Here is a 57,671-nt window from a genome sequence, read left to right as displayed (position 1 = left end):
TTGCCGATGTCCTGGCCAACCTCGCCATGCTGCTGGTGCATGAAGACACTCAGGCCGCAGCAAATACCCACGTGACCCTGGCCGACCTCGATGGACCGAGTCCGTTGAACCACTCGGCGCCTGCAATGGGCGCCAAGGCTGTTGAACAACCTGCCAGCAGTGAAAAGGCTGTGGGGTCGATAAGCCTGACGCGCTGGCACGACGATCAACGCCTGGGCAACTTGCCCAAAGCTGCACGCAACGCGCTAGGCGCCCTTCAGGCCAACGTATCGTTGGAGGGTGTCCTGCCTGAGCCATCCGGTCGAGCACGCGGCTTGTACAAGATCGCCGAGCGTTACTACGTGAATCTGCAAGGCACCGCCTATGAAGTATGCGAAGAATGGCAAGGTTTTCAGATCATCGGCCCGGATCAGGCACAAGGGCCGTGGGCATCTCAATGGGGCGGCCAATGGGACGGCTACTACGTGGTCGGCCGCGAACCTGCCCGGGGGCCTTGGGTAACGCGGTGGGGGGGACAATGGGTGATAGACCTGTACATGGCGGGCGGCATGCGCTCAAACAGGGAAACGGTACTGGCGAAGAACCGGGCACGCTTCGATGAGCTGGTTCAACTTCAGAAAGACAATGAGGCACAGCTGACAAAGTTCGACTCACTCATTCGCCACAATGCCACCGTGGTTCATGACTATGACATCGAAGCCGTTGCGTGGCGTAAGGAGTATGTGCGTTTCAAGGAAACCGGCGTCGCAGACATGCCTGCTGACATGCAGGCCAGAGATGTAGCCTTGCGCGCCAAACTGGAAGCAGTGAGGCCGAACATCCTGGTCTTGGCCCTCATCCATGAAAAGGTCGCCGGCCTCCTGCAGTCGAATGTCGACCTGTACAACGAACTTTCAGAGCCGCGGTTCAGCAAGATGGCGAGGCAAGACAAGGCCAAGAAAGCCCGCGACATCTGGATTGAAGAACTGTTGACGAACGACATGTCGCTTTATGGACGTTTACTGCAGGTCTTCGACCATACCTCACTGCGGCAACTGGTCGAACAGGTCAGAACGGCAACAGGCCCCGCACAGCTCAACTACCGCGCCGAACTGCGCGCGCGCATCCAGGAAGCGCTGAAGGTGCATCAACGTTTGCTCAACGTGAGCGAACGCTTGGATGAGAGCCTGCCCAAGGCATTGAATGACCCGCAGGTCGGATTCACCGACAAGGCATCCAAACTCAATGACTTCATCGAAGAGCGGCCTTATTCCACGCTGATTGTCAGGGGGCAGATCGTCAATGACCTGATCGAGCTGAGCCTGAACCGGGGATTGCTGGCCGACGGTAACCGAGAAGAGCTGTTGTTGATGCAACGTTGCCTGCGCAATCGAGATTACGAAAAAGCCTTGTTGAGCCACAACGACATCGTCAGCGCCAACTTGACGCCCGAGGAAACCGTAGAACTGTTAAGCGATATCGTCCGCCAGTACGAACGGGTGCGCACCACCGCCGATTATCTGTTGATGCTTTCAGAACCCGCCCTGGACACCGCGATGCTCAACGAGCTGGTGGCGCAAACAAGCATCTTGAAGTGCCTGGCTGAAACACAGCTCAGTGCCGCGTTGAAAGCCAGCGAGCCTGATGCTGCCTCGACATCCGCGCCGCCGCTACCACGCCCCGTCTACCGGGTCAGGTCTGGCAAGCGTCAGTTGGTGCGCACGTCCAAAGGTCGCGTGATCCTGGCCGAAGAAGGCGCGAATGAAGGCCAGGCCGTACAACATGATCCGATCACGCAGGCAACGGTATCGACTTACCAGCAACAGGGCGAACAATGGGTAGAAGTACTGCAAACCACCCAGCCCGCTACGGCTGAAACTGCGCAGCTGAAAAAACGTGCCGAAGACCTGTTGCAACGCGAAGCGGAAATCATCCGCACGGTGTCCAGGTACAAGGACGAGCCGAACAGCCTGGCGGACTTGATGGACTGGCGCATCCAGGACATGCAGGACATTGCCCGGCAATTGTCAGAGCACAAGGAGGCAACCCAAGGACTGGCCGCCCGCCTGCAAACCACGATCCAGCGCCTGCAGAGCGAGAAACGCCGCCTGCTCATCGACGCCTACCTGGATACCCAGCACCCCGACAGCACCGCCCTGCGTTATTTGCACGAGCAGGGTGAAGTCAGCTTCGCAGCGCCGGTGCTGGGTAAAAGGCTTCGCGCCAATGATTACCTGGATATCTACCCGGTCCACCGCACGCAGGCACCCGGCGGGCTGTTGTGGGAAGTGCATTTCCATTACCCCACCGCGAACAGCGCACCCCAGGCATTCTCCAAGGGCCATTTGAAGATGCCAACCGCACAAGGTATTGCCAGCCCGCGAGCGCTTGAGCGCCAGGTTCAATTGCAACGCGCCCACACAGCGCATGAGCAGATCGAGGTCTACCGCGCAAATCTGCGCCTGAAGGAGGTCGAGGGGCTGATACCCTTTCCACCCAGCCGCAGCAGCTGACGCCAACCGGGGCTCAGGCCAGGGCCTTGTCCAGCGCTCGCTCGATTTCGCCCTTGATGGTGCCGCTCATCATCGACAGCATCATGCCCAGCTTCAGCTCGACGCGGATGCTGTCATCACCAATGTGCACGCTGCCATTGGCGCCGCTGCGGGCGACGTCCACCCGGTCACCCTTCCAGGTGGCCTTGAGGTCGTATTCACGGCTCAGCTTGTCGACCAGCGCTTCGGCCTTGGCACGGGCGGCGTCGCGGCCGAGAGAGTGTTTGCGTTCGACGCTGATCTGGGTCATGCGGGTAATCCTGGGTATGAAGACATAATCGCCATTATGCCCGCCCCTGCCACAGGGCACACCCCGCCAAGACAAATCCGCCGGTTCGCCCTAGAATGGCGGTAATTTTTTCCGGTGAAGCGATATGAACGACCAGCGCAAAGGCGAACACGCCGAACCCACCACGCATTTCGGCTACCAGGACGTGCCTGAGAGCCAGAAAGCGAAGAAAGTCGCCGAAGTATTCCACTCGGTAGCCGCCAAGTACGACCTGATGAACGACGTGCTGTCCGGCGGCATGCACCGCCTCTGGAAGCGCTTCACTATCGAATTGTCGGGCGTGCGCAGCGGCAACCGGGTATTGGACATTGCCGGTGGTACCGGCGACCTGGCGGCCAAGTTCTCGCGCCTGGTCGGCCCGACCGGCCAGGTGGTGCTGGCCGACATCAACGAATCGATGCTCAAGGTCGGCCGTGACCGCCTGCTCGACCGTGGCGTGGCCGGCAACATCGAGTTCGTCCAGGCCGACGCTGAAAAACTGCCGTTCCCGGACAACCACTTCGACTGCGTGACCATCGCCTTCGGCCTGCGCAACGTCACCCACAAGGACGAAGCCATCCGCTCGATGCTGCGCGTGCTCAAGCCCGGTGGCCGCCTGTTGATCCTGGAGTTCTCCAAGCCGACCAACAAGCTGATGTCCAAGGCCTACGACGCCTACTCGTTCGCCTTCATGCCCCTGGCCGGCAAACTGATCACCAATGACTCCGAGAGCTACCGCTACCTCGCCGAATCGATCCGCATGCACCCCGACCAGGAAACCCTCAAGAGCATGATGGTCGATGCCGGTTTCGACCGCGTCACCTACCACAACATGACCAGCGGTATCGTCGCCGTGCACCGGGGAATCAAGCCCTGATGCTGCTGGCAGGGCTGCTCGCCAGCGTCGAACATGGCCTGAACCGCGTCCTGCGCATGGACAGCACGGCGCTGCCGCGGCTGGCCGCGCTGGAAGGCAAGGTCATCGAAATCGACTGCCGCCAGCCGGCCCTGCAGGTGTTCATCCTGCCCGATGAAGAGGGCCTGATGCTCGCCGCCCACTGGGAGGGCGAGGTCGACTGCAGCCTGCGCGCCCCGGCGGGCAGCCTGCTGCAACTGGCCGTGGCCAAGGACAAGAGCGCCGTACTGCACAGCCCGCAGGTAGAGCTGCATGGCGACAGCGCCGTGCTGCTCGACCTGTTTGGCGTGCTGCAGGACCTGGAACTGGATTGGGAGCACGAGCTGCAACGCTGGCTCGGCCCGGTCGCCACCTCGCTGCTCGCTGGCCACGTGCGCCTGCGCGCGCGCTGGACCCGCCAGGGCCTGGCACGCTTCAGCCAGAACCTCTCCGAATACCTGGCCGAAGAGTCGCGCACCCTGGTGGGCAAGCGCGAAGCCGAAGCCGCCTTCAGCGAGCTCGACAGCCTGAAGGTCGACATAGAACGCCTCGAGGCGCGCCTGCAGCGCCTCTCCCGATCCCTCGATACCAGCGATAACGCATGAAGCTGCTCGCCGTCCGCCGTCTTTTCCGCATCCAGCGCGTGGTGATCCGCTACCGCCTCGATGACCTGCTGTTCGACCTGCCGCTGCCCTGGTGGCTGCGCAGCCTGCGCCTGCTGATGCCGTGGCGCTGGCTGCCGCGCAAGCCGTCTGAGCTGACCCGTGGCGCCCGTCTGCGCCTGGCGCTGCAGGACCTGGGGCCGATCTTCATCAAGTTCGGCCAGTTGCTGTCCACCCGCCGCGACCTGCTGCCCACCGACATCGCCGACGAGCTGATGGGACTGCAGGACCGTGTGCCGCCGTTCGACCCACAGCAGGCCGTGGCGCTGATCGAAGAGCAGCTGGGTGCCAAGGTCGGCGCAGTGTTCAGCCGTTTCGACGTCGAACCGCTGGCCTCGGCCTCGGTGGCCCAGGTGCATGCCGCACGCCTGAAAAGCGGCGAAGAAGTGGTGGTCAAGGTGGTGCGCCCTGGCCTGAAGCCGGTGATCGCCCAGGATCTGGCCTGGCTGTTCCTGATCGCCAAGGCCGCCGAGCGCGCCTCGGCCGATGCCCGCCGCCTGCACCCGGTGGAGATCGTCAACGATTACGAAAAAACCATCTACGACGAGCTCGACCTGCTGCGCGAGGCGGCCAACGCCAGCCAGCTGCGACGCAATTTCGAAGGCTCGGAGCTGATGTACGTGCCCCAGGTCTACTGGGACCTGTGCCGCCCCAAGGTGCTGGTGATGGAGCGCATCTATGGCGTGCCGGTGACCGACATGGCGACCCTGGCCGACCAGCGGACCGACATGAAGCTGCTGGCCGAGCGCGGCGTCGAAGTGTTCTTCACCCAGGTGTTCCGCGACAGCTTCTTCCACGCCGACATGCATCCCGGCAACATCTTCGTCAGCACGGTCAAGCCGTGGAGCCCCCAGTACATCGCCATCGACTGCGGTATCGTCGGCAGCCTGACCGCCGAAGACCAGGACTACCTGGCGCGCAACCTGTTCGCCTTCTTCAAGCGGGATTACCGCCGCGTGGCGCAGCTGCACATCGACTCCGGCTGGGTGCCGGCGCACACCAAGGTCAACGAGTTCGAAGCGGCGATCCGCACCGTGTGCGAGCCGATCTTCGAAAAACCGTTAAAGGATATTTCCTTCGGCCAGGTATTGATGCGCCTGTTCCAGACCGCCCGGCGCTTCAACATGGAAGTGCAGCCGCAACTGGTGCTTTTGCAGAAGACCCTGCTCAACATCGAAGGCCTGGGCCGTCAGCTGTACCCCGACCTCGACCTGTGGAGCACCGCCCAACCCTACCTGGAACGCTGGATGCGCGAGCGCTACAGCCCCAAGGCGGTGCTGGGCAACATCTACAGCCAGGCCGAGCAGCTGCCGCACCTGGCCGGCATGACCCGCGACCTGCTCGAACGCATGTCGCAGCCACACCTGCACGACCCGCAACTGCCCGAGCGGCGCCGCCAGGGCGACCGCTGGCCGCTGCGCCTGCTCGGCGCCGGCCTGCTCGGTGGTGGCGCGGTGCTGGCCGCGGGTGCCGCCGAGGCCGCCAGCCTGGCTGCTCCCAGCGCCTGGCCGGCGTGGCTGATGCTGGCCGCCGGCCTGTACCTGATCGTGCGCCAATAGCCAGCCGCGCGGCTGGCTGGCACACTAGCGCAAAGGGCCCGGTACAGGAGCGGGCCCGTTTTGGAGTCGACGATGAAAGACTGGCTGGACGAGATCAAGTGGAACAGCGATGGCCTGGTACCGGCGATCGCCCAGGACCACAAGACCGGACGCGTGCTGATGATGGCCTGGATGAACCGCGAATCGCTGGCGCTGACTGCCGCCGAGCAACGTGCCATCTATTGGTCGCGTTCGCGTGGCAAGCTTTGGCGCAAGGGCGAAGAGTCAGGCCATGTGCAGAAGCTGCACGAGATGCGCCTGGACTGCGATGCCGACGTGATCATCCTGATGGTCGAGCAACTGGGCCATATCGCCTGCCATACCGGCCGTGAAAGCTGCTTCTACCGCGTCTTCGAAGCCGGCCAGTGGAAAACCGTCGACCCGGTATTGAAAGACCCGGATGCCATCTACAGCGCAGGACACTGACATGAGCGACACCCTCAACCGCCTGGCCGAAGTGCTCGAAGAACGCAAGCACGCGGCCGCCGACAGCTCCTACGTGGCCAGCCTGTACCACAAGGGCCTGAACAAGATTCTGGAAAAGCTCGGCGAAGAGTCCGTCGAGACCATCATCGCGGCCAAAGATGCTGCGGTGAGCAAGGATTACAGCGATGTCATCTATGAAACCGCCGACCTGTGGTTTCATAGCCTGGTCATGCTCAGCGCGCTGGGCCAGCATCCACAAGCCGTGCTCGATGAGCTGGAGCGCCGTTTCGGCCTTTCCGGGCACGATGAAAAAGCCGCGCGCCAGCCGTCGGCCTGAGTACAGAGAATTCTAGGAGAGCACCATGGGTATTTTTGACTGGAAACACTGGATCGTCCTGCTGGTCGTCGTCGTGCTGGTATTCGGCACCAAGAAGCTGAAAAACTTCGGCAGCGACCTGGGCGAATCGATCAAGGGCTTCCGCAAAGCCATGAACGAAGAAGAAACCAAGCCGGCCGAGCCAACTGCGCCGCCCGCTCAGCCAGTGCCGCCGGTACAGGCCACCCAGCAGCAGCCCGCCGCGCCGCAGCAGGGGCATACCATCGAGGGCCAGGCCCAGCCGGTCCAAGAGCCGCAGCGGAAAGACTGAGCCATGTTCGGCATCAGCTTCAGTGAGTTGCTGCTCGTCGGCCTGGTCGCGTTGCTGGTGCTCGGCCCCGAGCGCCTGCCCGGCGCCGCGCGTACCGCGGGGCTGTGGATTGGCCGGCTCAAGCGCAGCTTCAATGCGATCAAGATGGAGGTCGAGCGCGAGATTGGCGCCGACGACATCCGCCGCCAGTTGCACAACGAGCACATCCTGCAGATGGAACAGGAAGCCAAGCGCATCCTCAACCCGCTGACGCCGCCGGCCCAGCCGCCCGCCCCTGCGGCAACCGAACAGCCAGCCGTTACGCCTGCGCCTGAGCAGCCCGCCCCGCCTCAACCGCCGCGAGCCCCATGAGCGAAAAACCGCAAGACGACCAGCCGATGCCGCTGGTCTCGCACCTGACCGAACTGCGCACCCGCCTGCTGCGCTGCGTGGCCGCGATCTTCCTGATCTTCGCCGGGCTGTTCTCCTTCGCCCAGCAGATCTACACCCTGGTCTCGGCGCCGCTGCGCGACCACTTGCCGGCCAACGCGACGATGATCGCCACCGATGTGGCCTCGCCGTTCCTGACGCCGTTCAAGCTGACCATGATCGTCTCGCTGTTCCTGGCGATCCCGTTTATCCTCCAGCAGATCTGGGGCTTCATCGCACCGGGGCTGTACCGCCACGAAAAACGCATCGCCATCCCGCTGCTGGTGTCGAGCATCTTGCTGTTCTACGCCGGCATGGCTTTCGCCTACTTCCTGGTGTTCCCGCTGATGTTCAAGTTCTTCGCCGCCGCCACCCCGGATGGCGTGGCGATGATGACCGACATCGCCAACTACCTCGACTTCGTCATGACCCTGTTCTTCGCCTTCGGCGTGGCCTTCGAGATCCCGGTGGCGGTGGTGCTGCTGGTGTGGATTGGCGTGGTCGATGTGCAATACCTGAAGAAGATCCGCCCCTATGTGATCATCGGCTGCTTCGTGGTCGGCATGATCCTCACCCCGCCGGACATCTTCTCGCAGACCCTGCTCGCCGTGCCGATGTGGCTGTTGTTCGAGATCGGCGTGCTGTGTGGCAGCCTGATCCGCAAGCGCAGCCACGGCGACGATGAAGCGGCCAACGACCACAACGACCAGCCGCCAGCGACCCAACCGTGAACCTGTTGCTTCTTGAAGAGGCCGACTTCGTCTCGGCCGACCGCGTGGTCCTTGCCGATCGGCGCTTCACCCACATGCAGGACATCCACCGCGTGGCGGTGGGCGACAGCCTGCGCGTGGGCCGCATCAATGGCCTGATGGGCAGCGCCACGGTGGTGCGCCTTGAACAGCACGAAGCCGAACTGCAGGTCGGCTTCGACCAACCGCCGCCGGCCAAGCTGCCACTGACCCTGGTGCTGGCCGTGCCACGGCCGAAGATGCTGCGCCGGCTGTTCCAGACCGTGGCCACCCTGGGGGTACAACGGTTGATCCTGGTCAACAGCTACAAGGTCGAGAAAAGTTTCTGGCAGACGCCGTTTCTCAACCCGGAAAGCATCCGCGACAACCTGATCCTGGGCCTGGAGCAGGCCCGCGACACGGTGCTGCCCGAGGTGATCATCGAGAAGCGCTTCAAGCCCTTCGTCGAAGACCGCCTGCCCGCCATCGCCGAGGGCACCCTCGGCCTGGTCGGCCACCCCGGCCCCTACCCCGCCTGCCCCCGCGCGGTGGAAGGCCCCGTGACCCTGGCGATCGGCCCCGAAGGTGGCTGGATCCCCTACGAAGTTGACTTGCTGAACAAAGCCGGCCTGGCGCCGGTACAGCTGGGCGAGCGTATCCTGCGCGTGGAAACCGCCGTAACCGCCCTGCTCTCGAGAATTTTCTGACAGGCGGGTCAACTTCCAACCATCAAGTTTCCCCGGCGCAGGCCGATGGCTATGGCAACACAACAATAAGCCGTGCTGCCACGTTGCCGGGGAGTCGAACATGTACCGATGGTTTTCCCAATCGCTGGGGAATGTAAGCGTCAATCGCAAGTTGGGGCTGGGCTTCGGCCTGGTGTTATTAATGACCTTGGCCATCACCCTCACCGGGTGGCTGGGCATGGACAGCATCATCAACCGCGGTGACAAGCTGGGTAATATCTCGGTCATCCAGCAGTACACCCAGGACCTGCGCATCGCCCGCCAGCACTACGAGCGCAAGCCGGACCCGGCATCGATCAGTGATCTGGAACAGGCGCTGGGCACCCTTGAGCGCCAGGTGCAGTTCATGCTCGGCCAGATCGAGCAGCCTGCCGATCACCAGCGCCTGGAACAACAGCTGGAGGCGATCCGCCTGTACCGCCAGGCGTTCGCGGAACTCAAGCAAGGTGCCGGCGAACCAGCGCTGCAACGCATGGCCGATCAAGGCACCGTGCTGCTCCAGACCAGCCAGGCCATGACCGCTTCGCAAACCCAAGTGCGTGATGCCGGCGCCAGCCAGGCCAAAGCCATGCTGGCCGGGGCCACTGCCTTGGCAATGATCCTGGGGCTGCTTGCCGCCTGGGCCATCACCCGGCAGATCATCATCCCCCTGCGCCAGACCCTGGCAGCCGCCGAACGGGTTGCCAGCGGCGACCTGCGCCACGACCTGCACAGCGACCGACGCGACGAACTCGGCCAGCTGCAGGCCAGCATGCAGCGCATGACCCAGGGCCTGCGCGAACTGATCGGCGGCATCGGCGACGGTGTCACCCAGATCGCCAGCGCCGCCGAGGAGCTGTCGGCCGTCACCGAGCAGACCAGCGCCGGGGTCAACAATCAAAAGGTCGAAACCGACCAGGTCGCGACCGCCATGAACGAAATGGCCGCCACCGTGCATGAAGTGGCGCGCAATGCCGAACAGGCCTCGGAAGCGGCACTGGCGGCCGACCAGCAGGCCCGCGAGGGTGATCGGGTGGTCAGCGAGGCCGTCGCGCAAATCGAGCGCCTGGCCCGCGAAGTGGTGAATTCCAGCGAAGCGATGAACCAGCTCAAGGCCGAAAGCGACAAGATCGGCAGCGTGCTCGATGTGATCAAGTCGGTGGCCCAGCAAACCAACCTGCTGGCGCTCAACGCGGCCATCGAAGCGGCCCGTGCCGGCGAAGCCGGCCGTGGCTTTGCCGTGGTCGCCGACGAAGTGCGCAGCCTGGCCCAACGTACCCAACAATCCACCGAAGAGATCGAAGAACTGATCGCCGGCCTGCAAAGCGGCACCCAGCGGGTCGCCAGCGTGATGGACGCCAGTCGCCAGCTCACCGACAGCAGTGTCGAGCTGACCCGCCGTGCCGGTGGCTCACTGGATACCATCACCCGCACCGTGTCGTCGATTCAGGCGATGAACCAGCAGATCGCCACGGCGGCCGAGCAACAAAGCGCGACGGCCGAAGAGATCAACCGCAGCGTGATGAATGTACGGGACATCTCCGACCAGACTTCAGCCGCGAGCGAGGAAACGGCCAGTTCCAGTGTCGAGCTGGCGCGCCTGGGCACGCACCTGCAGGGCCTGGTCGGGCGTTTCAAACTCTGACGGAATCTACATCCCACAAATCAGGGTGAAATTTCCTACCTGATTTTCAGGTCAAGTCCTACGCACTCTCCGCCGATGGGCAGGGGGTCATGCTAGCGAAGTGCTGGTATGGCTCCCTACTCAACTGGATGGAGACTTGCCATGTTCGGCTACCTCAACCGCAGCCTCGGCAATATCAGTGTCGGCGCCAAACTCGCCCTGGGCTTCGCCGTGGTGCTGCTGCTCACCCTGGCTACCACGGTCAGTGGCTGGCGCGCCCTGGATGGCGCCATCAGCCGCTCGCAAGAACTCAGCGAAATCGGCCTGATCAACGACCTGGTCAAAGACCTGCGCGCCGAGCGCATCACCTATCGGGTGTTCGCCGACGACGCCAGCAAGACGCAGATCAACAACCTCCTGCAACAACTGCAAACCATGCTGACGTCACTGCAGCAACGCAGCAGTGACGATGAAACACGCCAGATCCTCAGCCAGAAGCTGCAGTTGCTGCAACGCCTGCGCGACCACTTCGCCACCCTGCAATCACTCAACAATGCGACCGCAGAACGTGTCGAACAGCTGCACAACGATATGGAGCGGATGGGCAACGAACTGGGCGCCGTCAGCCTGGAGCTGAGCGAGCGCAAGATCGAGCAGCGCGACAGCGAAGCCCTGGCCGCTCGCTCGTTGCTGACCAGCGTCGCCCTGCTGGCGCTGGTGGTGGGCACGCTGGCCGGTTGGCTGATCACCCTGCAGATCACCCAGCCGCTGCGCCAGACCCTGGCCGTGGCAGCACGCATCGCGCGCGGCGACCTGGGCCAGGTGGAACCCGTGCAGCGCCTTGATGAAATGGGCCAGCTGCAGGCCAGCATGCGCGAAATGACCCTGAGCCTGCGCGAGCTGATCGGCGGTATCGATCAGGGCGTCGGCCATCTGTCACAGGCGGCCACGCAACTGGCGGCCAGCAGCGAAGACACCAAGCTGCGCATCAACCAGCAGCGCGAGGAAACCGATCAGGTGGCCACCGCCATGAACCAGATGAGCGCAACGGTGCAGGAAGTCGCGCAAAATGCCGAGCAGGCGTCGATGGCGGCGACCCATGCCGACCAGCAGGCGCAGGTAGGCGACCAGGTGGTGGCTGAAGCCATCGACCACATCGAGCAGCTGGCCAGGCAGATGGACGACTGCCTTCGTGCCATGCGGCACCTGGCCGGGGAAGGCCAGCGCATCGGCAGCATTCTCGATGTGATCAAGTCGGTATCCGAGCAAACCAACCTGCTGGCCCTGAACGCTGCCATCGAGGCCGCGCGTGCTGGCGAGGCCGGGCGGGGCTTTGCCGTGGTCGCCGACGAGGTACGCGGGCTGGCCCAGCGCACCCAGCACTCCACCGAAGAGATCGAGCAGCTGATTGAAAGCCTGCACAGCGGCACCGACGAGGTCACAGGCCTGCTCGACGACAGCAAGCGCCTGACCGAACAGAGCGTCGAGCTGAGCCGCAAGGCGGGGCATGCGTTAAGCCAGATCACCGATACGGTCTCGAACATCCAGGGCATGAACCAGCAGATCGCCACGGCCAGCGAGGAGCAGAGCGTGGTGGCCGAAGAGATCAACCGCAGCGTGCTCAGCGTGCGCGATGGGTCGGACCAGACCAGCGCGGCCAGTGAGCAGACGGCGGCTTCCAGTGGGGAGCTGGAGCAGTTGGGGCGGCAGTTGCGGGGGATGGTGGGGCGGTTCAGCCTTTGAGAGAGCAGGGGCCGCTTCGCGGCCCCAACACTTACAGCACCTGGCGCAGGAAGGCCTGGGCTCGCGGATCCTTCGGCGAATCAAAGAATTCCACTGGCGAGGAATCTTCCAGCAGCTTGCCATGGTCGAAGAACAGCACCCGGTCTGCCACTTCCCGTGCAAAGCCCATTTCATGGGTTACGCAGACCATTGTCATGCCTTCCTGAGCCAGGGTCTTCATCACGTCCAGCACCTCGCCGACCATTTCCGGGTCGAGCGCCGAGGTCGGCTCGTCGAACAGCATCACCTTGGGCTCCATCGCCAGCGCCCGGGCAATCGCCACCCGCTGCTGCTGCCCTCCGGACAACCGCGACGGGTACTCGTTGGCCTTCTGCGAAATTCCCACCTTCTCCAGCAGCGCCCGCGCCTTGGCCTCGCGCTCGGCCTTGCCGCGCTTGCGCACGACCTTTTGCGCCAGGCACAGGTTCTCCAGCACGGTCATGTGCGGGAACAGGTTGAAATGCTGGAACACCATGCCGACTTCGCGGCGGTAGGCGTTGATGTCGGTCTTCGGATCGGCCAGTTGCACGCCGTTGATGGCGACAGACCCTTGGTCGAAATGCTCCAGGCCATTGAGGCAGCGCAGAAAGGTCGACTTGCCCGAGCCCGACGGCCCGAGCACCACCACCACTTCGCCCTTGGCCACCTGGGTGGTGACGTTGTCCACCGCGCGCACGACTTGGCCACGGGTGTCGAAGACTTTCAGCAGGTCACGGACTTCAATCACTTTGCGCAAGCCTCCGCTCGAGCCGGCTGGCCAGGTGCGACAGCGGCAGGTTGATCAGCAGGTACAGGCCTGCCACGCAGAACCAGATCTCGAAGGTCGAGAACGAGGTGGTGATGGCCTCGCGGCCGCTCTTGGTCAGTTCGGTGATGGCGATCACCGACACCAGCGAGGTGTCCTTGACCAGGCTGATGAACTGCCCGGCCAGCGGTGGCAGCACGCGCTTGAAGGCCTGCGGCAGGATCACGTGGCGCATCGACTGGCCGGCATTCAGGCCCAGCGAGCGGGCGGCCTCGTTCTGGCCCTTGGCGATCGACTGCACGCCAGCACGGACGATTTCGGCCACGTAGGCGCCGGTGAACAGCGCCAACGCCGCTACCCCTGCAAACTCACGGGACAGGTTGAGCACGGTGCCGATGAAGAAGTAGAAGATGAATATCTGCACCAGCAGCGGCGTGCCGCGCACCAGTTCGACATAGACGGTCGACAGGTCGCGCAGGGTCGGGTTGTTCGACAGCCGGCACAAGCCTGCGAACAGGCCGATCACCAGGCCCAATGCCCCGGACACCACCGACAGCCACAAGGTGGTCCACAGGCCCCAGGCCAGCGGGCCGGCCGCCCAATGGCGGGTGACGCCGATCTGGTCGCCTTCGGCAACGTCGTCACCGCGGCTCAGTTGCAGGCTGTCCTTGGCCACGTCGAGCACTTGCTCATCGCCGTTCTCGTCCTTCAGCGTAACGCGGGCGTTATCGCCGGAGACGACGATTTCCTGCACCGTGCCGTAGCCGGCGGCGCGCTGCGCTTCTTCGGCCTGATAGGCGAAGTATTGCGGTACGCGGTTCCAGCGCCACTCGTAGGAGATCATCGAGGTGGCCAGGTACAGGCTGATCGCCAGGCCCACCAGGACCAGCGCGGTCAGCGCGTGCCAGGGCCATTGGGCTTTCTTGTGTTTGATCACGTGGGTACGTCCGTAAATGCGAACGCGCAGGGTTTACCTGCGCGTCGGGGTCAAAGCCTGGGGCTTGTGGCCTGGGCCTTATTCCATTTCCTTCAGCCAGTCCTTGTTCTTGAACCACTTGTCGTGGATACGATCGTAGGTCCCGTCATGCTTGATCTGGTGCAGGAAGTTGTTGATGAAGTTGATGCTGTCGTAGTCGCCCTTCTTCAGCCCGAACGCCAGCGGCTCGTAGGTGAAGGGTTCTTCGAGGAACAGCAGTTTGCCAGCGCCGGCCTTTTCCACTGCCACCACGTTGTACGGCGCGTCGTAGACGAAAGCGTCGGCCTTGCCGTTGACTACGTCCATCACCGCTTCCTGCTCGTTGTCGTAGCCGTGGTACTTGGCTTTGGCGATCAGCTTCTTGGCGACCATCTCGCCGGTGGTGCCGAGCTTGGAGGTGAGGCGGTACTTCTCGTTGTTCAGGTCCTTGTACGACTTGATCTCGCCCGCCAGTTCCTTGCGGATCAGCAGGGTCTGGCCGACCACGATGAAGGGTTCGCTGAAGTTCAGGCGCAGGTTGCGTTCCTGGGTCAGGGTCATGCCGCTGCCGATCATGTCGAACTTGTCGGTCAGCAGGGCCGGGATGATGCCGTCGTAGGCGGTAGATACAGCCTCGAACTTGACGCCCATGGATTTGGCCATGGCTTTGAGGATATCGACTTCGAAGCCGATGATCTCGCCACGCTTGTTGGTCATCTGGAACGGCATGTAGGTGGGGTCCATGCCCACCCGCAGGGTGCCGCGCTTGACCGCGTCGTCGATGGCGCCGGCCTGGGCCGAAGCCACTGCAACCAGCGCGGTGACGCCGACCAGCAGTCGCGAAAGGTATTTCTTCATCATCACCAAGTCCCCTAGCAAGAAATGTAGCGAATCTTATCGTTGGCTCGGCCGTACCGGCCGGCGTGATTTACCGGGGAAGGATGCTAACGCATGGCGGCCCTGGGACCTAGAGCCGGGGGGGACTTTGTTGGCCAAAAACAACATCGCGGATGAATCCGCTCCTAGTAGGAGTGGATTCATCCGCGATAACGATTGATCAGGCGCCGACGAGTGCCGGTTGGCCCTCATTCTGCGGATGCAGCGGCAACAATGGCGAATGCGGGTCGTTGCTGATCGAAGCACGCCACACGTCGATCCAGGCCGCATTGTGCTCGGCCCACACCTGCTCGTGCAGGCGGCTCATCGCCACCGGATCACTGAGCAAGGCCAGGCGGGTATTCAGGTCCAGGCCTTGTGGCCCAACCTCGATCGCCTTGGCCACGCGTTCAGCACGCAGCGCTTCGATCGGCGCAGCCTGGCCATGCCGGGCAGTAGCCATGGCGCACGCCAGGGCGTTCTGCCGCGGATCGACCACAGCACGCACGAAGCCGTCGTGCAGGGCATGCCAGCGGTTCTCGTGGGTGTACTGGTCGGTTGCCAGCAGTTCCTGCGGCGTTGCGTATTCCTCGGGGATGAGGAACAGCTTCTCGTCCTTGGCCGCCAGGCCCAGGCGGGTGCGGCTGGAAATCACCGACACCGGGATCGACAACACCAGCGAACCGACGATCGGCGCCAGCCACCACAGGAAGCTCGGATTCAGCCAGGCCACCAGCGCGGCCCAGGCGAAGCCCAGCAGGGTCTGCGGACCATGGCGGCGCACCGCCTCGCTCCACGGCGTGGAGTCGTCGTCACGCTGTGGCGAGTTCCAGGTCGCCGCCCAGCCGAGGAACGCGGCCAGCACGAAGCGGGTATGGAAGATCATCCGCACCGGCGCCAGCAGCATGGAGAACAGCATCTCCATCAGCATCGACAGGGTGACCTTGAAACGCCCGCCGAACTCGACCGCGCCCTTGGCCCAGATCAGGATGATGCTGAGCAGCTTGGGCAGGAACAGCAGCACGATGGTGGTGGAGAACAGCGCGACGGCCTTCTCCGGGTGCCACTGCGGCCACAACGGGTAGAGCTGGTACGGCTCGATGAAGTATTGCGGCTCCATCAGCGTGTTGGTCGCCAGCAGCGCGGTCGACAGCACCAGGAAGAAGAACCACAACGGCGCCGACAGGTACGACATCACCCCGGTGAGGAACACCGCACGGTGCACCGGGTGCATGCCCTTGACCAGGAACAGGCGGAAGTTCATCAGGTTGCCGTGGCACCAGCGGCGGTCACGCTTGAGCTCGTCGAGCAGGTTCGGCGGCAGTTCTTCGTAGCTGCCCGGCAGGTCGTAGGCGATCCACACGCCCCAGCCGGCACGGCGCATCAGCGCAGCTTCGACGAAGTCATGGGAAAGGATGGCCCCGGCGAATGCGCCTTTGCCCGGCAACGGCGCCAGGGCGCAGTGCTCGATGAACGGCTTCATGCGAATGATCGCGTTGTGGCCCCAGTAGTGCGACTCGCCCAGCTGCCAGAAGTGCAGGCCGGCGGTGAACAGCGGGCCGTACACGCGGGTGGCGAACTGCTGCATGCGCGCATACAGGGTATCCATGCCCGACGCCTTGGGCGCGGTCTGGATGATGCCGGCGTCCGGGTTGGCCTCCATCAGGCGCACCAGGCTGCTCAGGCACTCGCCGCTCATGACGCTGTCGGCGTCGAGCACGACCATGTACTTGTATTCGCCACCCCAGCGACGGCAGAAGTCGTCCAGGTTGCCGCTCTTGCGTTTCACACGGCGACGGCGGCGGCGATAGAAGATGCGGCCGAAGCCTTTGGTTTCGCGGCACACGTCCAGCCAGGCCTGTTGCTCGGCCACGGCGATGTCGGTGTCGTTAGTGTCGCTGAGGACGAAGAAGTCGAAGCGGTCGAGGTTGCCGCTGGCGGCGACCGACTCGAACGTCGCACGCAGGCCGGCGAATACGCGCGGCACGTCTTCATTGCAGATCGGCATCACCAGAGCGGTACGCGCCTCGGGTGCAATCGGCTCGCTGCCGGCACTGCTGCCGGAGATACGGTACTTGTCACGCCCGGTGAGCAACTCGAGGAAGCCCATCAGTGCGGTCCAGAAGCCCGCCGAGACCCAGCAGAAGAGAATACCGAAGAGGATCAGGATGGACGTCTGCAGGGCATACGGCCAGACCTGCACCACGGTGTCCCAGATCGGCTGGTTGACCACTTCGTTGAGGTCGACGAACGACCAGCCCTGGTACGGCAGAATGCCCTTCATGTACCAGCCGGCGACGATGGTCTGGCCGATCATCAGGGCCAGCAGGATGTAGCGGCGAATCGAGCCGACCGTGCGCCAGCGCGCCTTGGGCAGCTCGCGTTTCTCTGGCTGTGGGGCATTGGTACGGCCGGTCATGCGCCGCCACATGCGAATCAGCACGTTGGTGCGCCACGGTTCCGGCACCACGCGGGTACGCTTGATCGGCGGAGCGATCTTCAGGCACAGCCGGCCACTGCCGTCGACGCCGAGCATCTCGGCGTCCTCCAGCTCGGTGGCGCTGCCCACGGTCAGGCGTGGGCCCACCGAGGCCTGCACGGCCTCGGTGGAGTTGGCGGCCGGGTTGGCCGCCAGACGTTGGTGCAGCTCGCTGAACGAGGAGCAGCTGGCGAGTTCCGCGCGCTGCTCGTCGCTCAGTGGGAGGTGGGCCAGGTATTCGCCAAGCGATTCCGGCCTTGCGCTTGAGTTACTCATCGGCAGGCAACTGATAGCTCCAGGTCTCGGTCAGCACCTGTTCGGTGGTGGCCGGGGTCCCGTTGGTGGACGCCGCGTCGGCGGCAGGTTGTTCGGCCTTGGCTGGCTCCTGTGCCTTGGCGGTTTTTTCGTGCTTGGCGTGCTTGGCGGCGGCCTTTTCCTGCTTGGTTTCCTCGGCAGGCTTGGCCGGCTCGACCGGCACATCACGCACCAGCGCAGCGCGCATTTCGGTGGACTTGTTGGCTTCCTTGACCTTCAGTCGCAGGGTCAGGCGCCAGCCTTTGGTCTCCGGGTTGTAGCGCAGGTTGTTCTCGACCACCTCGGCGTTGTCGCCGACGCTGATCTGGCTGCGTACCGCAGCGTCTTCTGGCAGGGCAGCCAGGGCGGCGCCAGCGAAGTCGACCAGGAAGGCCACGCTGCCATCTGGCTGGCGGATCAGGTTAGATTGCTTGACGTCACCGGTAGAGCGCATGGTCTGGGTAACCGAACCCACATCCTTGGCCTGGAACTTGGCCTCGTCGATGGTCCAGTGCAGGCGGTAGGCGTATTCGAACGGCTTGCCTGGCTCCGGCAGGGTCTCCGGGCTCCAGAACGCAACGATATTGTCGTTGGTTTCGTCGGCGGTCGGGATCTCGACCAGATCGACGGTGCCTTTGCCCCAGTCGCCCTTAGGCTCGATCCAGGCGCTTGGACGCTTCTGGTAGTTGTCGTCGAGGTCTTCGTAGTCCTTGAAGTCGCGATGACGCTGCATCAGGCCGAAACCACGCGGGTTCTCCACGCTGAAGTTGCTCACGGCCAGGTGTTTCGGGTTGTTCAGCGGGCGCCAGATCCATTCGCCATTACCGGCATGGATCGACAGGCCTTCGGAATCGTGCAGGGCCGGACGGTAGTTCATGACCTTGGACGGCTGGTTAGGGCCGAACAGGTACATGCTGGTCAGCGGCGCGACACCCAGGCGGCTGACGTGATCACGCAGGAACACGCGCGACTGCACGTCGACCACGGTGTCGTTGCCTGGGCGCAGGATCAGCTTGTAGGCACCGGTGGAACGTGGCGAGTCCAGCAGGGCGTAGATCACCAGGTGCTTGTCGGCCGGCTTGGGCTTCTCAACCCAGAACTCGGTGAAGCGCGGGAACTCTTCGCCCGACGGCAGCGCGGTGTCGATGGCCAGGCCACGGGCCGACAGGCCGTACACGTGCCCCTTGCCGACCACGCGAAAATAGCTGGCCCCCAGCAGGGTCATGATTTCATCCTGCTTGTCGGCCTTGTTGATCGGGTACAACACACGGAAACCGGCGTAACCCAGGTTCTTGGTGGTTTCCGGGTCGTGTGGCACGTCACCGAACTCGAAGCGGCTCGGGTCGTACTTGATTTCCTCGACCTTGCTGGCGGTGACTTCGTTGATCTTCACCGGCGTGTCGAAGTGCATGCCCTGGTGGTAGAAGGACAGCTTGAAGGGGGTCTTGTCCTTGGCCCACTCCGCTTTCTCTTGCAGGAAGTGAATCTTCTGGTAGTCGGCGAACTTCATGTCGCGGAAGACTGCCGGCAGGTTACTTTTCGGTGCTTCGTACTTCTGGCCGGCCAGATCCTTTGCCTTGGCTGCAACATCGTCAAGATTGAATGCCCACAGCTGGCCCGCGCTCATCAGGCCTGCCAGTGCCACACTGGCCATCAGGGCCTTTCGTAGCCGTGTGCCGGGGATTCTTGATGCTTTTTGGGGACTAACAATCACGAGCAACCCTCGCCGAAAACAGATCATGAAACCAACGGCCAGCGACAAATGCCGGGTTGGCGAGCACTGTTCGGACCCCGTGAGGGCGTAATGATTCCCCAAACGGTGTCAGACAATGCTCGAGTAAGAGTAATACGAACCTACGAACGCAGGTCCGTGCAGCGCGCGATTATCCAGCAGGTCGCGTTACAACGCATCAGGCTGAACCAACTATTTATCGTACAAAACGCCTTGTTTCTCTATAAACAAGGGGTTTTTTTGCTCATATTTGTAACAAGAATGTCACAGGGCCATCATTGACCAGATGGACCTGCATATCCGCACCGAAACGCCCGCTCGCCACAGTGGGGTGTTGGCCCTGGGCCTGCTGTAAAAGATAGCCGAACAATTCCGCACCCAGTGCCGGCGGTGCAGCCGTCGAAAAGCCCGGGCGCATGCCGCTTCGCGTGTCCGCCGCCAGGGTGAACTGGGACACCAGCAGCAAGCCGCCGCCGACATCCTTGAGCGACAGGTTCATCTTGCCCTGCTCATCGCTGAACACGCGATAGTTGAGCAGCTTGTGCAACAGCTTATCGGCATGTTCCCGGGTATCTTCAGGCTCGACGGCCACCAGCACCAGCAGGCCCTGGTCGACGGCGCCGACGATCTCGCCGGCCACCTCTACCCGTGCCCCGCGCACGCGCTGCAGCAGCCCCCTCATGCTTCTTCCAGAGGCAGATCAAGCAGCCGCCGTGCCATCTGGTCGGCAGCACGCACCAGGGCATCGGTGATGCCCGGTTCGGAGGCCGCGTGGCCAGCGTCGCGGATGACCTTCAGCTCACTGTTCGGCCAGGCCTGGTGCAACGCCCAGGCGTTGTCCAACGGGCAGATCACGTCGTAACGGCCATGCACGATCACCGCCGGCAAGTGGGCGATCTTCGGCAGGTCGCGGATCAACTGGTCCGGTTCGAGGAAGGCATTGTTCATGAAGTAGTGGCATTCGATCCGCGCGATCGACAGCGCCCGCTGTGGCTCGGAGAAGCGGTCGACTACCAGCGGGTTCGGGCGCAGCGTGGCGGTGCGGCCCTCCCAGGTGGACCAGGCCTTGGCCGCGTGCATCTGGGCGATCTGGTCGTTGCCGGTGAGGCGCTTGTGGAAGGCCTTGACCAGGTCACCGCGCTCCTCCGGCGGGATCGGCGCGATGTAGTCCTGCCAATAGTCTGGGAACAGGCGGCTGGCGCCCTCCTGGTAGAACCATTCGATTTCTTGCGGGCGGCACAGGAAGATGCCGCGAAGGATCAGGCCATGCACGCGTTCGGGATGGGTCTGGGCGTAGGCCAACGCCAGCGTCGAACCCCAGGACCCACCGAACAGCACCCACTTGTCGATGCCAAGGTGCTCGCGAATGCGCTCCAGGTCCTCGACCAGGTGCCAGGTGGTGTTGTTCTCCAGGCTCGCATGCGGTGTGGAGCGGCCACAACCGCGCTGGTCGAAGGTGATGATGCGGTACAGGTTGGGGTCGAAATAGCAGCGGCTCTGGGCATCGCAACCCGCGCCCGGCCCACCATGGATGAACACCACAGGCAGACCTTCCGGCGAGCCACTTTCATCGACATACAGCACATGCGGCGCTTCCACGGCCAGATCGTGCCGGGCGTAGGGTTTGATCTGCGGGTACAGGGTCTGCATTGCGCACTCCGTGTGAGGTTTGGGTCGACCGTTGGCCATCATAAACCTGAATTGCGCTTTGAGCATGCCCGAAGTGCTGGCGCAGTCGAGACACGCCCAGAGCAGCGACAGGTTCAGGCTCCGGCATAACTAACTACCTCAACCGGCCTGCGCTAGCCAGCCACTGTTCGTCGCCCTATAACACGCTATGGAACGACCATGCCAACCGACAGCACCCCTACCGCTCCCGGCCTTCATTACTCGATCATCGAGCGCGCCCTGCCGAGCTGGATGAAACAGGCCCCGCCTGAAACCCACCGCGCCATGCGCAATTGGAAGCAGGCGCCGGCCTGGTTGGATGCCGCCATCCAGCATCAGCCAGAGGTCGCAAGGGCTTGGCAGCAGGAACACGCCCTGCATCGCCAGCACCAGACGCAAATCAACGCGATGTTCGATTCGCTCCCCGACCTGCACAATTTCGCCAAAAAGCTGCTGACAGAAGCCATCAGCAACCGGTTTGGCGTCACTCTCGACGTTGAGCGCACCTACCTGGTCGACGCCCGCCTGATCGACAGCGCCAACGCCCGCGATGGCCGCCAGGCCGTCGAGCGGGCAACCCGTTCATTGCTGCACTGCGCCCTGCATAACTTCGACCCGGCCAGCGCCCTCGAAAATGGCATGGACGCGCCCAACGCCCTGCTGAAGAAATCCGTCATTCTGGACCACCGACGGTTCATGGGCACCGTGCCGATCACCAATGCCTTGAGTATCCCGGCAGAAGCGTTCGCCGAGCTGTGCCGCACGCTGGACATCGGCCGCGCCTACCATGACCGGGTTCATGCTATCTACTACCCTCCTGCCACCGCGAATCAGACTGCCGATGAGAGGGCGCTTGACGTGTACCAGGCCTTGGGCAGGGCCGAGGTATCGGCATTCAGGCAGTCCCTGCACTTTGCCAGGCTCAAGGGCGACATCAGCGAAACACTGTACCGCGCCGCCCTTGCCGCACCCTTGGACCGCAACCCAACGGCAAACGAGGCCCAGGCCGTTACCTTCAGCCTGCTCAAGCTCTGGGAAACCGAACTGACTGGCGTCGTCTTGATCACCGCTCAGATTCAAGGCCAACATGTCTTCGCCCTGTACATCCCCGAAGACAGCGACACGCCTCTCCAGGAGTTTCCCTCGCTGCCAGCCCTGCACACCGCGCTACGCGACCGATTGCAGGCAAACCTCTCCTACCTGGACACGCACATCCCCGACCGCGACAAGGCCTTGATCGGCGCTCGCCTGCAGCAACGCCTGGCACCGCTCGGTTGGAGCACCCGCGGCATGCATGAGCCCGTGCCTGACCCACACGCCACGTTACATCCGCTTCTTCAACCTTTTGGTTATGGGTTCCAGGGCGTCATGGCCTTCCAGAAATCCGAACGCCATGAAATGGACGTGCTGTTCCATGCCATCCCCACCGAAATCGTCGACCGGCGCACCGCCCAGGCTCACCGCGAACTGATTGCCGGTCGGGCGCTGAGCGCCTTGAACATTGCTGGCTTCTTCGTACCTGGCCTGGGTGAGGCAATGCTGGCCGTTTGCGTCAGCCAGCTGGCCTACGAAGTGTATGAAGGCATCGAAGCGTGGCACAACGATGAACGCGATACCGCCTACGGCTACATGATCGACGTCATCGAGAACGTGGCCCTCATGGCCGCGCTGAGCGCCGCAGCCAAAGCACTCAAAGGTCCAGGCAGCGGCGAAGCAGGTGCCGAGAAAGAAGCGCCCGTAGTGGAGCGTATTCCAGTGGAAACGCCCTCTTTCATTGAAGAGCTGCACGACGTGGAGATGCCCGATGGCAAGGTTCTCCTGTGGAAGCCCGACCTTACGCCTTACCGCAGCAGCGAAGCACTCCCCAACGGCCTGGAGCCCGATCAGCTGGGGCTGCGTCAGCATCAAAGCCAGCAGTGGCTGATGCTGGAGGGTCACCAGTACATCGTGCAGGCGTCGCCAGCCAGTGGCGAGCATCGTCTGGTGCATCCGAGCAGGCCGCGGGCCTATCGTCCCCCGCTGCGCCATAACGGCGCAGGTGCCTGGTTGCTACCCCTGGAGCAGCCTGAGCAATGGCCACTGCCGACCCTACTGCGGCGCATGGGCCAAACGCACCTGGGCATCAGCGAACAGACGGCGCTGGACATGCTGCGCGTCAGCGACATCAGCGAAGATGTACTTCGTCGCGCCCTGGCCGAGAATCAGCGCTTGCCCGCCCTGCTCGAAGACACCCTGACGCGCTTCAAGATGGATCAGATCGTGCGCGAGCGAAGCAGCGAAGGCAGCCTGGCTGTCGAATTCGAACGTGCCTATCGACGGCTACCCGCGAGCCAGCTAGCGGGCGGTGAGCTGATCCAGCGTGTCTATCCCAACCTGCCCACTGCCGTGACCGACGAGTTGCTGCGCATGGCCAACACCGACGAACTGCAAGCCCTCAGAACGGGCAAAGTGCCCCTGCGCCTGGCCGAAGAAATACGTGTTTATCAGCAACAGATCCGGCTTGCCCGCGCCTACGAAGGGCTTTACCTGGAGGGCGCGCAAAGCTGGGACAACGACCGCCTGATCATTCATGCACTCGAGCAGCTCCCTGGCTGGCCAACGGAGACCAGGCTGGAACTCCGAGAGCATCGCTACTGGCCAGGCCAACGCGCCAGTGTCGGGCCAGTTTCGGCCCATCAGCAAAGCGTCATTACCCGCGCCGAGGCTGGCTATATTGTCCACGCGCTTGACCACGCAGACGCACCCGTCATCCCCCACCCTACGCTGTTCTCGGCGCTGCACAGTGCGCTGCCCGAAGCGATGCAGCAGCTGGGCATTGCCGACGCGAACCAGCTGCGCCACAGCCTTCAACGAAGCCCTCTGCTGCCCCGTGCTCGACTGCGCAATGCGCTGAGCATGCAGAGCGTCCGGCCAGGCTATCGCTCCCCCATGCGGCTTGCCGATGGCCGCCTGGGTTATCCGTTGAGTGGTGGCCTGCCCACGCCCCCTGTGATTTCCCGCCAGGCCCTGCTCGACGCGGTGGCGGCAACCGGCCTGAGCGAAAACACCCATCGCTCGGCTGAGCAGGTACTGATGACACTGGCTCGGCGAGGCCTCAGCCAAGTGCAGATCCTCGAACGGCTGCAGGTGCTGCTGGAACAGCGCATCGAGCTGCAAAGCAGGTTGGATGACTGGAGCGCGGACGTCTCGCCAGCAGCGGACCAAAGCGCGCGTGAGCACGAGCGTTTGCGCAGCGCGATCATGCAACACTGGTACGACACGGCGCTGGAGGAGGACAACCAGCATCCCACAGTACTCGGCCTGGAGCGCGTTTCCCTGGCCAATATCCCGTTGAATCTGCCCGCATCGTTCACCCAGCGCGTGAGCAGGCTGAGGCTGTTCGACCTGGCGCCGGAAAACCTTGCCAGCTGGGCGCAGCACGAACGCCTACTGCAACGTTTGCTGCGCCAGTTCGCACACCTCGAAGAACTGGAAATCAGCCGCCCTTATAACCCCCGGTCAACCCCGTCGGCGTTTCTGTTCAGCATGCCGACGATCACAGAGCAGCTGCCAGGCCTGCGCGTTTTGACCATGACCAACCAGAACATCTCACTGACCGCGACCGACATCGACTTGCTTGCCGGCCTCCCCGAACTCAGGCGGCTCGACCTGCGAGGCAACCGCTTTGCCCCAAACAACAGCCCGAGTCTGCACGAACTGTCGTTGGATTACCTTGGCCTGGACAACCTGCAGCTGAGCCAATGGCCCATCGGCCTGGGCAGCGATGCTCTGGGGCGGATCGCGCATGTTTCGCTACGCAATAACAACCTGCGTTCACTGCCCGCATTCCTGTTCAATGAAACAGAGGTCGCGCTGAGCCACGCGGTGATCTCACTGGAGGGCAACGACATCAGCGAGGACCATCTACAGCGCCTGTTGCTGAACGAAAACAGGCTGGTCTCGCACATAAACGTGGACCGTTCAGCGGCGCTGATCGAACGGCTCGAACGCATGAGCCGAGAGCGGCAGCAGCTGCGCGAAGCCATAGAGGGTTGGCTCCACGCTTCCAGTTCAAGCAATCCCTTGACCCAGGCCATCATGGAAGGCAGGGAGCGCATTGCATCGGCAATCAACCATTTCTGGCAAAACCAGGAGCGAGGGCTGCAATACCTGCGATTGCAACTGGAAGATGCGGCACTGGAGCATGTTCCCAGCCGGCTGCCTGAATTCTTCACCGAGCGCGTGAATGCACTGACCTTGACCAGGATGAGCGGCGCCACATCCCAGCTCGATGACTTACTCAGCCGCTTTCCCAACATCACCCGTTTGACCATCGATGCCCACGTCGACGCCATGCAGACCCTGCCATCGGCCCTGTCTCGCCTGCCACGCCTGGCTCACCTGGAATTTCGCAACGTGGGGCTGGAGGTCGATCAACCGATGATAGATACCTTCGCTCAGCTGCCCCACCTCACCACGCTGGATATTTCCGGCAATCGAATGGGGACCATTACCCAGGTACCGACCAGCTTCGCCACGCGCCTGACCGCATTGACCCTCAGCAACATGGGCCTGCAAAGCTGGCCGAGCTGGTGCGAACGATTGTTGCCGCTGGAGCTGCTGGACTTGAGCACGAACAATATTTCGCAGCTCCCGGACTACATACTGCAGAACCTGGAAAATCCAATGCCCATCTCATCGATCGCGCTGTTCGAGAACCCACTGGCGCTCGACACCATTCTGCGTCTTCGCGCCTATTCGGAAAGCCAGCACAGCTTCACCTTCGCCATGGATGCCAACGCCTTGCTGGTCACCGAAAGCTCGGACGAAGGTTCGCTCTCTGACCATCCACATTTTCCGCTGGCCGGTGACGACACGCCGAGGGTCGAGTTATGGGCGCTGGGTAACGCTGCGCAGAACGAAGCCCTACATGATTGCTGGAACACGCTGGAGCAGTCGGAAGACGGCGGCAACCTGCTACGCCTGGCTGGACGTTTGCGCAATGCTGCGCCGTATGTCGATGCCACATCGCAAGCCGCCTTTTGTGAACGCGTGCGCCTGATGCTGGTCACTGCGGCGACCGACGAGCACATGAGGCCAACCATGAGCGCAATCGCTGCAGAGGGGTTGCCCGACCCTGTCACGGGTTTCCAGACCTGCCACGATGGCGCGCTTCAGGCGTTCAACAATATTGAGCTGCTGGTCATGAACAGCAGAGTGCTGATCGATGCCGGCGATTCATTGCAAGCGCTGTTCAAGCGCCTGCGCCAACTCTACCGGATGGGGCAGTTGGAACTGCTGGCGAGCCAGCGCACGGCGCAGGGCGATCATGTCTCAGTGCGCCTTGCCTATCGCCGCGAACTCGCCGCCGAACTGGACTTGCCGATTGCCGACGTGATGCGTTTTCGCAGCGCGGCCCAGCTAGCCCATGGCGAAGTGGCCAATGTCCTGGAGCAGGTACGCCGCCGTGAAAACAGTGATGGGTTGCTGCAATACCTGATGGCGAACGCTTACTGGACCGACCGCCTGCGTGCCGAACACGCCGAACGCTTTTCCAGCATCGTCGAGCGTTTCGGCGAGCGCGTCCAAGAATTGAGTGCGTTGGATTTACCCTTGAAGGACGAGTTGTCGCTGCAGCAGGGCCTCTACAACGACAAGGAGCAGGAGCAGACGGAGCTGCTTGAGGAGCTGACCCGCCAGTACATCGCACGCAACTGACCGGTTGCAGTGCCCCCTCCAAGGGGGCACTGCCAGTTAATGACCGTAACGGCTCTTGCCCCAGCTCAACACAGTCTTCAGCAGATCGCGCAAGACAGCTTGCGTGGGTGTAGCCAGGTCCTGTCGGTAAGCGAAAGGCTCTTCCTCTTGCATATAGGTGCTTTGCGCCAGCTCCAGTTGCACCGCGTGAACGTGATTGGCAGGGTCGCCATAGTGGCGGGTGATGTGGCCACCCTTGAAGCGGCCGTTGAGCACATGACTGTAGCCCTGGGCCTCAGCACACACATTCTTTAGCTGCTCGGCCAGATCTGGATCGCAGCTGGCACCATTGAACGTGCCCAGGTTGAAGTCCGGCAATTTGCCTTCGAACAGGTGCGGGATCAGCGAACGGATCGAGTGGGCGTCCCACAACAGTGCGTAGCCATGGACTTCGCGCAACCGCGCCAGCTCTTGCTGGATTGTATTGTGGTAGGGGCGCCAGATCTGTTCCAGATAAGTGCTGCGCTCTTCGGCGCTCGGCTCCAAGCCTGGCTTGAACAGCGGTTCCCCTTCGAACAGCGTGCCGGGGTACAAGCCGGTAGTCGCGCCGGCGTACAGCGGCTTGTCGTCATCCGGCCGGTTCAGGTCGATGACGAAGCGCGAATACTCCGCTGCCACCACGCTCGCCCCCAGCTCACGAGCAAAATCGTAAAGACGCGGGATGTGCCAGTCGGTGTCGGGCAGGCTGCGCGCCGCCTCGACCAACCCCTTGTCTACGGCCGGGGTCAGCTTCACGCCCGCATGGGGCATGCTGATCAGCAGGGGCGAACTGCCCTGGTGGAAACTCAGTACCTTGTCCATCTCGCCTCGCTCAGTTGGAAATCTCGTGGCCCTTGCGCACCACGCGCTTGGGCAGGTCGCCGCCGAGCCAGTAGGCCAGGTCGGCAGGGCGTTCGATCTGCCAGGCAATGAAGTCCGCCACCTTGCCGACCTCCAGCGAACCGTGGCTATCGCCCAGGCCAAGCGCCGTGGCGGCATGGGTCGTCACGCCGGCCAGGGCTTCTTCGGGGGTCATGCGGAACAGTGTGCAGCCCATGTTCAGCATCAGCCGCAGTGAAAGCCCCGGCGAGGTGCCGGGGTTGAGGTCGCTGGCCAGGGCGATCTTCACGCCGTGGCGGCGCAGGGCGTCCATCGGCGGCAGCTGGGTTTCACGCAGGAAGTAGAAGGCGCCCGGCAGCAGCACGGCAACGGTGCCAGCCTCGGCCATGGCAATGGCATCTTGCTCGGTCATGAACTCCAGGTGATCGGCCGACAGCGCCTGGTAACGCGCCGCCAGGCTGGAGCCATGCAACGACGAGAGCTGCTCGGCGTGCAGCTTGACCGGCAGGCCCAGCTCGCGGGCCTTGATGAACACCCGCTCGACCTGTGCCGGGGAAAACGCCAGGTGTTCGCAGAAGGCATCGACTGCGTCCACCAACCCTTCCTCGGCCAGCGCCGGGAGCATCTCGTCGCAGACATGCGCGATGTAGTCATCCGCCCTGCCCGCAAACTCAGGCGGCAAGGCGTGGGCAGCCAGGCAAGTGGCACGTACCGCCAGCGGCAACTCCTCCGCCAGGCGCCGGGCCACGCGCAGCATTTTGCGCTCGTTGGCCAAGTCCAGGCCATAGCCGGACTTCACCTCGATCGTGGTCACGCCATCGCGCATCAGGGATTGCACGCGTTGGCGAGCGCTGGCGAACAGTTCATCTTCGCTGGCGACGCGGGTAGCGCGCACCGTGCTGGCGATCCCCCCCCCTTGTGCGGCGATCTCGGCATAGCTGACGCCCTGCAAGCGTTGCTCGAATTCACCGCTGCGGTTGCCGCCGAAAACCGCATGGGTGTGGCAGTCGATCAGCCCCGGGGTGACCCAGGCGCCGCCCAGGTCCACGGTGCGGGTGATGTCCAGCGCGGGCACATCGGCACGCGGCCCGATCCATTCGATCAAGCCGGCATTGCTGACGATTGCCGCATCCTCGATGATCGAGTAGCGGCCCTGGGCCATGGTTGCGGCGTGGCAGTGCTGCCAGAGGGTTCTCATACACAGTCTCCGTTACGCGGCATCACAGGCTTGGCAACACGCCAGCCGGCAACAACTGGGTCAACTCGCCTTGCGCCAACAGCGCACAGGCTTTCTCGATATCCGGCGAAAAGAAGCGGTCGTGGTCATAGTGCGGCACTTCGTGGCGTAGGATCTGGCGCGCCTGCTCAAGCTTCGCCGAAGTCTTCAGCCCTTCACGCATGTCCAGCCCCTGGCACGCGCCCAGCCATTCGATGGCCAGCACGCCGCGGGTGTTCTCGGCCATCTCCCACAACCGCTTGCCCGCCGCCGGAGCCATCGACACATGGTCTTCCTGGTTGGCCGAGGTCGGCAGGCTGTCGACGCTGTGCGGGTGCGACAAAGCCTTGTTCTCGCTGGCCAGCGCCGCCGCCGTGACCTGGGCGATCATGAAGCCGGAGTTGACCCCACCGTTGTTCACCAGAAATGGCGGCAGTTGCGACATGTGCTTGTCCATCATCAGCGAGATGCGGCGTTCGCTGAGCGCACCGATTTCGGCAATGGCCAGGGCCAGGTTGTCGGCCGCCATGGCCACCGGCTCGGCGTGGAAGTTGCCACCCGACACCACATCACCTTCGGCGGCGAACACCAGCGGGTTGTCCGACACCGCATTGGCCTCGACCGCCAGCACTTCGGCGGCCTGGCGCAGCTGGGTCAGGCACGCGCCCATGACCTGTGGCTGACAACGCAGCGAATAGGGGTCCTGGACCTTGCCGCAGTTCTGATGCGACTGCGAAATCTCGCTGGACTCGCCCAGCAGGTCTCGGAAGCATGCGGCAGTGTCGATCTGGCCGCGCTGCCCACGTGCCTCGTGAATGCGTCGGTCGAACGGCGAACGCGAGCCCAGCACTGCTTCGACGGTCAGGCCGCCGCAGGCGATGGCTGAGGCGTACAAGTCCTCTGCTTCGAATAGGCCGCGCAGGGCGTAGGCAGTGGACGCCTGGGTACCGTTGAGCAGTGCCAGGCCTTCCTTGGCAGCCAGGGTCAGCGGTTCCAGGCCAGCCACTGCCAGGGCTTGGCTGGCGGACAGCCATTCGCCTTTGTACCGCGCCTTGCCTTCATCCAGCAGCACCAACGACATGTGCGCCAGCGGCGCCAGGTCGCCGGACGCACCCACCGAACCCTTGAGCGGGATATGCGGGTAGACCTCGGCATTGACCAGTTTGATCAAGGCATCGATGACCTTGCGCCGGATGCCGGAAAACCCACGGCTGAGGCTGTTGATCTTCAACACCATGATCAGCCGGACCATAGCATCGTCCAATGGCGCGCCGATGCCGGCCGCGTGCGACAGCACCAGCGAGCGTTGCAGGTTTTCCAGGTCGTAGCGGGCGATGCGGGTCGACGCCAGCAGCCCGAAACCGGTGTTGATGCCGTAGGCGGTGCGATCGTCAGCGATAATGTTTTCGACCACGGTCACGCTGGCATTGATGGCCGCATCCGCACTGGCATCCAGCTTCAGCGACACTGGTGCATGGTAGATGCGGCGCAGTTGAGCCAAGGTCAACTGGCCAGGGATGAGGTTCAGGGCTTCCATGTGCATTCTCCTTTCAATTCTTCAGTGCAAGGCCGGCAGCACGCGCTGCGGCGAAGTTTTCAGCAGGGTGGCGGCGCGGGCAATATCCGGCGCCAGCCAGCGGTCTTCCAGGTAAGCCGGTACCTGCTCGCGCAGCAGGCGCCAGGCGGCACCGGTGCCGGCGCCGAAGCGCTGGTCTTTGAGGAATTCGAAGGCCTGGGCGGCCAGCAGGTACTCGATGGCCAGGATCTGGGTGCAGTTTTCCAGCACCTGGTGCAGCTTGAGCGCAGCGTTGGTGCCCAGGCTCAGGTGATCTTCCTGCAGGCCCGACGTCACGAAGTTATCGAGCACCGCCGGCTGCGCCAGTTGGCGGTTCTGTGCGCACAGCGAGGCGGCGACGTACTGGACGATCATCATTCCCGAGTTGACGCCGGGGTTGCTGACCAGAAACGCTGGCAGGCCACTGACGTGCGGGTTGATCAGACGGTCCAGGCGGCGCTCGGCAATCGAGCCGATCTCGGCCATGGCGATGGCCAGCAGGTCAGCGGCCATCGCCACTGACTGGCCATGCGGGTTGGCCTGGGAAACCACGCGGAAGTCTTCCGGAGTGCCCAGCAACAGTGGGTTGTCGTTGGCGCCGTTGAGCTCGCTCTCAGTCTGCTTCGCGGCGTGGGCCAGCTGGTCGCGGACGGCGCCGTGCACCTGCGGGATGGAGCGGATGCTCAGGGCGTCCTGGGTGCGGATGCCCTTGCTCGCGGCGATCACTTCGCTGTCCGCCAGCAAGGCGCGCAGGTTCTCGCCGACCACCTGCATCCCCGGATGCGGCTTGAGGGCGATGATCTCGGGATCGAAAGCGGCGATCTGGCCACGCTGCGCCTCGAAGCTCATGGCGCCAATCACGTCGGCCCACTGCAGCAGGCGGCTGGCATCATCCAGCGCCAGGCAGGCCAGGCCGGTCATGCACGGCGTGCCATTGACAAGACACAGACCGTCCTTGGCGCCCAGTTGCACCAGTGCCAGGCCTTCGGCTGCGAGGGCATCGGCGGCATCGACGATCTGCCCTCGATAGCTGACCTTGCCGATGCCCAGCAAGCTCACGCCGACATGGGCCATGTGGGTCAGGTAGCCGACCGAGCCCTGCGACGGCACCTGCGGGGTGATGCCGTGGTTGAGCAGCGCCAGCAGCGCTTCGACCACGCCGCGCTGCAGGCCCGACTTGCCGTGGCTGTAATTGGCGATGGCGGCGCAGATGATCGCCCGAGTCTGCTCGTCGGGCAGCGCCGGGCCAACGCCGCAGGCGTGGCTGAGCAAGGTGTTGCGCGACAACTGGCTGAGCTGCTCGCCCTGCAGCGACACATTGCACAGCGCGCCCAGGCCGGTGTTCACACCATAGGCGCGCTCACCGCTTTCGACGATATGACGGACGATCGCCTGGGCATTGTCGATGCGCGCCCAGACCTGCGGCGCCAGCTCCAGCCGCGCGCCGTGGCGGGCCACGGCGGCGATATCCTGCCAGCGCAGCGCGCTGCCTGTGAAGATGACGGTTTCAACCTGCGACATGCTGCTCCTCATACCGCGACCGCGCGGCGCTGGACGAAGCGGTCGACGTATTCGTCGGCCGGGTTGTGGAGGATCTGGTGCGGCGTGCCCACCTGGATCAGCCGGCCATCCTTGAGGATGGCGATGCGGTTGCCGATGCGCACGGCTTCGTCCAGGTCGTGGGTGATGAACACGATGGTCTTGTGCAAGGTCTTCTGCAGCTCCAGCAGCTGGTCCTGCATTTCGGCGCGGATCAGCGGGTCGAGGGCGCTGAAGGCCTCGTCCATGAGAATGATGTCGGTGTCGGCCGCCAACGCCCGGGCCAGGCCGACGCGCTGGCGCATACCGCCGGACAGTTGATGCGGGTATTTTTTCTCGTAGCCTTTCAGGCCCACGGTCTCGATCCACTGCTGGGCACGCTCGGCGCACAGTTGCTTGCTCTCGCCCCGCACTTTCAGGCCATAGGCGACGTTGTCCAGCACGTTACGGTGCGGCAGCAAGCCGAAGCTCTGGAACACCATGCTGATCTTGCGTCGGCGAAATTCGCGCAGGGCCTCCATGTCGTACTGCAGGATGTCTTCGCCATCGACCAGGATCTGCCCGCTGGTGGGGTCGATCAGGCGGTTGAAATGGCGCACCAGGGTCGACTTGCCCGAGCCGGACAATCCCATGATCACGAAGATCTCGCCGCTGCCGATGGACAGCGACAGGTCGTTGACCCCGACCACACAGCCAGTCTGCGCCAGCACCTGCTCCTTGCTCTGGTTGTTGCGGATCAACTGCAGGGCCTCGTCGGCGCGGTCGCCGAAGATCTTGAAGACGTTCTTCACCTCGATCTTGCTGATCGGCTGCGTGCTCATTGGTTCACCTCATGGCGTGGCCGGCCATAGGCCTGGGTAATGCGGTCGATCACCACCGCGAGAATGACGATGGCCAGGCCCGCTTCGAGGCCGCGGCCGACGTTGAGGGTCTGGATGCCGATCAGCACGTCCTCGCCCAAGCCACGGGCACCGATCATCGAGGCGATCACCACCATCGACAGGGCCATCATGGTGGTCTGGTTGATGCCGGCCATGATGCTCGGCAGCGCCAGCGGCAGCTGCACGCCAAACAGCTGCTGCCAGCGGTTGGCGCCGAAGGCGTTGATCGCCTCCATCACTTCGCCGTCGACCTGGCGAATCCCCAGGTCGGTCAGGCGGATCAGCGGCGGCGCGGCGTAGATCACCGTGGCGAAGATCGCCGGCACCTTGCCCAGACCGAACAGCATCAGCACCGGGATCAGGTACACGAAGCTGGGCATGGTCTGCATGATGTCCAGCAGCGGCATCAGCACTGCGCGCAGGCGATTGCTGCGTGCCGACAGGATGCCCAGCGGGATGCCTATCAGCACCGAGATCAGCGTCGCCACCAGCATCAGCGCCAGGGTCTGCATCAGCTTGTCCCACAGGCCGACGGCGCCGACCAGGAACAGCAAGCCGGTGATCACCAGGGTCGGCAGGATGCGTCGGGTGGCGTGCCAGGCGATCACCGCCACCACGCCGAGCATCAGCCACCACGGGGTGGCACGCAGCAGGCCTTCGAGGCTGACGATGGCCCATAGCAGTGTGTCGGAGATGTGCCGGAACACATCGCCATAGTTGGTCACCAGGGCGTCGACCCAGCCGTTGACCCAATCGGCGATGGAGAATGTCAGGTTGTCAGGAAACATAGGTTCCACTCATCGGCTGAGGACGCTCAGAGCGCCGCGTTGATCTTCTTGGCAGCCTCTTCGCTGACCCAGGCTTGCCAGACTTCAGGATGTTCCTTGAGGAACAGCTTCGCCAGCTTCGGCGACTCGATCCGATCCTTGGTCATGCGCGCCAGGTTCTGGTTGAGCAGGTCGATCGGCAGGTTGACCTTTTCCAGCACTGCGACCAGCTCTGGCGCCTGTTCGTGGAAGGTTTTCGACAGCCCGACCTTGATTGACACGGTCTTGTCCACGCCGGCTTTTTCCTGCAGCTTGACCAGATCGACCTGGCCCATCAGCGGGGTTGGGGTCCAGTAGTAGAAGAGGATCGGCTCGCCGCGCTTGTAGCTCGACAGCACTGCAGCATCCAGCGCCGGGCCGGTGCCGGGGCGGAAGTTGGTGTAGCTGCTCTCCAAACCGTAGTCCTTGAGCATCTTGCTGTTGTCCAGTTCGCAGGTCCAACCGGCCGGGCAGTTGTAGAAACGGCCTTTGCTCGGTTCTTCCTGGTCCTTGAACACGCTGGAGTATTGGCCCAGGTCGGCCACGTTCTTGAGCTCTGGCGCCTTGGCTTCGAGCTTGCGCTTGGCGTCGCCTTCGATCACGTAGCGGGGCACGTACCAGCCTTCTTCCGCGCCCACCACCGGGGCGCCGACGCCGACCACCTTGCCGGCGGCCTCGGCCTTCTTCCAGACCTCGCTGCGGCCGACCCACTCTTCGGCGAACACCTGGATGTCATTGCTGCCCAGGGCGTTTTCCATGGTGATGGAATTGCCGGGCAGGCTGTCGGTTTCACAGCCGTAGCCGTTCTTCAGCACGAATTGCATCACGTCGGTCAGCAGCATGCCGCTTTCCCAGTTCAGCCCGGCGAACTTCACCGGCTTGCCAGACTCGCACCAGCCAGCGGCCTGGCTGCTGCCGGCAGCGCCGAGCAGGCCGAGGGCGAACAGCGAGGCAAGCAAGGTCTTGTTGGTTTTCATTGCGTGACGCTCCCAAACTTGAAAATGGAAATCGGCAGCCTTTTAGAAATGGCTGATTGGGGCCGCTGTGCGGCCCCAAGGTGTGTCAGCCGGTAATCATCGGCAGGTTCAACCCCTGCTCTTTGGCGCAATCGATCGCAATCTGGTACCCCGCATCGGCGTGACGCATCACCCCGGTGGCCGGGTCGTTGGTCAGCACGCGGGCGATACGCTCGGCCGCCTCGTCGGTGCCATCACACACAATGACCATGCCAGAGTGCTGCGAGAAGCCCATGCCAACGCCGCCGCCATGGTGCAGCGAGACCCAGGTCGCGCCGCTGGCGGTGTTCAACAGGGCGTTGAGCAGCGGCCAGTCGGACACCGCATCCGAACCGTCCTGCATGGCTTCGGTCTCGCGGTTGGGGCTGGACACCGAGCCCGAATCGAGGTGGTCGCGGCCGATCACGATCGGCGCCGACAGCTCACCGCTGCGCACCATTTCGTTGAACGCCAGCCCCAGTTTGGCGCGCAGGCCCAGGCCTACCCAGCAGATACGCGCCGGCAGGCCCTGGAAGCTGATGCGCTCGCGGGCCATGTCCAGCCAGCGGTGCAGGTGGGCGTCGTCGGGGATCAGTTCCTTGACCTTGGCGTCGGTCTTGTAGATGTCCTCGGCATCGCCGGACAACGCCGCCCAGCGGAACGGGCCGATGCCGCGGCAGAACAGCGGGCGGATATAGGCCGGGACGAAACCTGGGAAATCGAAGGCATTGGCAACGCCCTCTTCCTTCGCCATCTGGCGGATGTTGTTGCCGTAGTCGAAGGTCGGCACGCCCTGCTTCTGGAAGTCGAGCATGGCTTGCACATGCACGGCCATGGACTGTTTCGCGGCCTTGACCACGGCGGCCGGTTCGGTCTGCGCTCGGTCGCGGTACTGCTCCCAGGTCCAGCCGGCCGGCAGGTAGCCATTGAGCGGGTCGTGGGCGCTGGTCTGGTCGGTGACCATGTCCGGGCGCACGCCACGCTTGACCAGCTCCGGCAGGATCTCGGCGGCGTTGCCGTGCAGGGCGATGGAGATGGCTTTGCCTTCGGCGGTGTACTTGGCGATGCGCGCCAGGGCATCGTCGAGGTCGTTGGCTTGTTCGTCGACATAACGGGTGTCGAGGCGGAAATCGATGCGGCTCTGCTGGCATTCGATGTTCAGCGAGCAAGCGCCGGCCAAGGTCGCGGCCAATGGCTGGGCACCGCCCATGCCACCCAGGCCGGCGGTCAGTACCCACTTGCCCTTGAGGCTGCCGCCGTAGTGCTGGCGACCGGCTTCGACGAAGGTTTCATAGGTGCCCTGGACGATGCCCTGGCTGCCGATGTAGATCCAGCTGCCGGCGGTCATCTGACCGTACATGGCCAGGCCCTTGGCATCCAGTTCGTTGAAGTGCTCCCAGTTGGCCCAGTGCGGCACCAGGTTGGAGTTGGCGATCAGCACGCGCGGGGCGTTGGCGTGGGTCTTGAACACGCCGACCGGCTTGCCCGACTGCACCAGCAGGGTTTCGTCGTCGTTCAGGTTAGTCAGGCTCTCGACGATCTTGTCGTAACAGGCCCAGTTGCGCGCGGCGCGGCCAATGCCGCCATACACCACCAATTCTTTCGGGTTTTCGGCTACCTGCGGGTCGAGGTTGTTCATCAGCATGCGCAGCGGGGCTTCGGTCAGCCAACTTTTGGCCGTCAGCTTGTTGCCACGCGGGGCGCGGATCTCGACGTCACGGAATTTGTTGAGTTTGTTGTCAGTCACGAAAAGTGCTCCTCGGGTGCGTACAGCGCGAATGGGGACGGCCTATCCACTTTCGCGCACTTGGCTTTACTTGTACATACAAGCATATGCAATTGAATTGCCAAGTCGTGGTCCAGCGCTTTTTCCAACCGTGCCGAGAGCGGAACAGCCCACGTGATTCGTGGGCTGCACTGATGAACAAAAAAAATTGCCGTGGACTCGAGAACAGGGTGGTAACGAGACGGCATTGCGCCATCTTGGGGCGTTCGGTAACAGACGGAGGCGTTACCACGTAACTAGATGTTGCCTATACCGGCCTTATCGCCGGTAGCATCGTGACTAGATATGGGTGAGCTCGATGACACAGCAGCGACCCAGCAGATCCACTTCAGCCAGTTGATCGTTGCCAGTGAGCTGCAAGCAGTCATACCGCTCCAGCGCCGGCTGCATCTGACCATCGATGCTCACCTGCAGCGCTGCCTGGGCACTGAACACCAGCACGGTACTGGCCGCACTGAACAGCCGGCTGTCGCCGTTGAACCACTGCAACCGCGCCCGGTAACGGGCAGGTGCGTAGATCAGGTTGAAGTCACGGATCGCCTTGCCCAGCAGCGCACAGCTCACCTGGCTTTCGCCCCTGAATGCATAGGCATCGAACGGCAACAACGAGCGGCTGTGTTCACCGTCCACCGTCAGGCGCATGCCATCGCCCTGCAGCACGGTGATGACGCGCTGGTAACCGGCGAAGCTGGAAAAACCACCGGATGCTTCGATATCGGCAATCGACAGGCGCCAGCCGAAGCCATCCAGCCCATCGCCCGCATCGCGGGTGATCTCTTCGGTGAAACCACCGCCGTTCTTCCACGGCATGCGCGGGTAGTCCTTGGCACGCAACCACTGCAGCTGTCTCATTTGCTGAAACGTCCTTCCAGGCGATGGCGGGAACCGGGGTGGATCAACCGCGCCGCGGTCACAGGCTGGCGACCGGACCAGGTGCGACGGCGGATCAGCAGGCAAGGTTCGCCGGGTTCGATCTGCAGCAGCCGGCACTCTTCAGGCTCGGCCAGAATGGCCTCCACCACGTGTTCGCCCTCGGTCAGCGGCGCCACCTGGGACAGGTAGGCGTAAGGCGTCTGCCGGGTGAAGTCCTGCTTGAGGTAGTCGGGGGCGATTTGTGCATTGACGTAACGGTCTTCGATCTGCACCGGCACACCGTTTTCGTAATGCACGATCAGCGAATGGAACACCCGCTGGCCTTCGCGCATGTCCAGGGCCAGGGCGCGCTCGGAGCCGGCAGCCTCCTCGGCCAGGGTGATCACCTCACAGCGATGCTGGTGGCCACGCGCGGCGATCTCATCGGCTATGTTGTTGACCTCGAACAGCGCTGAGCGCGTCTTGGGCTCGGCGACGAAGGTACCGACACCCTGCATGCGCACCAGCAGCCCTTCGGCGGTAAGCTCGCGCAACGCGCGGTTGATGGTCATGCGGCTGAAGCCCAGTTGGCTGACCAGTTCGCTCTCTGACGGCACCCGGTGATGCGGCGGCCAGCTGCCATTTTCGATCTGCTGGATGATCATCTGTTTGACCCGGGCGTACAGCGGCGCCGGGCCCTCGCCCATCTGGGTGACCAGCGCGGAGACAGGAGGTGTCGGCACGGCGTTTGATCCTTGTGCTAATGGGGTGAACGGTAGCTTGCCGGAGTTTACCCGGCAGGCAAACGGCTGTATATGTATATACAAGTCGAACAATAACAGGATACCGCAATGCCCGCCTATTACGCTGAACATGCCCTTTTGCCCACCGGCTGGGCGCGTAGTGTCCGTTTCGAGGTAGCCGCCGATGGCCATCTGACCGCAGTGCAGGCGGATGCCAGTGCCGACGGCGCCGAGCGCCTCAACGGGCCAGTGTTGCCGGGCATGCCCAACCTGCACTCGCATGCATTCCAGCGCGCGATGGCGGGCCTGGCGGAAGTGGCGGGCAACCCCAACGACAGCTTCTGGACCTGGCGTGAGCTGATGTACCGGATGGTCGGCAAGATCACCCCGGAGCAACTGGAGGTCATCGCCCGTCAGCTGTACATCGAGATGCTCAAGGCTGGCTACACCTCGGTGGCCGAATTCCACTATGTGCACCATGACCCCGCGGGCAAGGCCTACGCCGACCCGGCCGAGCTGTCGCGCCGCATCAGCGCTGCAGCCGCCAGCAGCGGCATCGGCCTGACCCTGCTGCCGGTGTTGTACAGCCACGCCGGTTTCGGCGGCCAGGCGCCCAATGAAGGGCAACGACGCTTCATCAATTCCACCGAGCAATACCTGCAACTGCAAGCGCAGCTGTCCCCGGTGCTGGCGGCACAACCTGCGCAGCAGCTGGGCCTGTGCTTCCATTCGTTGCGCGCGGTTAAACCGGGGCAAATTGACGAGGTTCTGGCTGCCAGCGACCAGCAGTGCCCGATCCACATTCATATCGCCGAGCAACAGAAGGAAGTCGACGACTGCCTGGCCTGGAGCGGAATGCGCCCACTGCAGTGGCTGTATGAGCATGTGCCGGTGGATGCGCGCTGGTGCCTGGTGCATGCCACCCACGCACAGCCCGGCGAAGTAACGGCCATGGCTCGCAGTGGCGCCGTGGCCGGGCTGTGCCTGACCACCGAGGCCAATCTGGGTGATGGGATATTCCCGGCAGTGGATTACCTGGCCCAGGGTGGACGCATGGGTATTGGCTCCGACAGCCATGTGTCACTGAGCGTGGTCGAGGAGCTGCGCTGGCTGGAGTACGGCCAGCGCCTGCGCGACCAACGGCGTAACCGGTTGTATCGCGAAGACCAGCCGATGGTTGGGCGCACCCTGTATGACGCTGCACTGAGTGGCGGTGCGCAAGCGCTTGGGCAACCGGTTGGCGAATTGGCGGTGGGCAAACGTGCCGACTGGCTGGTGCTCGATGGTCAGGACCCGTACATCGCCATGGCCGATGGCGATGCCATTCTCAACCGCTGGCTGTTCGCCGGGGGCGATCGCCAGGTGCGCGATGTGATGGTCAATGGGCAGTGGGTGGTGCGCGAAGGGCGGCACGGGCAGGAAGGGGAAAGCGCGCAGGCGTTCCTGGAGGTATTGCGGCAACTGTTGGGTCAATGAGTAGGAGCGGCTTCAGCCGCGAACACCGGCGAAGCCGGTGCCAATCACCGCGTCGCCTGCTTCGCGGCTTAAGCCGCTCCTACAGGGGGCATACAACAGCGTCAATGCATCTGCACGATCTGCTTGTCCGCCATCCGCCAGATCAACCGGCTGGTGTCATAACCCTGCTGGCGGGCCTTGGCCAGCAGGCTCTCGCGCTCCCATGCCGGCAATGTCGGCGTGCGCGACAGTATCCACAGGTACTTGCGGTCGGGGCTGCCGACGACTGCCGTGCGGTAGCGATCATCCACGTAGAGGATCCAGTACTCGCCCTTGGTCAGCCCCGGCACCACGCGGGTGAACCAGTTGTCGAACTCCACCCACAGCCTGTCGGTATGCCCCGGCTGCTGGATGTTGGCATGGCCCTCGGCGCGCAGCCATTCATCACCCATCGTGCGGCAGCGGTTGAGCACGCCGTACGAGCCATCGGGCTTGAGGTTGTAATGCGCCTCGGACTGCGCACACTCGCTCTGGTACGGCATCGGCAAACGCGCCAACTCGTACCACTTGCCCTGATACCGCTTGAGGTCGACGTTGCCGGCGGTCTTCGGCGCCAGCGGGTCGTTGGCCGAGGTGGCGCAGCCACCCAACAGCATCACCAGGCACAACCCCAGCAGCAGGTGCAAACGCGTCATTTGAGGCCCTGCCCTGAATACATCAACACCTTGTCAGCGGCGTACTGCACGCTGATGAAGCTCTTCTCGTCCCCCCAGGTGCAACTGCTCATGCCCAGCGCGCCGGAGCACTCGGTGGGCGTGCCGAGCAGTTGCTCGACCTCGGCCTTGTTCATACCGGCCTTGAGCTTGGAATAGTTTTCCTGATTGATCTTGCTGCACGCAGTCAGGACGACGCACAAGGACAACAGGGCGAGGGAACGCAACGACATGAAGGAACACTCCTGAAAGGTGGATGCAGGCGAGTGGCCTGCAGTGACCTTCGACGGGAAAATCCCTCCCTGGTTCCCTGCCACCCCCCCTTTCGTTCTACACCGTTGGTCGCCTGGTGCCGCGCAAACGATTAATGTTTTGCCGCGCCGCGTCGACACAGCGAGCACGCTGTGACGCATGGTCGCAGCGCCACCTCCGCCTTGCCTTGTGCAGATCACAAAAAATGACCAAGAACCTGAAGTTCAGCCACAAGATCCTGCTCGCCGCCGCCCTGGTGGTGGCCGTCGCCTTTACCTGTTTCGTGCTGTTCAACGACTACCGCCAGCGCCAGTCCCTGCGCAGCGATACCCAGACCAACCTGCAGGACCTCGGCAGCCTCACCGCCGGCAACATTGGCAACTGGCTCGACAGCCGTATCCAGCTGCTCGACTCGCTGGCTCAACAGATCGCCGTCGACGGCCCAGGCAAAACCAGCCTCGACCGCAGCCTGGCACTGCCGGTGTATGCCAGCAACTTCCAGCTCACCTATTTCGGCGGCCAGGACGGCAGCATGCAATCGGTACCGGTCGGCAGCCGCGCCGCCGACTACGACCCGCGCGTACGCGGCTGGTACAAGGCGGCCGGCGCCGCCAACCGGACCATCGTGACCGAGCCCTACATCTCGGCCTCGGCCGGCAAACTGGTGATCACCCTGGCCACCCCCGTGCAGCAGGCGGGCCGGATGATCGGCGTCAGCGGTGTCGACACCGACCTGCAAACCATCAGCAAACTCATCAACACCCTCGACTTCGATGGCCACGGCCACGCCTTCATCGTCACCGGCGAAGGCAAGATCCTCATACACCCGAAGGCAGACCTCGCGCTCAAGACCCTGGCTGACGTTTATCCTGTCGACACGCCACGCATTGGCACAGGCCTGAAGGAAGTCGAGCTGGACGGGCGCAAGCAGTTCATCAGCTTCACCCACGTCGACGGCGTGCCTTCGGCTGACTGGTACGTGGCACTGGTGGTCGATCAGGACGCTGCGTTCGCCATGCTCAGCGAGCTGCGCAGCTCGGCCATGGTCGCTACGCTGATCGCCGTGCTGGTGATCATCGCCCTGCTCGGCTTGCTGATTCGCGTGCTGATGGAGCCGCTGCACCTGATGGGCCGGGCCATGCATGACATCGCCGAAGGCGAAGGTGACCTGACCCGGCGCCTGACCATCCACGCCCAGGACGAATTCGGCAGCCTTGGCCAGTCGTTCAACCGCTTCGTTGAACGTATTCACGAGTCGATCCGCGAAGTGGCTTCGGCCACCGGCCAGGTCAACGCGGTGGCGACGCAGGTGGTAAACGCCTCGAATGCTTCGATCCAGAACGCCGATCAGCAGTCCAGCCGCACCAGCAGCGTGGCGGCGGCCATCAACCAGCTCGGCGCCGCCGCGCAGGAAATCGCCCAGAACGCGGCACTGGCGTCGCAGCACTCCAGCGACGCTCGCGGCCTGGCCGAAGAGGGCCAACAGGTGGTCGGGCGCACCATCGATGTGATGAACCAGCTGTCGGCGCGCATCAGCGACTCGTGCGGCAACATCGAAACGCTCAATGCCCACACTGCCAACATCGGCCAGATTCTCGACGTGATCAGCGGCATTTCGCAGCAGACCAACCTGCTGGCGCTCAACGCCGCGATCGAGGCCGCCCGTGCCGGTGAGGCGGGCCGTGGCTTTGCCGTGGTCGCCGATGAAGTGCGCAACCTGGCCCACCGCACCCAGGAGTCGGCGCAGCAGGTGCAACGCCTGATCGAAGAACTGCAGGCCGGCGCGCAGATGGCCGTCAGCACCATGAACCAGAGCCGTGAGCACAGCGACCACAGCGTGGGCATCGCCAACCAGGCGGGCGAGCGCCTGGGCAGTGTGACCCAGCGCATTGGTGAGATCGATGGCATGAACCAGTCGGTCGCGACCGCCACCGAAGAGCAGACGGCCGTGGTCGAGTCGATCAATGTCGACATTACCGAGATCAATACGTTGAATCAGGAAGGGGTGCAGAACCTTCAGAGCACGTTGCGTGCCTGCACCGACCTTGAGCATCAGGTCGATCGGTTGAAGCATCTGGTGGGCAGTTTCAGGATCTGAGTTCGATGGTGTCAGCTTCGCGGCTGAAGCCGCTCCCACAGAAGAGATTGCAGTTCATCCTGTAGGAGCGGCTTCAGCCGCGAAGAGGCCGCCACAGGCGACCTAAAACCTCGACCCAGGCTCCAGCAAAAAGTCCATCTCTTCGCTGGTGCTCGGCCGCTCCAGCAACAGGTTGCGATGCGGGAAACGTCCGAACCGGGCAATCACCCGCTGATGCTGCTCGGCGTAATCCAGAAAGCCTTCGAACAAGCGCCGTTGGGCTTCAGGCTGCTCATCGAGCAGCACCTGATAGCGCTCCACGCTCAGGTTCTGCCAATCCAGCACCTCGGCATGCTCCAGCACCAGCAACACGAACACCCGCTGGATCGGCAGCAGCTGATAATCCCAGCCCTTCTGCAGCCCCTGCATCGCCACCACCTGGGCACGCCGGTCGCCCTCGAAGGCACGCGGCGTGTCGCGGTAGATCATGCGTGGCAGCTGATCCAGCAGGATCAGCAGGCCAAGCCAGCCCTGCGGGCTCTGTTGCCACTCGTCGAGCCCGCCCGCCAGGGCCTGCTCGACCAGGTCGCCGAACATCGCCTGCGCGTCGGCATCGTGATGCTTGCCGAACCACAGCGTGCTCTTCTCGTCAGCCACGGCCTGGGCACTGGTGCCCCAACCGAACCACCATTCCAGCAACGGCTGCCAAGGTGCGAGCATGACTTACTCCTTGTGATAGGCGGTAACGCGCTCGACCTCTTCCTTCGAGCCGAGAATGACCGACACGCGCTGGTGCAGGCTCTCCGGCTTGATGTCGAGGATGCGCTCGTAACCGTTGGTGGAGGCGCCGCCAGCCTGTTCGATGATGAACGACATCGGGTTGGCTTCGTACATCAGGCGCAGCTTGCCCGGCTTGCTTGGCTCGCGGGCATCGCGCGGGTACATGAACAGGCCGCCACGGGTGAGGATGCGGTGCACGTCGGCCACCATCGAGGCGATCCAACGCATGTTGTAGTTCTTCTTCAGCGGCCCGGTCTCGCCGGCCAGCAGCTCGCCCACGTAGCGCTGTACCGGGGCTTCCCAGTGGCGCTGGTTGGACATGTTGATGGCGAATTCGGCGGTGGTGGCCGGAACCTGAATGTTCTCGTGGGTCAGGACGAAGCTGCCCAGTTCGCGGTCCAGGGTGAAGCCCTTGACGCCATTGCCCAGGGTCAGGATCAGCATGGTCTGCGGGCCGTAGATGGCGTAACCGGCGGCGACCTGCTGGGTGCCTGGCTGCAGGAAGGCGTTTTCGTTGAGGGCTTCGTTCTGGCTCAGGTACTCGTTAGGGCAACGCAGTACCGAGAAGATGGTGCCGACCGAAACGTTGACGTCGATGTTCGACGAACCGTCCAGCGGGTCGAACACCAGCAGGTAGGCGCCTTTCGGGTATTTGCCCGGGATCTGGTAGGCATTGTCCATTTCTTCGGAGGCCATGCCGGCGAGGTGACCGCCCCACTCGTTGGCTTCGAGCAGGATGTCGTTGGAAATCACGTCCAGCTTCTTCTGCACTTCGCCCTGCACGTTTTCGGTGCCCATGCTGCCCAGTACGCCGCCGAGGGCGCCTTTGGACACGTGGTGGCTGATTTCCTTGCACGCACGCGCCACCACTTCGATCAGGAAGCGCAGATCGGCAGGGGTACTGTTGCTGCGGGTCTGCTCAATCAGATAGCGACTCAGGGTAACGCGGGACATGTATGGCTCCGAACGGATAGGGGGATTAAAACCCCCGCAGTTTACAGGGAGAGTTGAATGCTAGCGAGCAAAGAGACTCGCTGGGCAGTCAGACGGCACATTAGGTCGGTAGTTCAGCCCTTGCCAGGCCGGCTGTCGAGTGGGGCCGCTGTGCGGCCCCAAACGCTCAATCCAGCGCCTTCCAGATATCGGTCGCATATTCACGAATGGTCCGGTCCGAAGAGAACCAGCCCATCCGCGCCGTGTTCAGCACCGCCATCCGCCACCATTCCTGCGGCGTGTGCCACAGTTCCTCGACACGCCGCTGGGCATCCCAGTAGGCATCGAAGTCGGCGCAGACCAGGAATCGGTCATAGGCCACCAGCCCGTCGATCAGCCCGGCATAGCGCCCAGGGTCATCCGGCGAGAACACGCCACTGCGGATCGCCTGCAGCACATCGTTCAAGCGGTTGGAGGCGGCGATCGCAGCACTGGCACCAAAGTCACCGGCCCGCTTGCGCGCCTCGACCTGCTGCGCGGTCAGGCCGAAGATGAACATGTTGTCGGCGCCCACCTGTTCACACATCTCGACGTTGGCACCGTCGAGGGTGCCGATGGTCAACGCGCCATTGAGGCCGAATTTCATGTTGCTGGTGCCCGAGGCCTCGTAGCCGGCCGTGGAGATCTGCTCCGACAGGTCCGCCGCCGGGATGATGCTCTCGGCCAGGCTGACGTTGTAGTTGGGCAGGAACACCACCTTGAGCAGGCCACGCACGGTGGGGTCGTTGTTGACCACACGGGCGATGTCGTTGGCCAGCTTGATGATCAACTTGGCCTGGTGATAACTGGCCGCAGCCTTGCCGGCGAAAATCTTCACTCGTGGCACCCAGTTGGTGCCCGGGTCGTTGCGGATCGCCTGGTACAGCGCCACGGTGTGCAGCAGGTTGAGCAATTGGCGCTTGTATTCGTGGATGCGCTTGACCTGCACATCGAACAGCGCCTCGGGGTTGACCGTAACCCCCACGCGGTCCTGGATGATGCTGGCCAGCGCGCGTTTGCTGTGCAGGCGCTGAGCGGCGAATTGCTTGCGGAAACCGCCCTTGTCGGCGAAGGGCACCAGATCGGCCAGCCGCCCCTCGGGGTCGTCCAGCAGCTCCGGGCCCAGTGCCTCGACCAGCATCGCCGTCAGTTGCGGGTTGGACTGGTACAGCCAGCGGCGGAAGGTGATGCCGTTGGTCTTGTTGTTGATCCGCTGCGGGTAGAGCTTGTGCAGCTCGGCGAACACCGTGCTCTTCATCAGCTTGCTGTGCAGCGCCGACACCCCGTTGACGCTGTGCGAGCCAAGGAACGCCAGGTTGCCCATGCGCACCCGGCGGCCGTTGTCCTCTTCGATCAACGACACCGAACGCAACACGTCGAAGTCGTGCAGGCCCTTCGCGCGCAGGGCATCAATATGGAAGGCATTGATCAGATAGATGATCTGCATGTGCCGTGGCAGCATGCGCTCCATCAGCGCCACCGGCCAGGTTTCCAGGGCTTCGGGCAGCAAGGTGTGGTTGGTGTAGGCCAAGGTGCCGACGGTCAGTTCCCAGGCCTTTTCCCAGGGGATTTCATGCTGGTCGACCAACAGCCGCATCAACTCGGCCACGGCGATCGAGGGGTGCGTGTCGTTGAGCTGGATCGCCGCCGCATCGGGCAGGGTGAGCAAGTCCTTGTGCATGTTCAGATGACGTCGCAGCAGGTCCTGCAGCGATGCCGAGACAAAGAAATACTCCTGGCGCAGGCGCAGTTCCTGGCCAGCCTCGGTACTGTCGGCCGGATACAGCACTCGCGAGATGCTTTCGGCACGCGCCACTTCGGCCACCGCGCCCAAATGATCACCGGCGTTGAAGCGCTCCAGGTGCAGCTCTTCCAGCGCCCGGGCACGCCACAGGCGCAGCGTGTTGACGCTGGCCCCACGCCAGCCGACCACCGGCGTGTCATACGCCACCGCACGCACCGTTTCACCCGGCGTCCAGACCTGCCGCTGCTGGCCGTGGCCATTACTTACCGTTTCGACGCTGCCGCCAAAGCTGATCGGGTAGATCACCTCGGCGCGCTCGAACTCCCACGGGTTGCCAAAATCCAGCCAGTTCTCGGTCTGCTCCTGCTGCCAGCCATCGACCATGGCCTGACGGAACAGCCCGTGTTCATAACGGATACCGTAGCCGTGGGCGGCGATGCCCAGGGTCGACATGCTCTCCATGAAGCAGGCCGCCAAGCGCCCCAGGCCACCGTTGCCCAGTGCGGCGTCCGGTTCGAGCAAGCGAATACGCTCCAGGTCCACATCCAGACCTTCCAGCGCATCGCGGGCGATGTCCAGCAAGCCCAGGTTGCTCAGGCTGTCGTAGAGCAGGCGGCCAATCAGGAATTCCAGAGAAAGGTAATAGACCCGCTTCTGACTGCGTCGATACGCTTGGCGGGTGTGGTCCATCCAGTGATCGACCATGTGATCACGGGCGGCCAGGGCAATGGCCTCGAACCAGTCGTGGTCGAAGGCGTGCTCCGGGTCCTTGCCGACCGCGTAGGTCAGCTTGTCCAGTACAGCGGCGCGAAAGTCGGCCACCTCGGCATCACGTGCTTTTGGTTCCTGGGACATGCGGCATCCTCGGGCAAATTGACGAAAGCGCAGGGAGATTGATGAGACTAGACCCTTCGACAGGGAGTGACAGCCTGTGTTCGCAGTTTTCATGCCCACGTTGCCAATCCGGCAAAAGGTTGTTCACAAATTGAACAACTCCGGTATCATCGCGCGCCCCAAGACCGTGATCCACCACCCATAACGATGAAAACGACCCTGATTGCCGCGGCCGAAGTCGACCGCCTGGAAACCTGGCAGCGCTACGCCAGCCATATGTGCGGGGGCTGCCATTCGACCTGCTGCACGCTACCCGTGGAAGTGAAGATCAAAGACCTGATCCGCATCGGCGTGGTGGACGAGTTCGAAAAGGACGAGCCGCCGAAGAACGTGGCCAAGCGCCTGCAGAAGGAAGGCATCATCGAGCGCTTCAACCAGAAGTCAGGGATCTTCACCCTGACCCGGATGAGCAACGATGACTGCATGTACCTGGATCGTAAGAGCCGGCTGTGCACCATTTATGACAAGCGCCCGGATACCTGCCGGAACCACCCGAAGATCGGGCCACGGCCGGGGTATTGTGCTTACAAGCCGAAGGTTGCCTCGCGCTGATTGATGGCCTGTCAGGGCCTCTTCGCGGCTTTAGCCGCGAAGAGGCCAGCAAAGCCAGCGCACATTCTGCAGACAAATAAAAACGCCCCCGGCCTTTCGACCGGGGGCGTATTCATTCAGCCAGAACTAAATTAGCTGTTCTTGGCTTTCTTGGCAGCGCGGGTACGCTCGCTTTCGTCCAGGATCTTCTTGCGAAGACGGATGGACTTCGGCGTCACTTCGCACAGCTCGTCTTCCTGGATGTATTCCAGAGCCTGTTCCAGGGTGAAGCGAACTGGCGGAACCAGGGCGATGACTTCGTCTTTACCCGAAGCACGCATGTTGTCGAGCTTCTTGCCCTTGGTAGGGTTGACGCCCAGGTCGTTGTCGCGGCTGTTCTGGCCGATGATCTGACCGTTGTAGATCTCTTGACCGTGCTCGACGAACAGCTTGCCACGCGCCTGCAGGGTTTCCAGGGAGTAGGTCAGCGCCTTGCCGGTTTCGACCGAAACCAGTACGCCGTTCTGACGGCCGGACATGTGGCCGGACTTCACCGCGTCGTAGCGATCGAAGATCGAGGTCAGGATGCCTGCACCGTTGGTCAGGGTCAGGAACTGGTTACGGAAACCGATCAGACCGCGAGCCGGGATGTTGTATTCCAGGCGTACACGGCCCTTGCCATCCGGGACCATGTTGGTCAGGTCGCCTTTACGCAGACCCATCTCTTCCATGACCTTGCCCTGGGATTCTTCAGGGATGTCGATGGTGACGTTTTCGAACGGTTCCTGCTTCACGCCGTCGACTTCACGGATGATCACTTCAGGACGGCCCAGGGCCAGCTCGAAGCCTTCGCGACGCATGGTTTCGATCAGTACCGACAGGTGCAGCTCACCACGGCCCGAGACCTTGAACTTGTCTGGGGAGTCGGTTTCTTCAACGCGCAGGGCAACGTTGTACAGCAGTTCTTTGTCCAGACGATCCTTGATGTTACGGCTGGTGACGAACTTGCCTTCCTTGCCGCAGAACGGCGAGTCGTTGACCTGGAAGGTCATCGAAACGGTAGGCTCGTCAACGGTCAGCGGCTTCATCGCCTCGACGGCAGTCGGGTCGCACAGGGTGTCGGAGATGAACAGCTCGTCGAAACCGCTGATGCAGACGATGTCGCCAGCCTGGGCTTCTTCGACGTCGACGCGGTGCAGGCCGTGGTGGCCCATCAGCTTGAGGATACGGCCGTTACGCTTCTTGCCGTCGGCGTCGATGGCAACAACCGGGGTGTTCGGCTTGATGCGACCACGGGCAATACGGCCAACGCCGATCACACCCAGGAAGCTGTTGTAGTCCAGTGCGGAGATCTGCATCTGGAACGGGCCGTCACGGTCTACAGCTGGCGCCGGGACGTGGTCGATGACTGCCTGGTACAGGGCGGTCATGTCTTCGCCCATTTCGGTGTGGTCCAGACCGGCGATGCCGTTCAGGGCCGAGGCGTAGACGACTTTGAAGTCCAGCTGTTCGTCGGTGGCACCGAGGTTGTCGAACAGGTCGAAGATCTGGTCCAGAACCCAGTCAGGACGCGCGCCCGGACGGTCGACCTTGTTGATCACGACGATTGGCTTCAGACCAGCTTCGAAAGCCTTCTTGGTCACGAAGCGGGTTTGCGGCATCGGGCCGTCTTGTGCGTCGACCAGCAGCAGCACGGAGTCGACCATCGACATTACACGCTCAACCTCGCCACCGAAGTCGGCGTGGCCGGGGGTGTCGACGATGTTGATGTGGTAGCCATTCCAGTTGATGGCGGTGTTTTTCGCCAGAATGGTAATACCGCGCTCTTTTTCCTGGTCGTTGGAGTCCATGACGCGCTCGTCGTTGAGCTCGTTACGCTCCAGAGTGCCGGACTGACGCAGGAGTTTGTCGACCAGGGTGGTTTTACCATGGTCAACGTGGGCGATGATGGCGATGTTACGCAGATTTTCGATCACAACTGTATCTCGATCAGAGGATTCGGTTGCCGCCAGTCTAGGCGGCCAATATGAAGGTATAAGGCTCAGCAGGCCCGGCGGTCGGGAGGGCGATGGCGGATGCTGCCGCCATACAGCCCTGGCGTCTTATGTCGGACGATAAACACGCACATTGGCATGTCCCTCACTGAGCAGGTGGTGTGCGTGCAAACGGCTCATCACACCCTTGTCGCAATACAGCAAGTACTGGCGCGTGGGGTCCAGGTGCTTGAACTTGCTGTTGATCGCATAGAACGGCATGGCCTGGACTTCGATACCGTCCAGCGCCAAGGGTTCGTCTTCCTGGGCATCGGGGTGACGAATGTCGATGACGATCTGGCCCGGCAGTGCCTCGGCCACTTCCTCGATTTCGATGTCCTTGCCCAGCTCATCGATCACATGGTCGATGGAAATGAATTTGGCCCGTTCGAGCGCGCGCTCCAGCACGGCCATGTCGAATTGCTTTTCTTCATGCTCCATGCGGTGACGCTTGGCGTGGGTGGTCGGGTTTACCGAGATCACGCCGCAGTATTCAGGCATGTGCTTGGCGAAGTCGGCGGTGCCGATTTCGGTGGCCTGGTCAATGATGTCCTGCTTGTGGCTGGCCAGCAACGGGCGCAGCACCAGCTTGTCGGTGGCCGAATCGATGATCGACAGGTTCGGCAGCGTCTGGCTCGATACCTGGGAGATCGCTTCGCCGGTCACCAGCGCTTCGATTTGCAGACGATCGGCCATGTGCGCAGCGCCGCGCAGCATCATGCGCTTGAGGGTCACGCCCATGTAGCTGTTGTCGACCTTGTTGAGAATCTCGCCGACCACCTCTTCGAACGGCACGCTGATAAACAGCACGCGCTGGCTGCTGCCGTATTTCTTCCACAGGTAGTGGGCGACTTCCATCACGCCAAGCTCGTGGGCACGGCCGCCGAGGTTGAAGAAGCAGAAGTGGGTCATCAGGCCGCGGCGCATCATCTGGTAGGCCGCCACGGTGGAGTCGAAGCCACCGGACATCAGCACCAGGGTCTGCTCCAGGGCGCCCAGCGGATAGCCGCCGATACCGTTGTGCTGGTTGTGGATCACGTACAGGCGCTGGTTGCGGATTTCGATGCGTACCAACACTTCGGGGTTCTTCAGCTCGATACCGGCGGCGCCGCACTGCTGGCGCAGCTGGCTGCCGACGTAACGGTCGACGTCCATCGAGGTGAAGTCATGGTGGCCACCGCGCTTGCAGCGCACGGCGAAGTGCTTGCCGGCCAGCAGGTGACCGAAATGCTGCTTGCACTTGGCGACGATGTCGTCGAAATCACCCAGCGGGTATTCCTCTACCTGCAGGAAATGGGTGATCCCCGGTGTGCAGGTGAGGCGCTCGATCATCTCGCGCTGGACCTTCTCGTCCTCGACGCGGGTGACCACTTCGAGATTGTCCCAGACACCATCGACCACGAGTTCAGGATCGAGGTCCTTGAGCACGTTGCGGATGTTCTTGCCGAGCTGGCGGATGAAGCGCTTGCGCACTGGCCGGCTCTTGATGGTGATCTCTGGGAAGACTTTGACGATAAGTTTCATTGGTTTAACAGCGCGCGCAGGGCCTGCCGAAAATGAGGGGCGCGAATTATAGCGGAAATTGCTCAGGATTTGAGCAACTTTTGATCAGAAGGTTTGAGATAGGTGCTGGAGGGGTTTTCTGCGGCGCCTGTGCGGGCCTCTCGCGGATGAATCCGCTCCTACAGATGGCGCGATGCCCGTAGGAGCGGATTCATCCGCGATGAGGCCCTCAAAAACAGCACGACAATAAAGCACTGCACCAACTTGGTGCTTGACCTGGTTTTCCTGCCTCCTAAGGGTGCAATTTCCAGCCGCCATTGCGGATCACAAGCCCGCAAACGCCCCCTTTTATCCCGCCCTCGCCATTTTCGAGCACTGGCATGCAATTTGCTCCCTTGTGAGGCAGGTAAGCTTGGCCGACTATCCGCGCCCAGCATCACCCTTTTTCCAGGGCAGCGGCCCACCGCGCTCTAGACCATCCGGAGGACAACATGTCGAAGTCGGTTCAACTCATCAAAGATCATGACGTCAAGTGGATTGATCTGCGTTTCACGGACACCAAGGGCGTTCAGCATCACGTGACCATGCCAGCGCGTGATGGCCTGGACGAAGACTTCTTCGAAGTCGGCAAGATGTTCGACGGCTCCTCCATCGCTGGCTGGAAAGGCATCGAAGCCTCCGACATGATCCTGATGCCGGTCGATGACACTGCCGTGCTGGACCCGTTCACCGAAGAACCAACCCTGATCATCACCTGCGACATCGTCGACCCGTCGAGCATGCAGGGCTACGACCGCGACCCACGTGCGATCGCCAAGCGCGCCGAAGAGTACCTGAAGAGCACCGGCATCGGTGACACCGTATTCGCAGGCCCAGAGCCTGAGTTCTTCATCTTCGACGAAGTGAAGTTCCAATCGGACATCTCCGGTTCGATGTTCAAGATCTTCTCCGAGCAAGGCTCGTGGATGACTGGCGCTGACGTGGAAGGCGGCAACAAAGGCCACCGTCCTGGCGTCAAAGGCGGCTACTTCCCAGTTCCACCGTTCGACCACGACCACGAAATCCGTACTGCCATGTGCAACGCACTGGAAGAAATGGGCCAGGTCGTCGAAGTTCACCACCACGAAGTGGCGACTGCCGGTCAGAACGAAATCGGCGTCAAGTTCAACACCCTGGTGAAGAAGGCTGACGAAGTACAGGCCCTGAAATACGTCGTGCACAACGTTGCCGACGCCTACGGCCGTACCGCCACCTTCATGCCGAAGCCGCTGTACGGCGACAACGGCTCGGGCATGCACGTGCACATGTCGATCTGGAAAGACGGCAAGAACACCTTCGCAGGTGAAGGCTATGCCGGCCTGTCCGACACTGCCCTGTACTTCATCGGCGGTATCATCAAGCACGGTAAAGCCCTGAACGGCTTCACCAACCCGTCGACCAACTCCTACAAGCGTCTGGTACCAGGCTTCGAAGCCCCGGTCATGCTGGCCTACTCGGCACGCAACCGCTCCGCCTCGATCCGTATTCCTTACGTCGGCAGCCCGAAAGCCCGCCGTATCGAAGCACGCTTCCCGGACCCATCGGCCAACCCGTACCTGGCCTTCGCGGCCCTGCTGATGGCTGGCCTGGACGGCATCCAGAACAAGATCCACCCAGGCGATGCGGCCGACAAGAACCTGTACGACCTGCCACCTGAAGAAGCCAAGGACATCCCACAAGTCTGCGGCAGCCTGAAGGAAGCCCTGGAAGAGCTGGACAAAGGCCGTGCGTTCCTGACCAAAGGCGGCGTGTTCTCCGACGACTTCATCGATGCCTTCATCGCGCTGAAGAGCGAAGAAGAGATCAAGGTCCGCACCTTCGTGCACCCGCTGGAATATGAGCTGTACTACAGCTGCTGATCTGATCGGCGCCTGGCGTCGATGACTTCACCCAAGACGGCCTTCTTCTGAAGGCCGTTTTGGTTTTTCCGACTGATCAGGTCGGAATCGTCCTACCAGCAGAAATTGTCTGACCGCTCACAATCAGGTCTCCCTATACAAGGAGATCATCATGCGCTTCGCCCCCCTTGCCCTCTGCCTCTCCCTCGGCCTGCTTGGCTGCCAGACACACACCTCCTCGGAATCCGAATTCACCCCATTGCTGACCGGCATCGAACAAAGGCTCAACCTGGCGAGCTCGGTCGCGGTGCACAAGTGGGATCAGCACCTGCCGGTAGAATCGACCGCGCGAGAGCGCCAAGTGCTGGCGCAAGCACGCCAGTTGGCCCCCGACTATAACGTCAGCCCAGAGCGCGCCGCCGCGTTCTTCAGCGACCAGATCGAAGCCAACAAGATCGTTCAGTACACCTTGCTCGATCGCTGGACCAGACTCGGCTATCGCCCCCCGGCCACTCGGCTCGATCTCGCCAAAGACCTTCGGCCGCACCTGGACAAACTGCAGATAACCCTGCTGAACGAGCTGAGCCGCTTCGACCAGCAGCAGCCAAAAGACTGCCAACGAAAACTCTCACACGCCTTGGCTCAGCGTACCAACGACTGGCTGCGCCACCAGGCACTGCTTCGCGCCACTCTGCAGTTGTGCGCCAAACGCTGAACGCGAGAATGCTCTATATTGGTGCATAACCACACTCAGCGTCCTACCCCGGAGCCCAAAATAGTTCACGTGAAAGGGTAAACCAGAAAAACCTGAGCCGAATATGCGCAATTCCAGGTCTTTCTCAAGGAATTCCGCTTCTTTTCGGAGCCTTGGTTTGTTTCTTGCATTTTCAGCAAAGAGACTGGCATCAGCGGACCCGCCGCGTGCCCGGCCACGGCCGGGCCATGCCTGACAAGCGCCAAAAGAGGTCAACGACGCCTTATGACCATCAGCGATGCACAGCACCGTCTGCTTCTGGACAATCTGACCACGGCCACGCTCCTGCTCAACGCCGAGCTGCGCCTTGAGTACATGAACCCGGCCGCAGAAATGCTCCTTGCCGTGAGCGGGCAGCGCAGCCACGGGCAGTTCATCAGCGAACTGTTCACCGAGTCGACCGAGGCGCTCAACTCCTTGCGCCAGGCCGTGGAACAGGCGCATCCGTTCACCAAGCGCGAAGCGCAACTGACCTCGCTGACCGGGCAGGCCATCACGGTCGACTATGCCGTGACGCCGATCCTGCACCAGGGCAATACCTTGTTGCTGCTGGAGGTGCACCCACGTGACCGCCTGCTGCGCATCACCAAGGAAGAAGCCCAGCTGAGCAAGCAGGAAACCACCAAGATGCTCGTGCGCGGCCTCGCCCACGAGATCAAGAACCCGCTCGGCGGCATCCGTGGCGCAGCACAATTGCTGGCCCGCGAGCTGCCGGAAGACGGCCTGCGCGACTACACCAACGTGATCATCGAAGAGGCCGACCGCCTGCGTAATCTGGTTGATCGCATGCTCGGCTCGAACAAGTTGCCTTCGCTGGCCATGACCAACATCCATGAGGTGCTGGAACGGGTCTGTAGCCTGGTCGAGGCGGAAAGCCAGGGTTGCATCACTTTGGTGCGCGATTACGACCCCAGCTTGCCGGACGTACTGATCGACCGCGAGCAGATGATCCAGGCCGTGCTGAACATCGTGCGCAACGCCATGCAGGCGATCAGCTCGCAGAACGAACTGCGCCTGGGCCGCATCACCCTGCGCAGCCGCGCGATGCGCCAGTTCACCATCGGCCATGTGCGCCACCGCCTGGTGGCCCGTGTCGAAATCATCGACAACGGCCCAGGCATTCCCAGTGAACTGCAGGACACGCTCTTCTATCCCATGGTCAGTGGCCGCCCGGATGGTACCGGACTGGGCCTGGCCATCACCCAGAACATCATCAGCCAGCACCAGGGCCTGATCGAATGTGAAAGCCACGCCGGACACACCGCCTTCTCGATCTTCCTGCCCCTGGAACAAGGAGCCACCGCCTCATGAGCCGAAGTGAAACCGTATGGATCGTCGACGATGATCGCTCCATCCGCTGGGTCCTGGAAAAAGCCCTGCAACAGGAAGGCATGACCACCCAGAGCTTCGACAGCGCCGATGGCGTGATGGGCCGCCTGGCCCGGCAGCAGCCGGACGTGATCATCTCCGACATCCGCATGCCCGGTGCCAGCGGCCTCGACCTGCTGGCGCAGATTCGCGAGCAGCACCCACGCCTGCCGGTCATCATCATGACCGCCCATTCCGACCTGGACAGCGCGGTAGCGTCGTACCAGGGTGGTGCTTTCGAGTACCTGCCCAAACCGTTCGACGTCGACGAGGCGGTATCGCTGGTCAAGCGCGCCAACCAGCATGCCCAGGAACAACAAGGCCTCGACGTGCCCCAGGCACTGGCCCGCACACCGGAAATCATCGGAGAAGCGCCGGCGATGCAGGAGGTGTTTCGCGCCATTGGTCGCCTGAGCCACTCCAACATCACCGTGTTGATCAATGGCGAATCCGGTACCGGCAAGGAACTGGTCGCACACGCCCTGCACCGCCACAGCCCACGTGCAGCCTCGCCGTTCATCGCCCTGAACATGGCCGCCATCCCCAAGGACTTGATGGAGTCGGAGCTGTTCGGCCACGAGAAAGGCGCCTTCACCGGCGCTGCCAACCTGCGACGCGGCCGCTTCGAGCAAGCCGATGGCGGCACGCTGTTCCTGGACGAAATCGGTGACATGCCGGCCGACACCCAGACCCGCCTGCTGCGGGTACTGGCCGATGGCGAGTTCTACCGTGTGGGTGGCCATATACCGGTTAAGGTGGACGTGCGGATCATCGCCGCGACGCACCAGAACCTCGAATCACTGGTACAAGCCGGCAAATTCCGGGAAGACTTGTTCCACCGCCTCAACGTCATCCGCATCCATATCCCACGCCTGGCCGACCGCCGCGAGGACATTCCCGCCCTCGCCCGCCATTTCCTTGGTCGTGCCGCGCAGGAGCTGGCCGTCGAACCGAAACTGCTCAAACCTGAAACCGAAGAATTCATCCGCAACCTGCCCTGGCCAGGTAACGTGCGCCAGCTGGAGAACACCTGCCGCTGGATCACCGTGATGGCCTCCAGCCGCGAAGTGCTGATCGGCGACCTGCCGCCAGAGCTGCTCAACCTGCCGCAGGACGCCGCACCGGTGACCAACTGGGAACAGGCCCTGCGCCAGTGGGCCGACCAGGCCCTGGCCCGCGGGCAGTCGAACCTGCTCGACAGCGCGGTGCCCAGCTTCGAACGGATCATGATCGAGACGGCGCTCAAGCACACCGCCGGACGCCGCCGTGATGCCGCGCTGCTGCTGGGTTGGGGGCGCAATACCCTGACCCGCAAGATCAAGGAGCTGGGGATGAATGTGGACGGGGGGGATGATGATGAGGGTGAGGAGCACTAAAACCGACTAGTTCAGCATTGTCCCTGAGGCCGCTATTTGCGGCCTCAGCCGTTTCTGAACCCTGCACCGAAGCTGTGCCCTCTGCACCGCCTCATGGCACAAATTCCCTCTGATCACGGCCAAATCACCCTGAAACCCAATATTTCCGGGCTTTTCAAAACTGGCACGGCACCTGCAATAAGGACTGTATCTCCAGTTTTGGGGGCCTCGGTACAGGCAGGCCGGGTGAACCCCTCTTTTATTCGCAGTCGTGCAAGTTTTGGGGACCCTGGTACAGGCAGGCCGGGACATCCCCTCTTTTATTCGTGCAGCCTCACCTGCACCCGCCAACGCCCAGCGTCCTCTGCACCAGCCCACTCGCCGTGCAGGGGACGCGCGGCAACTACGGTCAGCAGCAACCCTTCCTCACTCTTCTGCAATCGCCAGCCCACCGGCTTGCCCTGCAGGCTCAACTGTCCGCGCTGGGCCTTGCCCTCGGCCTGGAACAGCAGCGCGACGGTTCCCTCGACATTCTCGCCATGCAGCTTCGGCTCTTCGTTGAACCACAGGTCCAGCCCGTCCTGCACCACCTCCACCTGCTCAAGCACGCGCTCTTCAGGTGTAGTCAGGCGGCCGATCATCAGGCCGACCATCACCCCGACGATCGCCAGCGAAAACATCACACGCGGGAAGCCCTTCGAACGCGACTCGGGTTCGGGGGTAGAATGCTCGCCATCTTCATGCTTGGAGCCGTGCATGTTTCACGTCATCCTCTTTCAACCTGAAATTCCGCCGAATACCGGCAACATCATCCGCCTCTGCGCCAACAGCGGTTGCGACCTGCACCTGATCGAGCCGATCAGCTTCGAGCTGGACGACAAACGGCTGCGTCGCGCGGGGCTGGATTACCACGAGTATGCCACGCTCAAGCGCCATGAAAGCCTGGCCGGATGCCTGGAAAGCCTCGACAACCCGCGCCTGTTCGCCTTCACCACCAAGGGCTCGCACCCTTTCCATGAAGTCGCTTACCAGCCGGGCGATGCTTTCCTGTTCGGGCCTGAAAGCCGTGGCTTGCCGGCCGAGGTGCTGGACAGCCTGCCAGCCGAACAGCGCCTGCGCCTGCCGATGCGGCCAGGCTGCCGCAGCCTGAACCTGTCCAATACCGTGGCCGTGACAGTGTATGAGGCGTGGCGCCAGCAGGGGTTTGCCGGGAGCTGACACAGACTGCAGGCAATAAAAAGGCGACCTCGAAGGTCGCCTTTTTGCTACCGGGCAGAATTACTGCACGGTCGGCGCTTCGCCGGCTTCCTGCATGCGCTGCATCTCTTGCGCGTACAGGGCGTCGAAGTTGACCGGCGACAGCATCAGGGCCGGGAACGAACCACGGGTTAC

At 62.8% G+C, this 57,671-nt stretch carries 47 protein-coding genes and 3 pseudogenes (2 of these 50 only partly in view); 23 read left to right on the top strand and 27 right to left on the bottom strand.

The window, feature by feature from the left end:
* On the top strand, positions 1-2,492 hold the 3' portion of the coding sequence (locus ACIQUF_RS18550; protein WP_403134013.1) for a hypothetical protein. Its footprint begins 2,281 nt before the window's first position; 2,492 of the gene's 4,773 nt are visible here — the last part of the coding sequence; the start codon falls outside the window, past its left edge; its stop codon occupies positions 2,490-2,492.
* Positions 2,493-2,505: 13 nt separating this feature from the next.
* Here ACIQUF_RS18550 and ACIQUF_RS18545 read toward each other — a convergent pair whose 3' ends face one another.
* Positions 2,506-2,781, bottom strand: coding sequence for a polyhydroxyalkanoic acid system family protein (locus ACIQUF_RS18545; RefSeq protein WP_403134011.1), 276 nt, complete (start codon positions 2,779-2,781; stop codon positions 2,506-2,508).
* 124 nt (positions 2,782-2,905) lie between these two features.
* Between ACIQUF_RS18545 and ubiE the strand changes: the two genes are divergently transcribed.
* From ubiE to ACIQUF_RS18485, 12 genes and pseudogenes are all read left to right on the top strand, one after another.
* The gene (gene ubiE, locus ACIQUF_RS18540; RefSeq protein WP_400796561.1) at positions 2,906-3,676 is read left to right on the top strand and encodes a bifunctional demethylmenaquinone methyltransferase/2-methoxy-6-polyprenyl-1,4-benzoquinol methylase UbiE; all 771 of its coding nucleotides are present in this window, start codon (positions 2,906-2,908) and stop codon (positions 3,674-3,676) included.
* Positions 3,676-4,299 (top strand): SCP2 domain-containing protein, encoded by a 624-nt coding sequence (locus ACIQUF_RS18535; protein ID WP_400796558.1) that lies wholly within the window; start codon positions 3,676-3,678, stop codon positions 4,297-4,299. Before ubiE ends, ACIQUF_RS18535 begins: the two co-directional genes overlap by 1 nt.
* The gene (gene ubiB / locus ACIQUF_RS18530) at positions 4,296-5,915 is read left to right on the top strand and encodes a ubiquinone biosynthesis regulatory protein kinase UbiB (protein WP_403134008.1); all 1,620 of its coding nucleotides are present in this window, start codon (positions 4,296-4,298) and stop codon (positions 5,913-5,915) included. Before ACIQUF_RS18535 ends, ubiB begins: the two co-directional genes overlap by 4 nt.
* A gap of 72 nt (positions 5,916-5,987) precedes the next feature.
* Positions 5,988-6,380 carry a phosphoribosyl-AMP cyclohydrolase gene (gene hisI, locus ACIQUF_RS18525; RefSeq protein WP_159412421.1) on the top strand — a complete coding sequence of 131 codons (393 nt, stop codon included), beginning with the start codon at positions 5,988-5,990 and terminating at the stop codon, positions 6,378-6,380.
* Position 6,381: 1 nt separating this feature from the next.
* Positions 6,382-6,717: a phosphoribosyl-ATP diphosphatase gene (locus tag ACIQUF_RS18520; protein WP_400796552.1), complete on the top strand. Its 336-nt coding sequence runs from the start codon at positions 6,382-6,384 to the stop codon at positions 6,715-6,717.
* Positions 6,718-6,742: 25 nt separating this feature from the next.
* Complete coding sequence (locus tag ACIQUF_RS18515) at positions 6,743-7,027, top strand: twin-arginine translocase TatA/TatE family subunit (protein WP_403134006.1); 285 nt, start codon at positions 6,743-6,745, stop codon at positions 7,025-7,027.
* 3 nt (positions 7,028-7,030) lie between these two features.
* Positions 7,031-7,357, top strand: a pseudogene (gene tatB, locus ACIQUF_RS18510) (Sec-independent protein translocase protein TatB); the annotation flags it as partial.
* 17 nt (positions 7,358-7,374) lie between these two features.
* Positions 7,375-8,166 (top strand): twin-arginine translocase subunit TatC, encoded by a 792-nt coding sequence (tatC, locus tag ACIQUF_RS18505; protein ID WP_403134003.1) that lies wholly within the window; start codon positions 7,375-7,377, stop codon positions 8,164-8,166.
* Positions 8,163-8,870 (top strand): 16S rRNA (uracil(1498)-N(3))-methyltransferase, encoded by a 708-nt coding sequence (locus tag ACIQUF_RS18500; RefSeq protein WP_403134000.1) that lies wholly within the window; start codon positions 8,163-8,165, stop codon positions 8,868-8,870. The genes tatC and ACIQUF_RS18500 overlap by 4 nt, the downstream gene beginning before the upstream one ends.
* Positions 8,871-8,970: 100 nt before the next feature.
* Positions 8,971-10,533 carry a methyl-accepting chemotaxis protein gene (locus ACIQUF_RS18495; RefSeq protein ID WP_403133998.1) on the top strand — a complete coding sequence of 521 codons (1,563 nt, stop codon included), beginning with the start codon at positions 8,971-8,973 and terminating at the stop codon, positions 10,531-10,533.
* Between the two features lie 108 nt (positions 10,534-10,641).
* Positions 10,642-11,352: pseudogene (locus ACIQUF_RS18490) on the top strand (methyl-accepting chemotaxis protein); the annotation flags it as partial.
* A gap of 9 nt (positions 11,353-11,361) precedes the next feature.
* Complete coding sequence (locus ACIQUF_RS18485) at positions 11,362-12,255, top strand: methyl-accepting chemotaxis protein (RefSeq protein WP_403134468.1); 894 nt, start codon at positions 11,362-11,364, stop codon at positions 12,253-12,255.
* 31 nt (positions 12,256-12,286) lie between these two features.
* Here ACIQUF_RS18485 and ACIQUF_RS18480 read toward each other — a convergent pair whose 3' ends face one another.
* The 7 genes from ACIQUF_RS18480 to pip form a co-directional block, all read right to left on the bottom strand.
* Positions 12,287-13,021, bottom strand: coding sequence for an amino acid ABC transporter ATP-binding protein (locus tag ACIQUF_RS18480; RefSeq protein ID WP_403134466.1), 735 nt, complete (start codon positions 13,019-13,021; stop codon positions 12,287-12,289).
* Positions 13,014-13,976: an amino acid ABC transporter permease gene (locus ACIQUF_RS18475; RefSeq protein ID WP_403133996.1), complete on the bottom strand. Its 963-nt coding sequence runs from the start codon at positions 13,974-13,976 to the stop codon at positions 13,014-13,016. The genes ACIQUF_RS18480 and ACIQUF_RS18475 overlap by 8 nt, the downstream gene beginning before the upstream one ends.
* Positions 13,977-14,054: 78 nt before the next feature.
* Positions 14,055-14,852: a transporter substrate-binding domain-containing protein gene (locus ACIQUF_RS18470; protein ID WP_400797121.1), complete on the bottom strand. Its 798-nt coding sequence runs from the start codon at positions 14,850-14,852 to the stop codon at positions 14,055-14,057.
* 199 nt (positions 14,853-15,051) lie between these two features.
* The gene (mdoH, locus tag ACIQUF_RS18465; protein WP_403133994.1) at positions 15,052-17,625 is read right to left on the bottom strand and encodes a glucans biosynthesis glucosyltransferase MdoH; all 2,574 of its coding nucleotides are present in this window, start codon (positions 17,623-17,625) and stop codon (positions 15,052-15,054) included.
* Complete coding sequence (locus tag ACIQUF_RS18460; protein ID WP_403133992.1) at positions 17,618-19,357, bottom strand: glucan biosynthesis protein G; 1,740 nt, start codon at positions 19,355-19,357, stop codon at positions 17,618-17,620. The genes mdoH and ACIQUF_RS18460 overlap by 8 nt, the downstream gene beginning before the upstream one ends.
* Before the next feature lie 262 nt (positions 19,358-19,619).
* Positions 19,620-20,057 carry a D-aminoacyl-tRNA deacylase gene (gene dtd / locus ACIQUF_RS18455; protein WP_403133990.1) on the bottom strand — a complete coding sequence of 146 codons (438 nt, stop codon included), beginning with the start codon at positions 20,055-20,057 and terminating at the stop codon, positions 19,620-19,622.
* Positions 20,054-21,025: a prolyl aminopeptidase gene (pip, locus tag ACIQUF_RS18450; RefSeq protein ID WP_016489576.1), complete on the bottom strand. Its 972-nt coding sequence runs from the start codon at positions 21,023-21,025 to the stop codon at positions 20,054-20,056. The genes dtd and pip overlap by 4 nt, the downstream gene beginning before the upstream one ends.
* 198 nt (positions 21,026-21,223) lie before the next feature.
* Here pip and ACIQUF_RS18445 point away from each other — a divergent pair, with 198 nt between their 5' ends.
* The gene (locus ACIQUF_RS18445) at positions 21,224-26,740 is read left to right on the top strand and encodes a dermonecrotic toxin domain-containing protein (protein ID WP_403133987.1); all 5,517 of its coding nucleotides are present in this window, start codon (positions 21,224-21,226) and stop codon (positions 26,738-26,740) included.
* Between the two features lie 36 nt (positions 26,741-26,776).
* On the opposite strand, the gene hutG is transcribed toward ACIQUF_RS18445, so the two are convergent.
* The 10 genes from hutG to hutC all read right to left on the bottom strand — a co-directional run bounded on the left by hutG (position 26,777) and on the right by hutC (position 37,935).
* Positions 26,777-27,580, bottom strand: a complete 804-nt coding sequence (gene hutG / locus ACIQUF_RS18440) for an N-formylglutamate deformylase (RefSeq protein WP_403133985.1) — start codon at positions 27,578-27,580, stop codon at positions 26,777-26,779.
* Positions 27,581-27,590: 10 nt separating this feature from the next.
* Positions 27,591-28,796, bottom strand: coding sequence for an imidazolonepropionase (gene hutI / locus ACIQUF_RS18435; protein ID WP_403133983.1), 1,206 nt, complete (start codon positions 28,794-28,796; stop codon positions 27,591-27,593).
* A 22-nt stretch (positions 28,797-28,818) separates the two neighbouring features.
* Positions 28,819-30,351, bottom strand: a complete 1,533-nt coding sequence (gene hutH / locus ACIQUF_RS18430; RefSeq protein ID WP_403133980.1) for a histidine ammonia-lyase — start codon at positions 30,349-30,351, stop codon at positions 28,819-28,821.
* A gap of 21 nt (positions 30,352-30,372) precedes the next feature.
* Positions 30,373-31,890, bottom strand: a complete 1,518-nt coding sequence (gene hutH, locus ACIQUF_RS18425) for a histidine ammonia-lyase (protein ID WP_403133978.1) — start codon at positions 31,888-31,890, stop codon at positions 30,373-30,375.
* Between the two features lie 8 nt (positions 31,891-31,898).
* A complete protein-coding gene (locus tag ACIQUF_RS18420; protein ID WP_403133975.1) occupies positions 31,899-32,729 on the bottom strand; it encodes a glycine betaine/L-proline ABC transporter ATP-binding protein in 831 nt (276 codons plus the stop codon).
* The gene (locus tag ACIQUF_RS18415; protein ID WP_400796504.1) at positions 32,726-33,577 is read right to left on the bottom strand and encodes an ABC transporter permease; all 852 of its coding nucleotides are present in this window, start codon (positions 33,575-33,577) and stop codon (positions 32,726-32,728) included. Before ACIQUF_RS18415 ends, ACIQUF_RS18420 begins: the two co-directional genes overlap by 4 nt.
* Before the next feature lie 26 nt (positions 33,578-33,603).
* Entirely contained in the window at positions 33,604-34,572 is a 969-nt protein-coding gene (locus ACIQUF_RS18410) for an ABC transporter substrate-binding protein (protein WP_403133973.1), read from the bottom strand.
* An 85-nt stretch (positions 34,573-34,657) separates the two neighbouring features.
* Complete coding sequence (gene hutU, locus ACIQUF_RS18405; RefSeq protein WP_403133971.1) at positions 34,658-36,337, bottom strand: urocanate hydratase; 1,680 nt, start codon at positions 36,335-36,337, stop codon at positions 34,658-34,660.
* A gap of 318 nt (positions 36,338-36,655) precedes the next feature.
* Complete coding sequence (locus ACIQUF_RS18400; RefSeq protein ID WP_403133969.1) at positions 36,656-37,228, bottom strand: HutD family protein; 573 nt, start codon at positions 37,226-37,228, stop codon at positions 36,656-36,658.
* Complete coding sequence (gene hutC, locus ACIQUF_RS18395; RefSeq protein WP_403134463.1) at positions 37,225-37,935, bottom strand: histidine utilization repressor; 711 nt, start codon at positions 37,933-37,935, stop codon at positions 37,225-37,227. The genes ACIQUF_RS18400 and hutC overlap by 4 nt, the downstream gene beginning before the upstream one ends.
* Positions 37,936-38,079: 144 nt before the next feature.
* Between hutC and ACIQUF_RS18390 the strand changes: the two genes are divergently transcribed.
* The gene (locus tag ACIQUF_RS18390) at positions 38,080-39,447 is read left to right on the top strand and encodes a formimidoylglutamate deiminase (protein WP_403133966.1); all 1,368 of its coding nucleotides are present in this window, start codon (positions 38,080-38,082) and stop codon (positions 39,445-39,447) included.
* 101 nt (positions 39,448-39,548) lie between these two features.
* Here the strand turns inward: ACIQUF_RS18390 and ACIQUF_RS18385 are convergent, their stop codons facing one another.
* Positions 39,549-40,121, bottom strand: coding sequence for a lipocalin family protein (locus ACIQUF_RS18385; RefSeq protein WP_403133964.1), 573 nt, complete (start codon positions 40,119-40,121; stop codon positions 39,549-39,551).
* Entirely contained in the window at positions 40,118-40,372 is a 255-nt protein-coding gene (gene bamE / locus ACIQUF_RS18380; protein WP_079230016.1) for an outer membrane protein assembly factor BamE, read from the bottom strand. The genes ACIQUF_RS18385 and bamE overlap by 4 nt, the downstream gene beginning before the upstream one ends.
* 134 nt (positions 40,373-40,506) lie before the next feature.
* On the opposite strand from bamE, the pseudogene ACIQUF_RS18375 reads away from it, so the two are divergent.
* Both ACIQUF_RS18375 and ACIQUF_RS18370 read left to right on the top strand, forming a co-directional pair.
* A pseudogene (locus ACIQUF_RS18375) lies at positions 40,507-41,634 on the top strand (cache domain-containing protein); the annotation flags it as partial.
* A gap of 24 nt (positions 41,635-41,658) precedes the next feature.
* Positions 41,659-42,489 carry a methyl-accepting chemotaxis protein gene (locus ACIQUF_RS18370; protein WP_403134461.1) on the top strand — a complete coding sequence of 277 codons (831 nt, stop codon included), beginning with the start codon at positions 41,659-41,661 and terminating at the stop codon, positions 42,487-42,489.
* Between the two features lie 102 nt (positions 42,490-42,591).
* On the opposite strand, the gene ACIQUF_RS18365 is transcribed toward ACIQUF_RS18370, so the two are convergent.
* From ACIQUF_RS18365 to ACIQUF_RS18355, 3 genes are all read right to left on the bottom strand, one after another.
* Positions 42,592-43,188 (bottom strand): DUF924 family protein, encoded by a 597-nt coding sequence (locus ACIQUF_RS18365; RefSeq protein ID WP_403133962.1) that lies wholly within the window; start codon positions 43,186-43,188, stop codon positions 42,592-42,594.
* 3 nt (positions 43,189-43,191) lie between these two features.
* Positions 43,192-44,202 (bottom strand): class 1 fructose-bisphosphatase, encoded by a 1,011-nt coding sequence (locus ACIQUF_RS18360; protein WP_400796483.1) that lies wholly within the window; start codon positions 44,200-44,202, stop codon positions 43,192-43,194.
* A 166-nt stretch (positions 44,203-44,368) separates the two neighbouring features.
* Complete coding sequence (locus ACIQUF_RS18355) at positions 44,369-46,819, bottom strand: glycogen/starch/alpha-glucan phosphorylase (protein WP_403133959.1); 2,451 nt, start codon at positions 46,817-46,819, stop codon at positions 44,369-44,371.
* Positions 46,820-47,005: 186 nt separating this feature from the next.
* Between ACIQUF_RS18355 and ACIQUF_RS18350 the strand changes: the two genes are divergently transcribed.
* Positions 47,006-47,410, top strand: coding sequence for a YkgJ family cysteine cluster protein (locus tag ACIQUF_RS18350; RefSeq protein WP_400796477.1), 405 nt, complete (start codon positions 47,006-47,008; stop codon positions 47,408-47,410).
* Positions 47,411-47,541: 131 nt separating this feature from the next.
* On the opposite strand, the gene typA is transcribed toward ACIQUF_RS18350, so the two are convergent.
* Together typA and thiI are read right to left on the bottom strand one after the other, a co-directional pair.
* Positions 47,542-49,365 carry a translational GTPase TypA gene (gene typA, locus ACIQUF_RS18345; RefSeq protein WP_016489590.1) on the bottom strand — a complete coding sequence of 608 codons (1,824 nt, stop codon included), beginning with the start codon at positions 49,363-49,365 and terminating at the stop codon, positions 47,542-47,544.
* 126 nt (positions 49,366-49,491) lie between these two features.
* A complete protein-coding gene (gene thiI, locus ACIQUF_RS18340) occupies positions 49,492-50,946 on the bottom strand; it encodes a tRNA uracil 4-sulfurtransferase ThiI (RefSeq protein WP_403133958.1) in 1,455 nt (484 codons plus the stop codon).
* A gap of 470 nt (positions 50,947-51,416) precedes the next feature.
* Between thiI and glnA the strand changes: the two genes are divergently transcribed.
* From glnA to ntrC, 4 genes are all read left to right on the top strand, one after another.
* Positions 51,417-52,823 carry a type I glutamate--ammonia ligase gene (gene glnA / locus ACIQUF_RS18335; RefSeq protein WP_403133955.1) on the top strand — a complete coding sequence of 469 codons (1,407 nt, stop codon included), beginning with the start codon at positions 51,417-51,419 and terminating at the stop codon, positions 52,821-52,823.
* Between the two features lie 151 nt (positions 52,824-52,974).
* Complete coding sequence (locus ACIQUF_RS18330) at positions 52,975-53,517, top strand: chorismate mutase (protein WP_403133952.1); 543 nt, start codon at positions 52,975-52,977, stop codon at positions 53,515-53,517.
* A gap of 264 nt (positions 53,518-53,781) precedes the next feature.
* On the top strand, positions 53,782-54,867 hold the full coding sequence (gene glnL / locus ACIQUF_RS18325) for a nitrogen regulation protein NR(II) (protein WP_403133950.1): 1,086 nt from the start codon (positions 53,782-53,784) through the stop codon (positions 54,865-54,867).
* Entirely contained in the window at positions 54,864-56,300 is a 1,437-nt protein-coding gene (gene ntrC / locus ACIQUF_RS18320; RefSeq protein ID WP_400796462.1) for a nitrogen regulation protein NR(I), read from the top strand. The genes glnL and ntrC overlap by 4 nt, the downstream gene beginning before the upstream one ends.
* A gap of 299 nt (positions 56,301-56,599) precedes the next feature.
* On the opposite strand, the gene ACIQUF_RS18315 is transcribed toward ntrC, so the two are convergent.
* Positions 56,600-57,037, bottom strand: a complete 438-nt coding sequence (locus ACIQUF_RS18315) for a hypothetical protein (RefSeq protein ID WP_403133948.1) — start codon at positions 57,035-57,037, stop codon at positions 56,600-56,602.
* Between ACIQUF_RS18315 and trmL the strand changes: the two genes are divergently transcribed.
* Positions 57,036-57,497 (top strand): tRNA (uridine(34)/cytosine(34)/5-carboxymethylaminomethyluridine(34)-2'-O)-methyltransferase TrmL, encoded by a 462-nt coding sequence (gene trmL / locus ACIQUF_RS18310; RefSeq protein WP_403133946.1) that lies wholly within the window; start codon positions 57,036-57,038, stop codon positions 57,495-57,497. The two genes, ACIQUF_RS18315 and trmL, sit on opposite strands and share 2 nt — an antisense overlap.
* A 60-nt stretch (positions 57,498-57,557) precedes the next feature.
* Here trmL and secB read toward each other — a convergent pair whose 3' ends face one another.
* Positions 57,558-57,671, bottom strand: partial view of a protein-export chaperone SecB gene (gene secB, locus ACIQUF_RS18305; protein WP_400796456.1) — the 3' portion only. Its footprint extends 372 nt past the window's final position; the window shows 114 of its 486 coding nt (coding positions 373-486); the start codon falls outside the window, past its right edge; it ends in the stop codon at positions 57,558-57,560.

The organism is Pseudomonas sp. NPDC090233 (assembly GCF_044772285.1).
In the GTDB taxonomy this organism is placed as follows: domain Bacteria; phylum Pseudomonadota; class Gammaproteobacteria; order Pseudomonadales; family Pseudomonadaceae; genus Aquipseudomonas.
The sequence above is the reverse complement of the archived record's forward strand: the minus strand, read 5'-3'. Positions and strand labels throughout refer to the sequence as shown.

Coding starts and splice junctions, on each gene's coding strand:
- ACIQUF_RS18545 (WP_403134011.1), bottom strand. CDS start 2,781: ATGACCCAGATCAGCGTCGAACGCAAACACTCTCTCGGCCGCGACGCC.
- ubiE (WP_400796561.1), top strand. CDS start 2,906: ATGAACGACCAGCGCAAAGGCGAACACGCCGAACCCACCACGCATTTC.
- ACIQUF_RS18535 (WP_400796558.1), top strand. CDS start 3,676: ATGCTGCTGGCAGGGCTGCTCGCCAGCGTCGAACATGGCCTGAACCGC.
- ubiB (WP_403134008.1), top strand. CDS start 4,296: ATGAAGCTGCTCGCCGTCCGCCGTCTTTTCCGCATCCAGCGCGTGGTG.
- hisI (WP_159412421.1), top strand. CDS start 5,988: ATGAAAGACTGGCTGGACGAGATCAAGTGGAACAGCGATGGCCTGGTA.
- ACIQUF_RS18520 (WP_400796552.1), top strand. CDS start 6,382: ATGAGCGACACCCTCAACCGCCTGGCCGAAGTGCTCGAAGAACGCAAG.
- ACIQUF_RS18515 (WP_403134006.1), top strand. CDS start 6,743: ATGGGTATTTTTGACTGGAAACACTGGATCGTCCTGCTGGTCGTCGTC.
- tatC (WP_403134003.1), top strand. CDS start 7,375: ATGAGCGAAAAACCGCAAGACGACCAGCCGATGCCGCTGGTCTCGCAC.
- ACIQUF_RS18495 (WP_403133998.1), top strand. CDS start 8,971: ATGTACCGATGGTTTTCCCAATCGCTGGGGAATGTAAGCGTCAATCGC.
- ACIQUF_RS18485 (WP_403134468.1), top strand. CDS start 11,362: ATGGGCCAGCTGCAGGCCAGCATGCGCGAAATGACCCTGAGCCTGCGC.
- ACIQUF_RS18470 (WP_400797121.1), bottom strand. CDS start 14,852: ATGAAGAAATACCTTTCGCGACTGCTGGTCGGCGTCACCGCGCTGGTT.
- mdoH (WP_403133994.1), bottom strand. CDS start 17,625: ATGAGTAACTCAAGCGCAAGGCCGGAATCGCTTGGCGAATACCTGGCC.
- dtd (WP_403133990.1), bottom strand. CDS start 20,057: ATGAGGGGGCTGCTGCAGCGCGTGCGCGGGGCACGGGTAGAGGTGGCC.
- pip (WP_016489576.1), bottom strand. CDS start 21,025: ATGCAGACCCTGTACCCGCAGATCAAACCCTACGCCCGGCACGATCTG.
- ACIQUF_RS18445 (WP_403133987.1), top strand. CDS start 21,224: ATGCCAACCGACAGCACCCCTACCGCTCCCGGCCTTCATTACTCGATC.
- hutG (WP_403133985.1), bottom strand. CDS start 27,580: ATGGACAAGGTACTGAGTTTCCACCAGGGCAGTTCGCCCCTGCTGATC.
- hutI (WP_403133983.1), bottom strand. CDS start 28,796: ATGAGAACCCTCTGGCAGCACTGCCACGCCGCAACCATGGCCCAGGGC.
- hutH (WP_403133980.1), bottom strand. CDS start 30,351: ATGGAAGCCCTGAACCTCATCCCTGGCCAGTTGACCTTGGCTCAACTG.
- hutH (WP_403133978.1), bottom strand. CDS start 31,890: ATGTCGCAGGTTGAAACCGTCATCTTCACAGGCAGCGCGCTGCGCTGG.
- ACIQUF_RS18420 (WP_403133975.1), bottom strand. CDS start 32,729: ATGAGCACGCAGCCGATCAGCAAGATCGAGGTGAAGAACGTCTTCAAG.
- ACIQUF_RS18415 (WP_400796504.1), bottom strand. CDS start 33,577: ATGTTTCCTGACAACCTGACATTCTCCATCGCCGATTGGGTCAACGGC.
- ACIQUF_RS18410 (WP_403133973.1), bottom strand. CDS start 34,572: ATGAAAACCAACAAGACCTTGCTTGCCTCGCTGTTCGCCCTCGGCCTG.
- ACIQUF_RS18400 (WP_403133969.1), bottom strand. CDS start 37,228: ATGAGACAGCTGCAGTGGTTGCGTGCCAAGGACTACCCGCGCATGCCG.
- hutC (WP_403134463.1), bottom strand. CDS start 37,935: ATGGGCGAGGGCCCGGCGCCGCTGTACGCCCGGGTCAAACAGATGATC.
- ACIQUF_RS18390 (WP_403133966.1), top strand. CDS start 38,080: ATGCCCGCCTATTACGCTGAACATGCCCTTTTGCCCACCGGCTGGGCG.
- ACIQUF_RS18385 (WP_403133964.1), bottom strand. CDS start 40,121: ATGACGCGTTTGCACCTGCTGCTGGGGTTGTGCCTGGTGATGCTGTTG.
- bamE (WP_079230016.1), bottom strand. CDS start 40,372: ATGTCGTTGCGTTCCCTCGCCCTGTTGTCCTTGTGCGTCGTCCTGACT.
- ACIQUF_RS18365 (WP_403133962.1), bottom strand. CDS start 43,188: ATGCTCGCACCTTGGCAGCCGTTGCTGGAATGGTGGTTCGGTTGGGGC.
- ACIQUF_RS18360 (WP_400796483.1), bottom strand. CDS start 44,202: ATGTCCCGCGTTACCCTGAGTCGCTATCTGATTGAGCAGACCCGCAGC.
- ACIQUF_RS18355 (WP_403133959.1), bottom strand. CDS start 46,819: ATGTCCCAGGAACCAAAAGCACGTGATGCCGAGGTGGCCGACTTTCGC.
- ACIQUF_RS18350 (WP_400796477.1), top strand. CDS start 47,006: ATGAAAACGACCCTGATTGCCGCGGCCGAAGTCGACCGCCTGGAAACC.
- thiI (WP_403133958.1), bottom strand. CDS start 50,946: ATGAAACTTATCGTCAAAGTCTTCCCAGAGATCACCATCAAGAGCCGG.
- glnA (WP_403133955.1), top strand. CDS start 51,417: ATGTCGAAGTCGGTTCAACTCATCAAAGATCATGACGTCAAGTGGATT.
- ACIQUF_RS18330 (WP_403133952.1), top strand. CDS start 52,975: ATGCGCTTCGCCCCCCTTGCCCTCTGCCTCTCCCTCGGCCTGCTTGGC.
- glnL (WP_403133950.1), top strand. CDS start 53,782: ATGACCATCAGCGATGCACAGCACCGTCTGCTTCTGGACAATCTGACC.
- ntrC (WP_400796462.1), top strand. CDS start 54,864: ATGAGCCGAAGTGAAACCGTATGGATCGTCGACGATGATCGCTCCATC.
- trmL (WP_403133946.1), top strand. CDS start 57,036: ATGTTTCACGTCATCCTCTTTCAACCTGAAATTCCGCCGAATACCGGC.
- ACIQUF_RS18315 (WP_403133948.1), bottom strand. CDS start 57,037: ATGCACGGCTCCAAGCATGAAGATGGCGAGCATTCTACCCCCGAACCC.